The organism is Agrobacterium vitis (genome assembly GCF_014926405.1).
GTDB classification, from domain to species: Bacteria; Pseudomonadota; Alphaproteobacteria; order Rhizobiales; family Rhizobiaceae; genus Allorhizobium; species Allorhizobium vitis_H.
Map to the genome: position 1 here is coordinate 1,276,415 of NZ_JACXXJ020000003.1, position 57,671 is coordinate 1,334,085.

A 57,671-nucleotide genomic window follows, 5' to 3' on the forward strand; every position below is an offset into this window, starting at 1 on the left:
TCGCGTTGAAGTACCTTAAGGATCCGCCGATCAATCTCGTCAAAAGTGAATGACACAATATAGCTCCTGATTATTAATTCACGGCATAATATGCCAGAATACCCAGTATTCGTGAACTCTTCGCAATCCCATTGCGTGTGGATTGGCCTATCGTTTCGCCATATTCCATGTGGAGGCGAAGGTGATGACGAAAAAGATCGAGAAGATCGTGCTGTCCTACTCGGGAGGTCTGGACACCTCCATTATTCTCAAGTGGCTTCAGGACACGTATCGTTGCGAGGTGGTTACCTTCACGGCGGATCTTGGCCAGGGCGAGGAGCTGGAACCCGTGCGTGAAAAGGCTCAGAGGCTAGGCGTCAAAGATATCCGTATTGTCGACGTTCGTGAGGAATTCGTTCGTGATTTCGTCTTTCCGATGTTTCGGGCCAATACGCTCTATGAGGGGCAATATCTGCTTGGTTCTTCTATAGCGCGACCGCTGATCGCCAAGCATCTGGTCAGCATAGCCAGAGAGGTTGGCGCCGACACCATCGCCCATGGTGCCACCGGCAAGGGCAATGATCAGGTGCGCTTCGAACTGGCGGCCAATGCGCTCGATCCATCGATTAAAATCATCGCTCCCTGGCGCGAATGGGAGACCCAATCGCGCACGCAGTTGATCGAGTATGCCGAAAGGCATCAGATCGCTATTCCGAAGGACAAGCGCGGAGAAGCTCCTTTTTCCACTGATGCGAACCTCCTGCATACCTCGACGGAAGGAAAGATTTTGGAGGATCCGTCGGAGATCGCACCTGCCTATGTCTATCAGCGAACCGTCGACCCTTTGAATGCGCCGAACGAACCGGAGACCGTTGTTATAGGCTTTGAGGAAGGCGATGCAGTTTCCGTGAATGGCATCACCCTGACGCCTGCTGCACTACTGACAGAACTCAACAGGCGGGGCGGCAATCATGGGATTGGAAGGGTCGATCTGGTTGAGAACCGGTTCGTCGGGATGAAATCTCGTGGGGTCTATGAGACGCCCGGCGGCACGATCTTGCTCGCCGCTCATCGCGGGATTGAATCGATCACACTCGATCGCGCTGCGGCTCATCTGAAGGACGAGCTCATGCCACGCTACGCCGCGCTGATCTATAACGGCTTCTGGTTTTCCCCGGAGCGGGATATGCTGCAGGCCTTGATCGATCAAAGCCAAACCTATGTCAGCGGCGAGGTGACGCTCAGGCTCTATAAGGGCTCAGCAAACTTGGTAGCCCGCACCTCGGCCGGATCGCTCTATTCTATGGATCTCGTTACCTTCGAAGAGGGTTCGGGTACATACGACCATCATGATGCCGAAGGCTTCATCAAGCTCAACGGTCTGCGTCTGAAAAGCTGGGCTGCCCGCAACGGAAAAGCGCGGCCGGGCCTCGGCGGATCAGAGATTATGTAGGGTTTCTGCTCTGGTGCTGCTCAAGCCCTAGGCCAAGCCGAGGACGCGTTTTCCGTAATCTCTGAGTTCGCCCTTGGGACCGACATACCGGTATAGGGTGACGCGCTCGATGCCGAGTTCCTTGCACAGATCAGAAACGGGTGTGTCGCGTTGCGCCATCGCGGCCTGCGCGAGACGCACTTGCGCTTTGGTGAGGGCGAACTTGCGACCGCCTTTCCTGCCTCGTGCTCTCGCGGCGGCCAGCCCTGCCATGGTTCGCTCGCGGATCAGGTCCCGTTCGAACTCGGCCAAGGTGGCGAAAATACCGAATACCATGCGGCCGGATGCGGTGGTGGTGTCGATCTGAGCGCCCTTTCCGGTCAGAACACGCAGGCCGATCTTTCGTTCTGACAGATCCTTTACGGTGTTGACGAGATGGGCAAGCGACCGCCCAAGGCGATCAAGCTTCCAGACCACGAGTATATCGCCGGCGCGCAGGGATTTGAGACAGCCGGCCAGCCCCGGCCGATCATCCCGACTACCGGACGCGCGATCCTCATAGATGTTGTCCTGTTCGACGCCGGCGGCCCGTAGATCGTCGTGCTGCAGGTCGAGGGACTGCGAGCCATCGGCTTTAGAGACGCGGGCATATCCTATCAGCATGTATCTTAAACGTTGGTTTGAGGCAGTATATCGGACGCGAATGTTTTGCTGGCTAGAATTGTATCTCAACCAGCTTCATAAACAAAGTATCTTAAACATGATCAAATTTTGAAAAAGGAACATAAATGCCGCGTCGCGTCACTCTCACGGATCGGCAAAGGGATGCGCTGTTGCGCCTGCCGACCTCGCAAGCGGATTTGCTGAAGCACTATACTCTTAGCGATGAGGATCTCGGCCACATCAGGCAACGCCGGCGCGCTCACAACAGATTCGGCTTCGCCCTGCAACTGTGCGTCCTACGATATCCCGGCCGGGCGTTGGCTCCGGGTGAACTGATACCGGCAGAGGTCATTGATTTTATCGGAGCACAACTCGGTCTCCATGCCGATGATCTTGTCGAATATGCTACACGTGAGGAGACGCGGCACGAGCATCTTTCCGAACTGCGGGTGCTCTATGGATTCCGCACCTTCTCCGGACGTGGTGCGCGTGATCTGAAGGAATGGTTGTTCCGCGAAGCCGAGATCGCTTTATCGAACGAGGATGTTGCCATTCGCTTCGTGACCGAATGCCGTCGCACGCGCACAGTTCTTCCCGCGACATCGACGATCGAGCGGCTATGCGCAATGGCTCTGGTCGATGCTGAACGACAGATTGAGACAAGAATTGCCAGTCGCTTGTCGCAAGAAACTAGGACGCCATTATTAGCGTTGCTCGAAGATACCGTTGACGACCGGGTAAATCGGTTCGTCTGGTTGCGGCAATTCGAGCCAGGCTCGAACTCATCGTCTGCCAACCGGCTGCTCGACCGGATAGAATATCTGCAACGCGTCGTTCTTCCCGATGATTTGCTGGCCGGTGTCCCAGCCCATCGCGTGACACGTCTGCGTCGGCAAGGCGAACGATATTATGCTGACGGCATGCGCGATCTTCCGGAGGACAGGCGGCTTGCAATTCTGGCCGTCTGCGCGTCGGAATGGCAGGCAATGCTTGCCGACGCCGTGGTCGAAACCCACGACCGGATCGTCGGCAGGCTCTACCGGGCGTCGGAACAGATTTGCCAGGCGAAGATCGCCGACGAAGCAAACGCAGTGCGCGACACCCTGAAATCTTTCGCCGAAATCGGTGGAGCCTTGGTCGATGCACAGGATGATGGCCAGCCGCTGGACGATGTTATCGCGAGCGGATCAGGCTGGGACGGCTTCAAAACCCTTGTCGCGATGGCAACCAGGCTTACCGCCACCATGGCGGACGATCCCCTCAACCATGTGCTGGACGGCTATCACCGCTTTCGCCGTTACTCTCCTCGCATGCTGCGCCTGCTCGATATACGAGCTGCGCCAATCGCGTTGCCGCTTCTGGAGGCGGTAACGGCCCTGAGCACCGGTTTGCACAATGCCTCGCATACAGCCTTTCTGCGGCCGAGCTCGAAATGGCATCGGCATCTTCGTGCCCAGGCGGCTGGCGATGCTCGCCTCTGGGAGATTGCGGTGCTGTTCCATCTGCGTGACGCGTTCCGCTCCGGAGATATCTGGCTGGCCAGATCCCGGCGCTATGGCGATCTGAAACATGCACTAGTGCCGGTGCAGACGCTGGCCGAAAGCGGCCGCCTGGCTGTGCCATTGCGGCCGGAGGAATGGCTGGCGGACCGGCAAGCCCGGCTCGAAATACGGCTACGCGAGCTTGGTCGCGCCACTCGCGCGGGCACAATTCCCGGTGGGTCCATCCAAAACGGCGTCCTGCATATCGAGAAGCTAGAAGCCGCCGCGCCGTCTGGTGCCGAGGATATGGTTCTCGATCTCTACAAGCAGGTCCCGTCTACGCGGATTACCGACATCCTGCTTGAGGTGGATGCTGCAACCGGTTTGTGCGAAGCCTTCACCCATCTGCGCACGGGAGCGCCCTGCGCCGATCGGATCGGACTGATGAACGTCATCCTCGCGGAGGGGATCAATCTAGGCCTTCGGAAGATGGCAGATGCTACTAATACCCACACCTTCTGGGAATTGATCCGCATTGGGCGGTGGCATGTCGAGGGCGAGGCCTATGACCGGGCGCTGGCCATAGTGGTCGAGGCGCAGGCGGCGCTACCTATGGCTCAATTCTGGGGCGCGGGTATCTCGGCATCAAGCGACGGGCAATTCTTCGCAGCAACTGAGCAAGGCGAGGCCATGAACCTGGTCAACGCGAAATACGGCAATACGCCGGGCCTGAAGGCTTACACCCACGTCTCCGATCAATACGCACCGTTCGCGACCCAGATGATCCCCGCGACGGCAAGCGAAGCGCCCTATATTCTTGACGGCCTGCTCATGAATGATGCTGGCCGTCATATCCGCGAGCAGTTCGCTGACACGGGAGGCTTCACCGATCACGTTTTTGCCGCGTGCGCCATTCTCGGCTATCGGTTCGCTCCTCGTATCCGGGACCTGCCGTCCAAGCGCCTCTATGCATTCAATCCATCGGCAGCGCCGGCGCACCTGCGGGCCTTGATCGGTGGAAAGATCAATCAGGCCATGATTGAGCGAAACTGGCCAGACATCCTGCGTATCGCCGCCACCATTGCAGCCGGAAGCGTTGCGCCCAGTCAGATATTGCGGAAACTTGCCTCCTATCCACGGCAGAACGAACTGGCTACAGCCTTGCGGGAAGTAGGCCGCGTTGAGCGGACCCTGTTCATGATCGACTGGATTCTGGATGCCGATCTGCAACGCCGCGCACAGATCGGCCTCAACAAGGGCGAGGCGCATCACGCGCTGAAACGGGCTATCAGCTTTCATCGGCGAGGCGAAATCCGCGATCGTTCGGCGGAAGGGCAGCACTACCGTATCGCGGGCATGAACCTGCTCGCCGCCATCATCATCTTCTGGAACACCATGAAGCTCGGCGAAGTCGTCGCCAACCAGAAACGAGCCGGAAAGGCGTTATCACCCGATCTACTGGCCCATGTCTCGCCACTCGGTTGGGAACACATCAATCTCACCGGAGAATATCGTTGGCCAAAGCCTTAGCGTAGGATTCCGCCCCGTCCCGCAAACGACCCCGTGTTCACAATAGGGATATGCTCTCTAGCCTTGGATTTAATAAACTGCAGGCAACTCCGTAGTTGACTCTGTTTTCGCCCTGATACAGCATCAGCAAAGGTTGATACGACCTGCTGGTTGCTCCCGTGAGGGAATGGTGAACGTATCACGCCTCGACGGCTTTCCCTTTGCCCGAGCGACTAAGTCAGCTAACGCAACCATCTGGCGCTCTTGGTTCGCTCATGCAAAGGACACGTCTATGCGCGATTACCGTGAAGCAAAAGTCATGGCTCATGACTCTACGCGATTCTCTTGCCATAAAAGACCTTAGGATCAGTCATAGTGAAAGCCTCGAGCTCGTTTCGAAGACGCTTGGGCTCCCCGATTGGAACACCTTATCGGCGAAGATCCAGGGAGAACGCAATGGCGCGGCATCCAACCAAAACAACGCCGACAGTTCGGGGATTTCAACAGATGAACGCAGCCAAAAATTAGCGGAGCAATCCGCGCCGCGAACCGCGATTCCGTTCGCTTCTCAACGTTTCGATAAGTTCGTGGGTTATTATCAGCTGGAACCGGGCATCCTCTTTAAAATCTATCGCGAAGGCGGAAGATTTTTCAGCCAAATCACAGGGCAAGCACCCATAGAAATCTTCGCGGAAAGTGACAAAAAGTTTTTTACAACTGTTGTTCACGCTCAAGTAAGCTTCATCACCAATTCACGTGATCAAGTGACAGAGCTCATTCTGCACCAGGATGGCTTTGAAAGACATTGGAAACGTATCGATAAAAAAACAGCAGACCAACTGATCACTGCGCTTGAGCGTCGCATCAAGAATAATCTACCTGGAGCAGGCACAGAGGACGCGCTCCGCCGATTTATCGACGGAATAACGTCAGGAAATCCGAACTATGATGAGATGGCGTCCGAGCAAGCTCAAGCGATACGCGATCAACTAAGTGGCTTGCAGCCCTTTATTGGAAAGGAGGGTGCGATAAAGTCTATTAGATTTATTGGGGTCCAAGATAACGGAGATGACACCTACCACGTCGAGCATGAAAAGCGTCTTTTCCGATGGACTATTGGGCTCGATTCGGATGGTAAAATTGAAAGATCATGGGTCACGTCCGGCGGTTAAGGGCGCGTCACACAGTTTGATTGTGTTTGCTGATCGACCAAAACGCCGACCGGCTTAACGTGCAAGCAGGGCGTCAAGGCACAACCTTCACCCCGAAGCGAAAGCAAAAAGCACGTTGGTGGCAACGACATCTCCGTTGCCACCATTCGGAAGTTTGCTATCCGCCCACAGAGCTTTATGAGAGTTCGCGGCGCGGTTCACTATCTGGCGCGTCTTGGCGCAGGATTTTGAACTGCTCGTGTCTCCATCCCTGATAGGGCTTATGCTTGGCATCTTCGAAACGAATAGCCTTCTTGAATTGTCAGCAGGAGTGAATTCTGATGAGCTTCGCATATCGAGAGCATAACGTTGATATCCCGCTAAACAACGGCAAGGGCAAACGAAGCAAGACCATCTACTAAAAACGAGGCTTGAAATCACGAAGGCCCGAAATTTCAGGCCTTCGTGATAAGGCAATACCGGGCTAACCTGTCGCTAAAGGTCTCCACAATTGGACTCGTTCGGCCTCGGTGGAGAGGTCAATGGTAACCTGTGTACCAGTTTTGATACGCCGTCGCAGGACGTCGGCGCGGTCAGAATTTGTCTGAAGCATACCACTGTCATGAAACGTTTGAAGCCGTGAACGAGAAACTCTCAACTCTGATGCCAGCAGACGGTCAAGGCGTGTGTTAGTCGGAAATGGAACCTCCAGTTCAATCTCCAATTTGGTCCAATTGTCAGCTTCGTGCAGAATCGCTTTTTCGATATCAACCTGCGAAAACTCATCGACGCGCTGCGACTTGCGCCTCAAAGCTTCGAGGTTGAACGCTTCCGTCCGGATCCACTGCGGATCGTTGGACTGCAGCGCTTCGAGGACGACAGGATTGATGTCGCGGACATTCTGTCGCTCAAAGATTGGCCGGTTCCATGTCTTTTCGCAGATCAGGCACTTGTAGATAAGCCACGCATCAAGCTTGCGGCCATTGGCGTTGAGCCGGATTTTGCCGCTGGATTGGAAGGCTCTGAGGCCCCCACATCCGCTGCACGCAATCCAAGGCTGGGGAGCCGTCTGGGGAATCGGGGTCCATCGGACCCGAAGTGTATTGCACATATCGTCTTGGTCTTCCGTTCGGAAGTCCACCAAGATGGTGCATGAGAAAACCCTTGCGGGCACGGCGTGGCGATGTTTTGGGCGGCTGAAGAGCTGAGACAGCGGAGCTGCACATGGCACATTGTAACAATGCCAAACCGGTCTCTTGCCACCACCCGATGAACATGATCATACGCCGACAGCATGTTGCTATCCGGCAGTACGGGTGAAACTGGATTGAGACCGGTATTTACTTAGGCAAAGTCTACCTCGATGCGCCAATGCTCTTCAACAACAGCGATAACAAATGATCGATCCGAATTGGAGTCCTTTGTCGCATCCTTAAGCTGAAAGCTGCGGCGTTGCGGCTTTTATGTGACTTTGCAACGAAAGCAGGCTCGTTGGATACACAGCCGATGAATTTCCCGATAGACGGTGGAGCGTCCGAGTCCAAGCTGCCGCGCAGCCTCCGTCAGTCCATGCAGGCTGGCGCCGGACAGAAAACCCGGATAGCTCATCGAGGGATGAGCCGACTGGTAAAATCGATAGTCAAAATCGCCGCAGGCGTATCGCGGGCGCGACCAGTTCTGACAATGTTGTTTCGGCGACCATCACTGCCGGGATGTGCTGGTCAGTGTAGCCAGGGCGATCCGTGGAACACGGCTCGGCCAGAAGCTACCCCATTACGTCTCAGCTGGCAAAGCGTGGCGGCATTGCCCAGTGCAATGGGGGAGGTAAATTTTTTCTTGCCGGCAGTCGCTTCACGCTGGTCAGTCATAACTCGGATATTCTGCCCTTAGACTGACCGAGCGAGGCCACCGGCACTATCCTCGCATTCTCGGAAAGTTCGATCCGCTCAGAAACTCCGCTCATCGAACCCTGACGCGTCTTGACCATCTTAAACCACGTCACCCGGTCTCGACGATCCCGGTCAGCCTATTTTTCCAAGTGGTGTAAAATCAATGCCTTAGTATGTTGTCAGCTGACGACAGCACGCGAATCTGCCGAAACGTCACATATCCGCAGTTGTTCTGCTTGTTTCATGCCCGCATTGCCCCGACTGAATTGACTTTGAGAAGCGCCATCAGCATTGGCCCCAGAGAGAATTCACCGCGCCGCGTTCTGGACGTGAGGTCGCGGAGATATCCACCAGCCGAATTGATGTGCCCTGCCCGCTCAAGTATCGCAGCAATCGCGACGGCCGCATTCTCGGCGCCCATAACCTCGCAGGCATCCTGATAGGCGGACGCGCTTACACCTAAAGTGGAACGGACAACAACTGCGGCAGACATCAGGTCTCGCCACCCTCGCACCTCGCCACCAGGTGCATAGGCCGCAATTTCAGGGCACGCACGCATGACCAATCCAATTGGGAAAACCTTGAGCGTCTCGATACGACGCTCAAGGTTTTTCTCCGTCTTTTCGCCCTTGCCTTTTTCGGTGCTAGGTTCAAGTTCAGATATAGAGTCGGTATTTGAATTCTGTATGTGCTCGCGGATATCGCTATCATTGGTGCCGGATTTCTCGGGAAAAACCTGACATTCCAGTATATTGAGAATACCTTCCCGCAAAAGCGATAATTCGTCCAGGATTGCTTCGAAGTCCGTTTTCGATTTGGCTGTCCGCAGCCTTGCTACTGCTGCGATATAGGCGGCCTCGATCATCGCCCAGTCCCCAGCCGCGCCGTCTTCAACCGCAGCAGTGATGAGTTTTCGAACGTCCCTGCGGGCGATAGTCGTGCGTTCTTTGACAACCTTCAGGCGTCGGGCGTCTTCGGCAACCTGTTGCGCCATGAGGGCGAATTCTTCCGACCTTGCAAGCAAGGGGCCAAGACTGAACCCATAAGCTGTCTCGACAGCACCGTCCTTGGCACGCCTCACGTAGCGCTTGCCATTGGGGCTGTCGTTGCGATTGATCAACCCTGCATCTACCAGCACTGCCAGGTTCTCTCTCAGGGTCGTCCCAGCGATACCGTTTGCTCGAGCGATCAACTGGGCATTGGACGGAAAGACCACGAGGTTTTCATCGTGGCTGAGTTTCGTCTCGGGATAAAATGACAGGAGGGCGTTGAGTACGGCAAGCGCTCGATCGCGCAAGCCAAGAAGCGTTCGCGCGTCACAAACGTCACGATACACTTTCCACTTATCCGCAGACTTTCCCTCTCGAATCTCGGATACCTTGAATTGGGCCTTGACCAATGCAAGCGTCATCGGTCGCCGCCCGAAGGGCGTCGTTACACTTCCATTTTGCATTTTTCTTTCACCTTTCGATCGGCAAAAGAAATCCGCTCACCAAAACGGTGCCAAAGACTCTTGACTAGGATTCATGGAAATGCGATTCTCGGGCTGCTTAGACCAATGAGAGAGGCTTCCACGACGGCAACGTTTGGGGGCCTTTTTCTTTTGCGGTTTCTTCCTTCTCTAACTTTCAGATCCGGACGCGCTCTGCCGGAAGCTCTCGTAAAGATCGGGAATACGATCCATCACGAACTTGGCAAAAGCCTCGTCTCTATCTCTATCAATTTGGATCTTGCAAACCTTACCTGTGACAGCAAGAGTGGCGATCTCGGACCCATCCGCAGACTTTGCGATAAGGGCATGGGGTTTCACGGAAACCGGCTTATCGATCGCCTTAATGGCGCGAAGCACTGCGATAAAGCGATCATCAGACGTCTTGTGGCCGAAAGAACTGTCCCTCATTGCTTTGCGCGCTTTGGTTTCCGCGCCTTCGCTCTTCAGCACATCGACAAGCTCTTGCCACCGAGGTCGACCAATTTTCGGAGCTCTTCCTATCGCTTCGCTTAGCCATGTTGGAACCGCGCGGCCTACGTTGATGAGCTTCGATGCCTCTTGACGATCAACTGAGAGAGCGGTCTGAATGAGTGTCCGATCGAAGCCACCGTCTTGGAGTTTGAGAGCGAACATCGAACGCTCAATGAAGGTAAGGTCCTCGCGAGCGGAGTTTTCGATGCCCTGTGCAAGAACGAGGCGGTCATCCCCTAGCTCGCGGACGTAAGCTTTTACCTTGATGCCGAGTTCGCTGGCAGCGCGCACACGGCGATGGCCGTAGGCAATCTGATAGCGGCCGGTCTCCGTCGGATGATCGCGAACGAGGACAGGTATTTCCTGGCCATTCTCCAGGAACGAGGTTTTGAGTGCTTCGACAGCGGAGGGATCCTGATCCGCAAAACGATCAGAGAAAGGAGAGGGGTCAATAAGTGAGGGATCCAGCTCGATAGGCAGAGCGCCTTCCGCAACCCGCTGCTTGAGTTCTTCGTAATCTCTCTCAACTTCCGAGAAGGTGTCTTTCAAGGACCGCACCGCGCCCGACGCTACACGCTGCATTGGTTGGCGGGTCTCGGCCGAGGGCACCACATCCGGCCCAGCAGCGAAGAGATTGCGAACTGATTGAGTTCGTTTGCTCATCTTTGGTCTCCCCGATAAAAACGCTGCCCATGTAGAGGCAATAACGTCGTGTCGTCAGCTGACACCAAGCTAAACGATTGATTTTCTTGACCGTGGAGCATGATCACCTGCCCCACACGTCATTGATTAAGCCGACAGCTTCATGGTTCACGGCGCTGATCGATTCCATGGCGCGATCGTAAGTCGACCGACCTACAGCACCACGCGAAAGCTCGTAGAGCGATTGTTTGGTCAAACCGGCATTGGCGATTGCAGTCGACTTCCAGGCTGCAGCAGCCATTACATCAGTTCCGAATACATCGCGAAGCAGACCGACAATTTCCTGTTCAGGGACGTCTCGCGGATCGTGGCGAGTAACAAGGAACCTTAGGAAATCATAATCGAGCTTACCACCCGCTTCCTCGATGACGGATACAAGATCAGACGTCATGAGAAGAAACTGGCTCATGGACGCGACGTCCACCATCTGTGGGTGAACGGTAACAATCATACCCGTCGCGGCATTGAGAGCCCCCATGGTTAGAAACCCGAGCTGAGGAGGGCAGTCGATGACAACGATATCGTATTCATCTTCAACCTGATTGATTGCGCTCGCCACACGCCTGAAGAACAGATCTTCTGGCCGACCTCGGTTCTGAAGCATGAAGCGAGGCGTCTGATGCTCGAACTCCATCAGTTCGAGATTGCCAGGGACAATGCTGATGCCCGTAAAGTAGGTCGAACGGATCACATCTTTCATCGGCACGCGCTGGTCGTCGTATCTGATTGCGCCATAGATGGTGGCATTCTCGGCAACGTCAAACTCGGGCTGATACCCGAACATCGCCGAAAGCGAAGCCTGAGGATCGAGATCGATTGCGAGAACCCTGTAACCCTGTAGCGCCAAACCCTGTGCGAGATAAAGTGAGGTGGTCGTTTTGGCCGACCCTCCCTTGAAATTTGCGACGGTTATGATCTGAAGTTTGTCACCTTCACGACGACGTGGCCAAAATCGCCCAGCCTCTTTCGGACGCGCCTCAGCGAGGTATCGCCGCAACTCGTTGATCTGCTCCAAGGTATAGGAGCGCCGTCCTCCCGCGCCAATATCCGGCGCGGGGCCAAGGCCATCCAGCGACAGTTGGCGCAGGTACCCATCAGACACGCCAACTATCTCGGCAACTTCGCCAGACGTGAATGAGCGAAGCGACTTTTGCGCTGTTGGCGGAAAGGCGCGCTCACCGACCGCACGGAGTCGCGCAGACAGCGCTTCAGCGCGCTGCGTGATATGTGCAGACGTTGCTGCTCTACTGATGTGCCTGTCGATCACGTTCACTTTAACCTCAGGTTCAAGACGGTTTGCAAGCGTCAGACGCGCTTATGCCGTCTCATGATAACGCACGATTCTAGCGATGCTGCAAGAGAATTAGAGTTAACAAGAAGTTAACACAATTTCCTGAAATTTTGGCGGGAGGTTGAATTCTCGATATGTATCCGCACGTTAAGCTGATTCTTAACGTAATATCTATTCCCTGGGTTCTGCAGATCTGCAGACAAAATCCTGTGGCTTTGCCGGGTCTGAACAACCGAAGGCGCAGTTACAAGCCGACTCAGCTATCTGCAGATCTGCAGATAGCCATCAATCGCCTGAGATGGTTTGTCTGCCGCATGTCCACATCATGCGGAGATAGATATGCTGATTCTGACCGCTTCCCCGGATCGATACGTCGATCGTTCAAATCTCCTAAAACAGATGCACTGCTTGCGCGCGGCAGTCTTCCGCGAACGTCTTGAGTGGGAAGTCACGATTACTGAGGCAGGAGAACGAGACGAGTACGACGATTTCGACCCGACCTACATACTTGCGATCACCGATGATGAGAGGGTCGTCGGCTGCGCTCGTCTCCTTCCGGCAATAGGACCGACCATGCTTGAGCGAACGTTTCCGCAGTTGCTGGCAACCGGTTCCCTCAACGCATCTGACCGAATGATCGAAAGCTCCCGCTTTTGCGTCGACACATCCTTGCCTGCGGGCAGGGGAGGGGGGCAACTGCATTTCGCGACGCTTACCATGTTTGCAGGCATCATCGAATGGTCGATGGAAAACGGCTATGACGAGATCGTCACAGCAACCGACCTCCGCTTTGAGCGCATCTTGAACCGAGCCGGATGGCCAATGAAGCGGCTTGGCGATCCCGTGGCGATCGGCAACACCGTGGCAGTGGCTGGGACACTTCCAGCCGATCAGGAAAGCTTTGAGCGGGTCCGCCCACCGGACTATCGGTCGATCATAGCCGGATATCGCGGTCATCAGGTTAGGAGCGCTGCGTGACCCAACTTCGTTCCCATCCACGATTGGTCCGCAAACTGCAGGACGCCCTGGGCGATCAGCTCTGCGTTGCGCTTGAAGACGCGACGGTGGTCGAAATCATGCTCAATCCCGATGGCCGGCTGTTCATCGAACGCCTCGGCCACGGCGTGGCAGCGGCCGGCGCGATGAGCCCTGCCGCTGCGGAAGTCGTGATCGGCAGCGTGGCCCACGCGCTCCAGTCGGAGGCCGACGATGAGCGACCAATCATCTCTGGCGAACTGCCGATTGGCGGACACCGCTTCGAGGGCCTGTTGCCTCCGATCGTATCAAGTCCGGCATTCACCATCCGCCGGCGCGCCTCGCGTCTCATCCCGCTCACCGATTACGTGAAGTCGAAGGTGATGACCGAAGCCCAGGCATCTGCCATTCGAAGCGCGATCGACGCTCGCATGAACATCGTCATCTCAGGGGGCACTGGATCAGGCAAAACGACGCTTGCCAACGCCATCATCGCCGAGATCGTCACTGCGGCCCCGGACGATAGGATGGTCATCCTTGAAGACACGGCCGAAATCCAGTGCGCGGCGGAAAACGCAGTTTCGCTTCACACCAGCGATACCATCGACATGGCTCGTCTGCTGAAAAGCACAATGCGCCTGCGTCCGGATCGCATCATCGTTGGCGAGGTCCGCGACGGCGCGGCACTGACGCTGCTCAAGGCCTGGAACACCGGCCACCCCGGCGGCGTCACCACGATCCATTCCAACACGGCGATGTCAGCCTTGCGCCGGCTGGAGCAGCTGACTGCGGAAGCCAGCCAGCAGCCGATGCAGGAGGTGATCGGCGAGGCCGTCGATCTCGTCGTCTCTATTGAACGAACAGGAAAGGGGAGGCGGGTCCGTGAGGTGATCCACATCGAAGGATACCGCAACGGCCGCTACCAGACCGAACATTATGCCCAGATCGATGAGGACAGCCATGTCGCGTAAAATCTCCATTCTTCTCACCGGCGCGACGCTTGTCGTCGTTTGCCTCAGCCTCACAGACTCCGCACTCGCTTCCTCGGGCGGGGGCGGTCTTCCCTGGGAATCGCCGCTGCAACAGATCCAGCAATCGATCACCGGACCTGTCGCCGGGTTTATCGCGCTGGCCGCGGTCGCCATCGCCGGTGCCATGCTCATCTTCGGAGGCGAGTTGAATGATTTCGCGAGACGGCTTTGCTACGTCGCGCTGGTTGGGGGCGTCCTGCTTGGAGCCACCCAGATCGTCGCTCTCTTCGGCGCGACCGGAGCTTCGATCGGCGAGGGTCACGCACTGGCCGAGCAAGGAACTCCTGAACCGAAGGCGACGCCGGCCACAGCGGGGGAGGGGGCTCATGGCTGAGGCCGGCTCTTCTCTGGCACGCTCGCGGGTGCACCGGGCATTGTCGCGCCCGAACCTGTTGATGGGCGCCGACCGCGAGCTCGTGCTGCTGACGGCGCTTGCGGCGGTCATCCTGATCTTCGTGGTTCTGACCTGGTACGCGGCTCTGTTCGGCATCGCGATTTGGCTGGTCGTCGTGGCGGCGCTACGCATGATGGCCAAATCTGATCCACTGATGCGCCGGGTGTATCTCCGACACATTTCTTACAGGACGTCGTATCGCGCGACGTCGTCGCCTTGGCGCAAGTTTTGAAGGCGCTTTAGATGGTCGCCCTCAAATCATTCCGCCATTCCGGACCGTCCTTCGCCGATCTTGTGCCCTACGCCGGCCTCATCGATAATGGCGTCATCCTGCTGAAGGACGGCTCGCTGATGGCCGGTTGGTATTTCGCGGGGCCGGACAGCGAGAGCTCGACCGACGCCGAGCGCAACGAGGTGTCGCGCCAGATCAACGCAATCCTTTCGCGGCTCGGTTCCGGATGGATGATCCAGGTCGAGGCTATCAGGGTGCCAACTGGCGATTATCCGACTGAGGCTGAATCCCACTTTCCCGATCCAGTGACGCGCGCCATCGACGATGAGCGGCGGGCGCACTTTCAAAAGGAGAGGGGGCATTTCGAGAGCCGGCACGCTCTGATCCTGACCTGGCGGCCGCCGGAGCAGCGGCGCTCCGGGTTGACGCGGTATATCTATTCGGATGTGGGCAGCCGTTCAGCCACCTATGCCGACAAGGCGCTGACAAGTTTCCTCACCTCGATCCGGGAGGTCGAGCAGTATCTCGCGAATGTCGTATCGATCCGCCGGATGATGGCGCGGGAAACGTCGGAGCGCGGCGGCTATCGCGTCGCGCGCTACGACGAGCTGTTCCAGTTCATTCGCTTCTGCGTCACCGGCGAGAACCATCCGGTGCGCCTGCCTGATATCCCCATGTATCTCGACTGGCTGGTGACGGCGGAGCTTCAGCATGGGCTGACACCAATGGTCGAGAACCGCTTTCTCGGCGTGGTGGCAATCGACGGTCTCCCGGCCGAAAGCTGGCCGGGCATTCTCAATACGCTCGACCGGATGCCACTCACCTATCGCTGGTCGTCCCGCTTCGTCTTCCTCGACGCCGAGGAGGCACGGGCGCGCCTTGAGCGGACCCGCAAGAAATGGCAGCAGAAGGTGCGGCCATTCTTCGACCAGCTGTTCCAGACGCAATCACGCTCGGTCGACCAGGACGCCATGCTGATGGTGGCTGAAACCGAGGACGCCATCGCCGAAGCCTCCTCGCAGTTCGTTGCCTATGGCTATTACACGCCGGTCATCGTCATCTTCGAAGAAGATGCGGTCCGGCTCCAGGAAAAGTGCGAGGCCATACGTCGCGTGATCCAGGCAGAAGGTTTTGGCGCACGGATCGAGACACTGAACGCCACGGATGCCTTTCTCGGCAGCCTGCCCGGCGTCTCCTACGCCAACATCCGCGAGCCGCTGATCAACACCCGCAATCTCGCCGATCTCATCCCACTGAACTCCGTCTGGTCGGGCAGTCCAAACGCGCCTTGCCCGTTCTATCCGCCGGCCTCGCCACCGCTGATGCAGGTAGCATCCGGTTCGACGCCGTTTCGGCTCAATCTGCATGTCGACGATGTCGGCCATACGCTGGTCTTCGGTCCAACCGGCTCCGGCAAGTCGACACTGCTGGCGCTGATTGCCGCGCAGTTCCGGCGCTATGCCGATGCCCAGGTGTTCGCCTTCGACAAGGGCGGCTCGATGCTGCCGCTGACGCTGGGCCTTGATGGCGATCACTACCAGATCGGCGGCGATATCGGCCCGTTGGCTGGTGGTGAGGTGAAGGCGCTTGCCTTCTGCCCGCTTGCCGAACTGTCGACCGACGGCGACCGCGCCTGGGCCTCCGAATGGATCGAGATGCTTGTAGCGCTGCAAGGTGTGACCATCACCCCGGACTATCGCAACGCCATCTCCAGGCAGTTGGCGCTGATGGCGGAATCCCGCGGCCGCTCGCTCTCGGACTTCGTTTCCGGCGTGCAGATGCGCGAAATCAAGGACGCGCTGCATCACTACACCGTCGACGGCCCGATGGGCCAGTTGCTCGACGCCGAAGAGGACGGTCTGGCGCTCGGCGCCTTTCAGTGCTTCGAGATCGAGGAACTGATGAATATGGGCGAGCGCAATCTTGTCCCCGTTCTCACCTACCTGTTTCGTCGTATCGAGAAACGCCTGACCGGCGCGCCCAGCCTGATCATCCTCGACGAGGCCTGGTTGATGCTTGGCCATCCCGTGTTTCGCGACAAGATCCGGGAATGGCTGAAGGTGCTGAGAAAGGCCAACTGCGCCGTTGTTCTTGCCACCCAATCGATCTCGGACGCGGAGCGGTCCGGGATCATCGATGTCCTAAAGGAAAGCTGCCCGACAAAAATCTGCCTGCCGAACGGCGCGGCACGCGAACCGGGTACGCGTGAGTTCTACGAGCGCATCGGCTTCAACGAACGACAGATCGAGATCGTCGCAACCGCCATTCCAAAGCGCGAATATTACGTCGTCTCACCGGAGGGCCGAAGGCTCTTCAACATGGCGCTCGGTCCGGTCGCGCTCTCTTTCGTCGGGGCGACGGGCAAGGAAGATCTGAAGCAGATTCGCAGCCTGCACTCCGAACACGGAGCCGCATGGCCTTGTCCTTGGCTCCAGCAAAGGGGGATCGCCCATGCCGAGACACTTTTTTCTGCCGAATAACATCGCGCACGCCATGGCCATGGCTGCCATTATTCTCCCCGCCGTACTTCCGGCCTCAGCTGAGGCCGGCGGCGTGACGGGTGAAGCGACCGAATGGACACAGCTCGCCAACAATACCGAACTGATCTCGCTGGTCGGCAAGTCGGCCGAACAGGTCAACAACCAGATCACCCAGATCTCGCAACTTGCCGAGCAAATCCAGAACCAGATCAACATCTACAACAACATGCTGCAAAACACGGCGCAATTGCCAAACCACATCTGGGGTCAGGTCGAGAATGACCTGAAGAACCTGCAGAACGTCGTGGAGCAGGGGCAGGGCGTCGCGTTCTCGATGGGCAATATCGACGACGTGCTCAAGCAGCGTTTCCAAAGCTTTGCCGAGATGAAAAACAACCTGCCTGACGGAGCAAGCTTTTCGTCCACCTATCAGAACTGGTCCGACACCAACCGCGACACGATCGCAGGTTCCCTGAAGGCAGCAAACCTGACGGCTGACCAGTTTTCGAGCGAGGAGAGCACGATGTCGTCGCTGCGATCGATGTCGGAAACGGCCGACGGGCAGATGAAGGCGCTGCAGATCGGACATCAGATCGCCGCCCAGCAGATCGCGCAGATGCAAAAGCTGCGTGGTCTCGTTTCCCAGCAGATGACGATGATGGGCACCTGGTTTCAGTCTGAACAGGCGCAAAAGGATTTGGCCCAGGCGCGCCGTGAACAATTCTTCAGCGGAAGCGAGCATGACATCCGCGGCGGACAGACGATGGAGCCCCGCTGGTGAGCCCGCGCCTTGTCATCATCCTTGCTGTCGTGGGGATCATCGCTTCCGGCGTCGGCATCGCCAGGTGGATCGTCCAGCCGGGACCGACTCCCATGTCCGGAGCGGAAGAAGCATCGCCAGAGGCTGCATCCGACGCCGACCGGCGTGCTCACCGGGAGAAGTTCTTTGGTGGCGACACCACTCGCGACATTCGCGGCGGCCAGGAGATGAAGCCGAGATGGTGATCGTTCATCCCTCCCGACGCATCGAGCGCGCCTTCGTCACCTTGGGCCTCATCCTGCTCGCAAGCACGCCAGCTCTGGCGCAGCAGGGTCAAGTTCTGACGACCCTGGAAAACTCCGTCGTCGCGGCCGCCAAGGGCTGGGAGACGACGGTCATGAATGCAGCGCGTTCACTGTTTTGGATTCTGGCGGGCATCGAGGTTGGCATCGCCGCTGTATGGTTGGCGATCAATGCTGCCTCGCTCGACAGCTGGTTTGCCGAGCTGGTGAAACGCATCATGTTTATTGGATTGTTCGCCTTCATTCTCAATGAGGGCCCGGCATTTGCAAAGGCTGTCGTCGACAGCCTCTACCAAATCGGCGCCGGCGGTGGCTCGGCCTCGCCGGCCAATATTTTTGACGCCGGCATTCGTGTCGCGACCAAGATGTCGGAACAGGCGAAGTTTGGCCTCTTCGAGGATAACTCCCTGGCGATCGCCGCCGTGTTCGCCATGGTCGTGGTCGTCGTCTGCTTCTCGCTCGTTGCCGCCATCTTCGTCTCGATCATGGTGGAGATGTATGTCGGCTTGCTCGCGGGCATGATCATGCTCGGATTGGGTGGCACATCCTACACCAAGGATTTCGCCATCAAATATCTGGTCTACGCCTTCTCGGTCGGCATGAAACTGATGGCGCTGGTGATGATTGCCAAAATCGGCTCGGACATCCTGCTGGGCCTGGCCGAGGCACCGACAGCCACATCAGAGCAGTTCATCACCACACTCGCGATCGCCGGCATCTCGGTCGTGGTCTTCGTCATCGCCATGTATGTACCGCCGATCCTGCAGGGTGTCGTTCAGGGTGCTTCCGTTTCCGGGGGCATGGAAGCCATTCGCCACGGTGGACAGGCCGCATCCTTTGCGGCCGGCGCCGGCTTTTTGGCGACGGCAGCAGCCAGCAGAGGTTTTCAGGCAGCAGGCGCGGCGAGGGCAGGGGGAGCGTCCCTCGGTAGTGCCGCCATGCGTGGCATGGAGGCAGGCATCGGCGGTGCGGCAGGTGCGCTCAGTTCAGCCGCGAAGGACAAGGCGGTTGGATCGCCCGGTGCCTATGCCGGATCCCTGCTCGGGCTCGCTAATGCCAAACTCGACCAGCAGCCGGGTCGGACCGCGTCGCCTCCACCACCGCCACTTAACGAGACCAAATAACTGGAGGCCGATCCGCCATGGCCGGACACAATCCGCTCGATAATCCCGATCTTGCCAATCCCTATATCGCCGCGCGCAACGAATGGAACGAGCGCTATGGATCCTATGTCAGGTCCGCCGCTGCCTGGCGTATCGTCGGCATTGCCGGCATGACCATGGCTGTGATCGGCTTTGGCTACGCGCTGTACCAGAGCACACAGGTCAAGCTCGTTCCCTATATCGTCGAGGTCGACAAGCTCGGCACGGCCGTCAATGCCGGCTTCCCGCAGCAGATCGAATATGCCGATCCGCGCGTGGTGCGCGCCACCCTCGGCAGCTTCGTGTCGAACTTTCGAAGCGTGACTCCCGACGCGGTCGTGCAGAAGCAGTACATCGACAGAACCTATGGGCTGCTGAGGACTTCGGATCCCGCAACCGAGAAGGTCAATGCCTGGTTCCGGTCGAACTCGCCCTTCGAGAAAGCGAAGAGCTCGACCGTGGCAATCGAGGTCAACAATATCGTCGCGCTGTCGAACCAGAGCTACCAGTTGGACTGGACCGAATTCGAGCGCGACCGGCGCGGCAAGGAAACCGCCGTCCGCCGCTTCCGCGGCATTGCCACCGTGACCCTGACGCCGCCGCAGGACGAAGGCGTCATCCGCTTGAACCCTATCGGTCTCTATCTCCGCGACTTCGACTGGACAGCACAGCTTTGAAAGGCATGGCCCCGAACATGATCATCCCGCGCACAAGAACACGGGCCACGCTGACGGGCGCGCGCGCCTCGGCACTGTTGGCGTCTTTAGTGGTCGCTCCCCTGCATGCATATGCTGCCGATAGCGTCACAGCCAACGAAGCAAAGGGCATGGGTATCTCCACCCAGTGGCGCGGGTCTCGGGGTCTCGTCACCAAGGGGCCTGACGGCAAGGTGATCTTCCTTTATGGCGAGGTGCAGCCTTCCGTTGTCTGCTCGCCTTTGCAGGTTTGCGACATTGAATTGCAAGGCGGTGAGGTCGTCCGCGACGTCCTGGTCGGCGACACGGTGCGCTGGAAGGTGGAACCCGCGACTTCGGGGGCGGCCGGAGGGCAGGCCATCCACCTGATCGTCAAACCGTCGGAGCCGGGTCTTGTAACCTCCATGGTGGTGACGACGTCCAGGCGGACCTATCACATCCAGCTCAAATCCCATTCGACCCAGTATATGGCGCGTGTCGGTTTCGAATATCCGGAGGATGTTTCAACAAAGCTCGCCGACATCAATGCCCGGCTTGAAGCAAGCACCATCCCGGGCGCGGGTGTCCCCGCCGAGCAGCTGAACTTCAGCTATTCCGTTTCGGGCAGGGCGGGTTGGAGACCGACGAGGGTCTATTCCGATGGGCTCAAGACCTACATCCAGTTTCCACGCTCGATCTCCGGCCAGGATGCGCCTGTTCTGTTCGTCACGTCAGGCGGGCAGAACCGGATCGTCAACTACCGGATGAAGGGCGACATGATGGTCGTCGATTACCATGTCGATCGCGCGGTGCTCGTGTCGGGGGTCGGCTGGAAACAGGAAAAGATCACCATCAAGCGGGGAGGGCGGTAATGAACATCCCTCTCTCCCATTCGCGCGCCTTGCAACCCCTCCTCAACTTTGCTGCAGCCTGCGCCCTAGCCGCCCTTCTTTCCGGATGCCAGTCGACCGCAACAGAAGGGCTCGTTTCCAGCACAGCGCCGCCGGAAATCTCCGGTCCCGCTGCCAGTGCCATCGCCGGCGATATGGTGAGCCGCCTTGCCGAACAGATCGGGCCGGGAAAGGCGACCGTCGCTCTGAAGGTGGACGCCTCGCCCTTCGGACAGGCGCTAGAAGCGGCGCTGAAGGGATGGGGCTATGCTGTAATCACCGACCAGAAGACGGATAGCGGCACGACGGTCATTTCGCTCGCCTATGTGATCTTGGCTGTCGATGGTCAGGTGCTGGCCCGTCTATCGACAAACAGTGTCGAGCTCGGCCGCGCTTATTCAGTCACGGCAAACGGCGCGACGCCAGCGAGCGCCTTGTCGATCATGCGGCGTGGGTGAGGGAGGGTCATATGGTGCAATCTCTCAATCTCGGCGGCGCCCCAAACAGCCAGGCCCCATCCGCTATTCGGCGGATCAATCGCCTGCCGATCGTCGTCATCATCGTCCTGACGGTCGCGTTTCTTGGCGTGATCTTTTATGGGCTGGCCTCGCGCGGTCTCTACTTTGGCAAGGACAGCGGCCCGGAGACAAGTTCGGGCAACCCCGCTTCGACATTCGCCGACCAGATCAAACGCGGCGTCACCGATGGCATTATCGGCGAGCCGCAGCAGCAGACCACCTTCCAGCCGACGCCGATCGAAACGAAACAGGTCGACGAAAAGGCCAGCAATCCCTTCACACCACAGCCAAGCCAACGCGAGGTGCAGCAGCGCGGTCAAGAGCTCGAAGCGGAAGCCGTCTGGCGGGCTCGTCTTCAGCGAGAACAAAAGGAACAGGTTCTGCGGGAGCAGCAGCGCCAGCGGATGGCCCGCCTGCAGGCGAACAACGCGGCCTATGATGCGCCGCTTGCCATAGATCGCGGCAAATTGGATGGGCGTGCTGAAACGCATGATGCGACCGCAGACACGGCTGCAAGAGCCGCGACAGTTCCGACAAACACCGGAAGCCCCCCCGATCTCTATGCAGCGGCGCTCCGCGCCGGGCTCGGTGGTCAAAACGTTGATCCCAATGCACAAGGCGCCAAGGAGGACTTTTTTAACGCCGACCTGAAAGAGCTTGGCTACTTGCCGAACCGTGTCGTGCCCCAACAATCGCCCTTCGAGCTGAAGCGCGGTTCGGTCATTCCGGCAACACTGATCACTGGCATCAATTCCGATCTGCCAGGGCGGATCACCGCCCAGGTGAGCCAGAGCGTTTACGACAGCGCGACAGGCCACCGTCTGCTTATTCCGCAAGGAACGAAGCTCTTCGGTCGCTATGACAGCAAGGTGTCTTTTGGTCAGAAACGCGTTCTCGTCGTGTGGACCGACATCATCTTCCCGAACGGCTCGACTTTACAGATCGGCGGCATGTCGGGGACGGATGCGCAAGGATATGGTGGTTTCAACGACAAGGTGAACAATCACTATCTGAAGACGTTCGGCTCGGCGGTGCTGATTGCCCTGATCGGAACAGGGATCGACATGGCCGTTCCGGAAAGTTCGACGCTCGCGACCCAGGACACGGCCTCGGATGCAACGCGGCGGAATTTCGCAGAAACGTTCGGTCGTGTCGCGGATCGGACCATCCAAAGAAATATGGACGTGCAGCCGACGCTGGAAATCCGCCCCGGGTACAAGTTCAATGTCCTGGTCGATCAGGACATTGTTTTCCCGGGTGACTATAAGGATTGACGAAGGGGCGTAATAGGGGGGTGGGTCACGTGCTTGATCTAAGCGAGCGCCAAGTGGGGCGTCTGCTGGAGCGCATTCGAACCGGCCGTGCTGCATATCATTTTCATCAAGATCGCCAACGGCCCCACCTCCCTGTTCACGCTGGTGTTGGAGAACCGGGCGATCGAAACTAAATGGGAGAGCGATGCGGTTGCGGCCTTAGTCTGGCTCAATCGGCCCGAAGTTGCGATAGCTTGCCATCGCGGGCCTGAAACGGGTCACCTTCGCCGAGGATCGGTGGCGAGAGTGGGTGTCATTTCACAGCCTTTTCCAAAGAAGACGAATCCGTTGTCGCTATTGCAGCTTTCGACGACGTTAAAGCCTTTATGAATTTCATGGCGAAAGTTTTGCGGACCAGGTAGCTGCATAGAGAGACCGTCTTGACTGCGGCGCGGAGTCCACTCCGCGCATTTAAGTCGGGTGCATCGCTTTCGTCCATTCTAAAGTGAGCAAGATTGCCTCCGGATCGATTGGGCACGTCTCAACGGCGGCGGCATATTTGACCATCTCGTGGTTTGGCTGCTCGATCACCTTTCTGATGAGCGCCAGTTAAAGCGTCGGGAAATCCATTTTGGCGATCTTACCTATTGTTTAAGTATTTCATTTTTCACCAAACCATGCCTCGGGCAGCTACCATTTCGACTCGCGTAACAAGACCATTCCGGTGGAACACAACCCGGTCGAACAGATTACTGATTGGACAAGCATGGTTAGGAATGACCTTCACCGCCGACCCGACCTCCGCAAAAGATCGTCCAAACTCGACGACGGCGTGTTCCTCATAAAGTGCAACAATTCGGGCATCGTCGAAGCCTTCGACGAGACCGTAATTGTCGAAACCGATCAGATCAGAGGTCAGCGATTTTGAGCCGCAATCTAGTATTGCCCGCCCAGGACTAGGACGAGACACGACGGTCGCCAGCATCGCGATTGCGACATCCTCTGCCCTGCAATGTCCTACGCGTACCATGCTGCGATCGTTGTAAACATAGGTGCCGGCGCGATGCTCGTTTGCCGAGGGAACGATGTCCGAGTTGAACAGATCGGGAGACCCTCCGTTGGACCTGATCGGGCACGAGATGCCACGATCCGCAAGGAGGGCCATGCTCTCTGCAAAGAACCGTTCAACAGTCCCTGCAGACCCTATTGCTGGATAGGTCAGAATTCCTGCAAATTCGAGAGAGGCGTGCGTCTTGATGGATTCGGCAAGACTGACGACCGCTCCTGGTGTTTTGACGCCACAGCGACCTCCACCCGTGTCGCATTCCACAAGGACAGCCAGAGGTCGGTCCGGTCTAAATTTGATAGCAAGTGCTTCAACCACCGTGCCACTGTCTGCGACGACCTTCAATTTTGCGACACGGGAATTAAGAGCCTGCAAACGAGTGAGCTTTTTGGGGCCCACGATATTGTAGCTAAGCAATATGTCTTCGAACCCAGCATCCGCGAATACCTCGGCCTCAGTTAATTTCTGACAATTGATCCCCACTGCGCCGGCCGACAGTTGCTGTCTTGCGATCGCAGGCAACTTGTGGGTCTTAATGTGCACCCTTAATGATTTGTCACATTGGTTCATGTAGGTTTGAACACGAGCAATGTTGGCGGCAACTCGGTCTTCGTCGATGATCGGCATCGGGGTCGCAACGAGATCTATGGGCGTGCCTATGGAGGGCCATGGAAAAGTAACACTATCGGACATGATGGGCCGGCCGATAGGCAACTACATCCATTTCCACTTTGGCGTCGACCATTATAAGCGACTGCACAGTTGAGCGCGCCGGCGGACAATCGATGAAATGTCTTTCGAAGACGGCATTGAAACTGGAGAAATCACGCGCGTCATGCAGCCAGACATTCACCTTAACCACATCAGCGAGCGTACAGCCGGCAAGCGCAAGTACTGACTTGACGTTGGTGATCACCTGTTCGGTCTGCGCCACTATATTGCCTGCAACTATCTCGCCGTCAATTGTTGGAACTTGGCCGGAAACATAAACGAAATCGCCCGCCCGCACCGCCTTGGAAAAGGGCCGTTTCTGACCACCTGCCTGACTGTCGGCTGCCTCGAATCGCACCAATCCGTGCTCATCCATCATACCCATCCCCATCAAAAAATACGATCTGCGTCCGCCGCGATCAGGCTAAACTCAGGCGCTCGCCTGACGCCCGGTCGAAGAAGTGCAGGTTCTGGGCCACTGGCTTCAGCCGGATATAATCTCCGGATCGGAACTTTCGTTCACTGTTTTCGATTGTCACGAGACTTGTGCCGTCCTCGGTGCAGGCATGAATGTAGGTCTGCGAACCGGTCGGTTCGACGAGCGTCACCTTGGCCCGCAGGCCGTCTTCCTGGTCGAGAAGCAAGTCTTCGGGACGTATTCCAACGACGAACTCTCCCGCCTTCGATTGCACGTCAACTTCCGTCCGAAACGTCGCCTGCTTGCCAAGCGACACGCCGCCGTTCCCATCGCGTCTGGCATCGATAAAATTCATCTGCGGAGATCCTATGAAGCCCGCGACGAAGGTGTTCCTAGGCTTTCGGTAAAGCTCCATGGGCGTATCGATCTGGATGATCTCGCCCTTGTCCATGATCACGATCCGATCCGCCATAGTCATGGCCTCGATCTGGTCATGCGTGACATAGATTGTCGTCGTCATCAGGCGTTGCTGAACTTCCTTGATTTCCGACCGCATGACCACGCGGAGTTTCGCATCAAGATTTGAAAGCGGTTCGTCGAAGAGAAACACCTGTGGGTCTCGAACGATCGCACGTCCCATTGCTACGCGTTGGCGCTGACCGCCTGAAAGTTCCTTGGGCCGCCGCTCGAGCAGTGCCTCAAGATGAAGGGTTCGCGCGGCTTCCAGAACTTTCAATTTGATCTCGCTTTCTGGACGCTTTTGCATGCGAAGGCAGAAGCCAAGGTTTTCCGCGACCGTCATATGCGGGTAGAGCGCGTAGCTCTGGAAAACCATGGCGATATCGCGCTGCTTGGACGGCAGCTGTGTGACGTCACGCGAGCCAATTCTGATCGCGCCACTGGTGGAACCTTCCAGCCCCGCAACGATCCTCAGCAGCGTAGATTTGCCACAACCCGATGGACCGATCAGGGCGACGAACTCCCCTTCCTCGACATGGAGATTGATGTTTCTGAGCGTGTGGATCGCGCCGAAATGTTTGTTCAGGCCTTCTATGCTGACTGCTGTCATCGAATGCTCCCGTGGGATGCAAGCAGGCCGTCATAAAGTTCAGGACGCCTGTTGCGCTCAAAATTGAATTCTTCCGCCTTGCCGTTCAGGCAATCGTCCAGATCGCAGTCCGCGACTGCAATCTCGTCGTCGACGCCCTTTGTCTCGGCGATGACGCGGCCGTTCGGATGGATAATGCAGGAACCGCCCATCAGGTCGACGCCATCCTCTCGACCGGCCTTTGCTACGCCGACAACGAAGGTGGAGTTCTGGTAAGCGCCTGCCTGCATGCACAATCGGCTCTGGAACATGCGCAGTTCCGGCGACTGTTCCGCTCGGGGATTATGGATCGGCGTCGTGTATCCGAGCATGATCAACTCGACGCCTTTCAAACCCATCATCCTGTAGGTTTCCGGCCACCTGCGGTCGTTGCAGATGCACATTCCCACCTGGCCATCGAAGGCATTGACGACGGGAAAGCCGAGATCGCCGACTTCAAAATAGTACTTTTCCAAATTCTGAAAGGGATCGTCAGGGCGGTAATCGGCATGCCCTGGCAAATGCACCTTACGATACTTAGCTGCGACCAGGCCGTCACGGTCCACAAGAATCTGTGAATTGTATCGATGCTTGGCCCCGCCCTCAGTCGTGATTTCGGCATAGCCCAGGCTAAAGCCAATGTGTCTACGGCGCGCCAGATCGAAGAGCGGCTGCACATCCGCGTTGGGCATGTCGTGCTCGTAGAAATCGTCCGCTTTATGAAGATCGGCGAGATAAGTCCGGGGAAAGAAGGTCGTCAGCGCAAGCTCGGGAAAGACCGCGAGATTGCAGCCGTCATCGGCTGCTTGATCGAGCAGACCCATCATGCGGCTCACTGTTGCACGGCGTGGTTCAGCGGAATTAACCGGCCCCATTTGTGCTGCGGCTATTCTGAGGACACGCGTCATTATTCTTGCTCCATAATTTTGCCGTTAAAACGAATGTGGGTCATAAGCTCCGCCATGCCATGTTCCATGGAAATCCGGGGTTGAAACCCCAGATCGCTCGCGGCAGCGGCGATCGAAAATATCGGATGGCGATCTTCGCCGGGGTCAGGACTTTCGCCGATCCGGTAATCGAAGCCCGGGACGAGGCGAGCAACCAGATCTGCGATGCTGCCGAGATCCCGGCGTTCACCGCCGGTGATTGTATAGGCCGATTGCGCGGGTCGATCCGCCTTGAGCGCTAGAACAATTGCCGCTGCCACGTCATCGACATGCACATACTGCCTGAAGTCGTGGAGGCCGTGTTCCAGTATCCCGCAATGGCCCCGTACAGCCGCATCCAAAAGGGTGCGGACGGCACAGAAGTGCCTGCGGTCGGGGCCATAGACCGTGCTGATCCGCAAGGAGACCGTACTTATGCCGAACTGTTGGCCATGACCGGTGACGATCAGCTCGGCCGCGGCCTTAGAGGCGCCGTAGAGGCTCTTGGGCCGCAGCACGACATCTTCGATGACCGGACCATCACCGGCAATGTCTCCATAGACGCTCGTTGACGAGCAGTAGATCATCCGGCGGATGCCAGCTTTCCGCCCAAGCTCCAGAAGGTTCATGGTGCCGCCGACGTTGACGGGTGCGATCAGCTGCGGGTTTTCTCTTGCATCAGCCGGGCCTGAAATCGCCCCACAGTGAACAATCGCCTCTATCGCGCTGCTGGCCAGTGCATCGGTTGCCGCGCTGTCGGTGAAATCCAGTGACCGGCAATGGGCGGAAGCAGCGCGGTCGGTCGCCAAAACCTGGAAGCCCTCATTGCGCAGCGCCCGCGTAGCGGCTTTCCCGATCAGCCCTGCCGCCCCCGTAACCAATATCTTCGGCTTCTCCCCGCACGGTTTGATCGGGGTCATTTCACAGCTCCGAATGTCAGACCGCGTACAAGGTGACGCTGGCCGACCCAGCCCATGATCAATACGGGCGCGATCGCAAGTACCGCGGCCGCCGACAGCTTGGCCCAGAAGAGGCCCTGCGGCGCCGAATAAGTTGCGATGAACGCCGCGAGTGTCGCCGCCTTGGTCGTTGTGAGGTTGATGCTCCAGAACGCTTCGTTCCAGCATAAGATGATCGAGAGCAGCGCCGTGGACGCGAGCGCCGGACCGGAGAGCGGAATCAGGACATATCGGAATTCCTCCCAGAGGCCGGCGCCGTCGATGCGGGCGGCTTCGAGGATGTCGCGGGGAATGTCGCGGAAGAAGGAGAAGAGCATCCACACCACGATCGGGAGGTTTGCGAACATGAACAGCAGGATCAGGCCAAGATGTGAGTCGATGAGCCTCATGTCTCGGTAGAGAATGTAGATTGGGACAAGAACGCCGACGGGTGGCATCATCTTCGTAGACAGAAGCCAGAGGAGCGTCTGCCGCGTCTTCGCTGTTGGAAAGAACGCCATGCTGTAGGCGGCCGGAAAGCCGATCAGCAGCGCCAGCAGTGTCGCAGCGACGGACGTGTAGACACTGTTTAGCGCGAAGGTAAGGTAATTTGATCGGGCCAGGACCGTTCGGTAATTATCGAGCGTCGGTTGGAAGATCAGTGATGCCTCCGGCGACAGAGCGTCGATCTCGGTCTTGAAGCTGGTCAGGAACATCCAGATGATCGGGAAGATGAGAATGATCACCGCGCCCCAGCCAGCGATGAAATTCAGGACCGTCGAGGATGAGGATCCGGGCTTTGCCATAGGTCAAATCTCCAGAGAACGAGACACTGTCTTTGCCAGGAAATAGGCAACGACATTAGCCAGTATGATCGAAATGACGCCACCCGCGGATGCCAGGCCGACATCAAAGCGCAGCAGCGCCTGCACATAAATCAGGAACGAAAGATTGGTCGATGCGAGACCCGGGCCACCCGATGTGGTCACGAAGATTTCGGCGAAGACCGACAGCAGGAAGATCGTCTCGATCATCACGATAATGCCGATCGGCCGCGCGAGATGCGGCAGCACGATGAAGCGGAATGTTGCGAAGGCGCCGGCACCATCCATCGCCGCGGCCTCCTTCAGCTCATGGTCGAGCGATTGAAGGGCCGTCAGCAGGATGAGGGTCGAGAAGCCGATCCACTGCCATGCAATGATAACGATGATCGAAAACATCGGCAACGTGCCGAACCAATCCACCGCCGGCAGCCCTACGAGGCCCAGCACGGTTGCCAGCAATCCGTTGACCGGATCGAGAAGTAGGTTTTTCCAGATCAGCGCCGCAACCGTCGGCATTACGAAGAAGGGCGAAATGGCCAGGACGCGGGCAATTTTTGCCCCCACAAAGTCGCGGTCAAGCAGTAGAACCAAACCGATGCCGAGGGTCACCGTTATGGCGATCACGCCGAGTACGACATAGATCGAATTCAGCGCCGCGATCGCCAGCGAGCTTGAACTGAAAAAATAAAGGTAGTTGTCGAGCCCGACAAACTCCCGCCCAGCAGTGTTCACCAGATTGTAGTGCTGGAAGGAGAACCACAGGGTCATGATGGTGGGTACCGTCGTCCACACCAACAGCACCGCGACTGAAGGCGCGACGAGATAGACTTTAGGACGGGTGCTCACAACCTTGGCGGAAGAATCCACCTGGGTGGTAGCATGCTCAAGGGTTGATGAAGTTGAATTCACGTCTGATTCTCCGGTGCCCTCCGGAACTGCGCCCGACCGAAGTATCGGCCGAGCGCAGCGCCGGGAGGAAAAGTTTGCTACTTCTTTAAGTAGCCCGACTGTTCCATGGTCTTTTCCGTGAAAGACTGACCGGCCACGAGCGCTTGATCCACTGTTTGCTGGCCGGTGAGTGCGGCTGCAATCTGCTGGCCGACCTCTGTACCGATGCTCTGGTATTCCGGTATCGAAGCATAGGTTATGCCCGTATATGGTACAGGATCCTTGCTGGGCTTGGTTGGGTCCGCCGACAGGATCGCGTCCTTGACGAAGTTCGCGAAGGGCGCAACCTTCTGGTACTCGGCAAGATCATAGGTGGACTGCCGAGTACCCGGCGGGATCACTATCCAGCCCTTCTTCTCACCCACAGCCCGGATATATTCCTTCGAGGTCGCCCAAGCCATAAAGCTTTTTGCAACGTCGGCCTTACCCGACGATTTGGGAATGGCGAGAGCCCACGCCCACTGCAGCGCGGCGCCGTTTGGCACATCAGCGATCGGTGCCTTGGTAAATCCGACCGTGGCGGCGACTTTACTTTCAGCCGGATCGAAGAGGTAACCCGCGGCGACCGTGGCATCAATCCACATACCGCAATTACCACCAGCGAAAAGCGCCCGCGTCTCGTTGTAGCCGTTGGATGTCACCCCCGGCGGGCCGTATTTTTTGAGCAGGTCGACATAAAGATTTACAGCCTTGTGCCAGGCCTCGGTGTTGATCTGCGGTTTCCATTCCATGTCGAACCACTTGCCACCATGGGTGTTGACCGAGGTCATGATCGGCACCATGTTCTCGCCCGAGCCCGGCTTACCGCGAAGGCAAAGGCCGTAAACCTTCTTGGCGGGGTCGTGGACCTTAGCGGCGAATTCGGCGATTTGCGCATAAGTCGGCTGTTCGGGCATCGTAATCCCGGCTTTTTCAAACAGGTCGCGGCGATAGTAGGTCATCGAGCTTTCAGCGTAGAATGGCAGGGCAAAAAGCTTCCCTTCGGTAGAGAGGCCCTTGCGTACAGTCTCGAAGATATCGGCGTAGTCATAGTCAGCACCGAGATCATCGACAGGGAATAGCCAGCCGTTCTTTCCCCAGATCGGCGCCTCGTAGGAGCCAAGTGTGATAACGTCGAACTGGCCGCCATCGGTAGAAATGTCGGTTGTGACCCGCTGGCGTAGCACGTTTTCTTCCAGCACAAGCCAATTGATGGAGTTGCCAGTCTTCTGCTCCCAGTCGGAGGAGAGCTCCTGCATGATCACCATGTCCTGGTTGTTCACCGTAGCGATAGTGATCTCTTCTGCAGCCGCCTGTGAGAGGCCTAGCGCCAAGAACGCGGCAGCGCAGACCGTTCGCCCACTGGCGCGGAGGCGGGACGATGAACCGATGTATTTACTCGTGATCGACATTTCATTCCCCTTTTTTTGAAGTTCTCTATACAGAATGCCGTTCTGTATGGCGATCATAGAAGCGGGTCAGGGAATTTCTGTCAAGGATAATTTTAGAATGGCTGCGTATGCCGTATGCAGCGCGTGGGCGTGCAAGACTAGCTGCCCAAGTGGTACTCTGATGATTGCTCTGACCCTCTCAGACGTTCAGGCAGCATGGCCGCGGCTCTTAGACATGCGAAATTGACCGCTACCATGCCATGGGGCGGCTGCCGCTAACGCTGCGAATGGCTATGACGTGTGGGTACGTGGACGTGGATTCTTTAGTTAGCGGCGGAAGTTTTCAGGCAGACGCGCCAGGGTCTGCTGGTGGATCTCCGCCACTGCAACCCGCATTGCGGTCGACACCTCAACCTCGAGAGCACTCATGACGTCAATGGGCGCAGAGCAGTTGATAATAAACACCACGTCCCCGCTCTTACCGAAAATTGGCAGGGCAATAGCCATCAGCCCATCCGTGAATTCGGCACGGCTGCGCGCATAACCCCGCTGTCGGCTGGCTTGGAGTTCGGCAACCACCTCATCCTGGGTCGTCAGCGTCGCTGCGGTATACTGAACTGGCGTCCAGTCATCGAACCACGTCTGAACTTTCTCCTCCGGCAACCAGGCAAGATATGCACGCATTTGAGCCGAGGCATCGCGTGGGTAGCGAAAGCCGATCGGCAAGGAGACTTCCATACGCATCGGATCGTGGAATTTATCGATCAGCATGAAAGTCTGATCGGGCATCGGCTGAGACAGAACGAATGGAAGACCGATGGCATTCACCAGGCCGGCAATTTCAGTTCGAATGATGTCGATCATCGGTATGGACAGCAGCTTTGATACGCTTCCTAGAAGCCCGGGATGGAGAGCGTAAGTTTTCGCTCGCTCGTCAAATCTTAGCCAACCGTGTTCCTGCAGCGTCTTAAGGATCGAATGGCAATGACTTTTAGTAATTTTCAGCGCCGACGAAATATTTGCAAGCGTTGTCTCATCGGCAGGCTGCCAATTGAGATATTCAATAACTGCAATCGCCTTATCCAAGGCCGGCACTAAGCCCAAGCCCGGTTTGCCGCCTTCGCCAACTCCGGATGTCACCGTCCAATGGGTACCGTCGTGGCTGAGTTTCTCGGGTGCCTGTGACGATGGCTCTTGCATGGGTGTCACGGTAGGGCGGGGAGACTTCATGATGAAAACCTTAAGTGAAGCATGACGCCTAACACAGCTTTTCTGCTTATGTCATCCAAAAGCCGTTGACCGAGAGAGGCCGCAATATTATGTTCTCTTAATAGCACATCATTCTGCATAAAGAACAGGCGTATGATAGATCTTATTATTGTCGACGGCACGATTGCGACCAACGCAGGGACTTTCGTGGCCGACCTTGCAATCAATCGCGGCCAGATTGTGCAGATTGGAGGCATGCTGCCCGCGGCGCGACGGACTATATCTGCAGAGGGGCTGCTGGTGCTGCCGGGCGGCGTCGATGTTCATACCCATCTCGACGCGCCTTCGCTCGACATGATGACCGCAGATGATTTCCGGTCCGGCACGATCGCCGCAGCCTGCGGCGGAACGACGTCCCTTATCGACTTCTGCCAGCAGACTCCTGGCGGCACGCTCGCGCAGGGTATAGCTAACTGGAATACCAAGGCCGAAGGCAAGGCAGCGATTGACTATGGCTACCACATGCTGATCCCGGATTTTAATGCCGAGATCGCGAACGAGCTAGCGACACTTCCAGATAAAGGCATCACCAGCTTCAAGCTGTTCATGTCCGGAAAGGGCGGCGCCATGGTGGACGACCATGCGCTGATCACGGCCATGGATGTAGCAAGGAACTGCGGTGCGATGGTTATGGTACATGCCGAAAACGGCGATGCCGTTCATTTTCTGCAGCAACAACTTTTGCGAGAGGGAAAAACAGAGCCTAAATACCACGCCGCTAGTCGCCCCGCCAGAGCAGAAGCAGAAGCGACCGCCCGTGCTGTCGCGCTGGCGGAGATGACGGGGGCTCCGCTCTACATCGTTCACGTCACCTGCGCCGAGGCCCTTGACGAGGTGGTACGTGGCAAACTGCGTGGCGCCCCGGTGCTTGCAGAGACCTGCACCCACTACCTCTATCTGACGAAAGATCACCTTGATCGACCCAATTTTGAAGGCGCGAAATACGTGTTCTCTCCACCGGCTCGCACAAGGGCGGATCAGGAAGCACTCTGGCTGGCGTTACGCCACAACATTCTCGAAACTGTGTCATCTGACCATTCCTCGACGCGTTTTCACGATCAGAAGCAGGGTGGGCGCGGCGACTTCACAAAAATTCCCAATGGTCTTCCAGGAATCGAAGAGCGTTTCATTATGCTCTATCAAGGTGTGGTTGAGGGTCGCATCACTATAGAGCAATTTGTCGACCTCGTAGCCTCAAGACCGGCGCGAACTTTCGGACTATCACCTAGGAAGGGTACGATCGCAGTCGGCTGCGATGCTGACCTAGTGCTCTTCGACGCCAACGCTCGACGCACGATCCGCAATGACGAGCTGCACCATGCTGTGGATTATTCCGCCTATGAAGGGATAGACGTCCGAGGAAAAGTGATTTCTGTGCTGCTCCGGGGGAAAGTTATCGTCGAAAATAGCAAGTATTGCGGCGAACCCGGTTATGGGCGGTTCCTGCCGCGCGCGCGGATGGAGCATTGATAATGCGAGCAAACCGCCAACGAACAGCGCTCATCTTTGGTGGGAAATCGGGAATCGGCGCAGCTGTAGGAAACCTGTTTGAGCAGTCCGGCTTGAGGATCTGCGTGGCAGACCTTTTCGAACCGTCCGAACTTGTGCAGGGTTTATCCTTAGATCGTATCGTATGCGATGTATCCGATGCAAAATCGGTCAGACATGCAGTCGACGGCGCATTGCAAACACTTGGTCATATCGACATCCTGATCAACAATGCCGGGACCGGCACATCTGCCACTGAACTTCAACAGGTATCCCTGCAAGAATGGCGGCGTGTCTTTGAGGTAAATATTTATGGCACGCTGCACGCCATCCAAGCCGTGCTTCCCCACATGTTGGAGCGCGGTTATGGCCGCATCATCAATACAGCATCGCAGCTAGCTCATAAGCCTGCACCCGGGCAAGCGGCTTACTGTGCGTCCAAAGCTGCGCTCGTTGCTCTCACTGTTTCGCTCGCCCAAGAAGTCGCTGCGAAGGGCATAACGGTAAATTGCGTCTGCCCCGGGCCGACCGATACCCAAATGTGGCACTCGAGCGACCCGGCATGGAAGGAATGGAAAATATCCCAGTTGCCAATCAGACGCCTCGGAAGCGTCGACGAAATCGCTTCAGCCTATCTTTACCTTGCCAGCGATGAAGCCGCCTTTATGATCGGACAGAGCCTTTCACCAAATGGTGGGGACGTGATGTGGTGATATCTTTTTTAGAAGCAAGGATTGGATCATCCGATGACGACTTCAACTTGCTCCGCAGTCCGAGTGCCTTTCAACATAATTGGGACCCTGCCTCTGGGACGGAATCTTTCGAAATCAAAGCGGACCTTCACAGAGTCGGATGACAGAAGGCGCGATTTGACTTGGTCCTTCAAGGGTCGTGCTAAACTTTCGTGAAGAAACTGCACTGCACGTCTGTCATTGGTTAGGCTTGCAACGCATCATCTTGCCTAAGGCCAGACGCAATTACACGTAGGAAGAGCACGCGCCAGCTTTCGATTCTCTATCTTTTCGGGAGCTTATGCGCTGCCTTTGTAAATTCAGTACTTGATAGAGACACCTCCGCGACCACCCACCTTTCATCAGGTTAAAAAAAAGCAGTTTTTAAAATTTTTCTCTTGCAATCACCCATTTGTTATAACAACATAATGACATAATAAAAGTACGCCTCAGTAAGAGGCGGCGAAGAGGTGAACAATGCTTTACAAACTGCAAGGCCGCAGCGGCTTATCCGTGGAATTTTTAGATATCGGCGGTTGCGTTAAATCGATCATAACGCCCGACAGGTCAGGACATGCGGCCAACGTTGTGATGAGTTTCGCAACAGAAGCCGAATATCATCGCGACCACCCGTATTTCGGAGCGCTAGTTGGCCGTTTTAGTGGCCGCATCGCCAAGGCAAGATTTGCGCTCGATGGTGTTGAGTACTCATTGTCTGCGAATAACGGTCGCAACCACATCGCAGGAGGAGCTCAAGGTTTTGATAAGAAAATCTGGAGCGTGGAGGTCTTGTCGGAATCTTCGGCAAAATTGACTTATAGTAGCCCGGACGGCGATGAAGGATATCCTGGAAAACTTGATGTCTCTGTAACGTATAGCGTCACGAACGACAATGAGTTTCAGATTGACTACGAGGCTATAACAGACAAGCCAACAGTGCTGAATCTGACAAATCACTCCTATTTCAATCTTGGTGGCGAAGGAAGCGGCACGGTTGAAGGCCACGTCCTCACAGTCAATGCCGACAAGGTAATCGAGGTCGATGACGAGCTCATTCCAACCGGCCGTATTCTTGATGTGGTCGAAACACCGCTCGACTTCAGAACTCCCCACACAATCGGCGCTCGGATACGGAGTGGACATCCGCTCACAAAATTTGCAAAAGGCTATGACTGCAGTTTTGTCCTTGATGGCAGCAAGAACCTGCGCGTCGTGGCTCGTGCTTATGACCCTGTGACTGGTCGAATACTTGATGTTCAAACCACTGAACCCAGCCTTGCATTCTACTCGGGTAATTTTCTCAATGGAAGTCTGATTGGGGCAAGTGGAAGGCAGTATAGACAAGGAGATGCTTTTACGCTTGAGCCGCGCCATCTGCCTGACTCTCCAAACCAACCGTCCTTTCCGACAACCACGTTGAGACCTGGCGAGCGCTACGAAGCAACAACCATCTATCGTTTTTCAACCGATAGCGGGAGATAAGATGAACATGTCGAACCGACTCGTGAAAAGCGGCGTCCCGCTTGTTTATCAACTGGGTGAGATTTTTCGTCTCAAGATCGCCAATGGCGAATTGAAAGCAAATGATCCCTTTCCGACCGAAGATCAGATCTCAAAAACATATGGCGTTAGTCGTATGACCGTCCGCCTAGCACTCGCCAAACTGGTCAATGAAGGCTTCATACGAAGGCAGCAAGGCGTCGGCAGTTTCGTCAATCCCAAGGGCCTAATGCGCCCGGATGAAACGCAGCCAGTCACACGCGACATGTCCGATGTTAAGAGCACAACGAACATCCTGGAGGCAGCAGGTAAAACTGTAAGTACCAAGGTAATTTCGTTTTCCTTAAGCAAACCGTCTCCGAGAATTGCCGAGCAACTCGACATTGCGGAAAGTGATATGATTTTCCACTTCGAGCGTGTTCGTTTCGCTGACAACGAACCCGTCGTGCTCGAAAAAATCTGGGTTCCTGAAAAGATTTGCAGCTCGCTAACCCAGAGTGACGTCGAAGGTTCTGTCTATCGCGTACTTGCAGATCGATTTGGCCTGAACGTAACTGCTGCACACCAAGCCCTTAGGGCTGAAATTGCAGACGAGAACCTCGCTGCGATACTGGACGTGGCTACTGGGTCTCCAATCATGCGCGTTGCAGGCGTGAGTTACACCGACACTGGCGCACCGGTGGAAGTCGAGGAATCCTGGTTCCGATCAGACATGATGGAATTCATAATAGAACTGGGCAGTTTGTCGACTTACGCTCGTTTGATCGAAGACTAAGCGACAATTAACAACAAAATCTGATGAGGGATGCGATGAACAATAGATCGCCACAGAAGCTTGCTGTCGAAATTGGCGGCACATTTACCGATATTATTCTCTTCGAGGACGACGGAAAGCAGCCAAAACTAACGACACTGAAAGTCCCATCCACTCCGCGCCAGCCAGAAAAAGGGGTACTTTCCGGCGTCGACCAACTTGATATTGCCTGGCCTGACTTGCACGACGTGCTGCACGGTTCGACCGTTGCAACTAATGCAGTTTTGGAACGCAAAGGTGTTCCTACGGCGCTCATTGTAACCCGTGGATTCCAAGACATTCTCGAAATCCAGCGGGGAGATAAGACAAACATTTACGATATTTTCTACCAACGGTCGCGTCCAGTTGTTCCACGGGAATGGGTTCTTCCGGTTACCGAACGCCTTGATGTGAGCGGTGATGTGCTCGTGCCCTTGGCTGAAGAAGAGATCCGCAGCTTGGTTCCTCGACTCCTGGAAGGGGGCATTAAAGCCGTCGCGATTTGCTTCCTTCACAGCTACAAGAACTCACAACATGAAGACCGGGTTCGAGCAATCATAGAGGACATCGCGCCTGAGCTTCTCGTCCTCACGTCGTCGGAGCTTTTGCCACAGTTCCGTGAGTATGAGCGAGCCAGCACGGCTACAATGAGTGCATACATCTCACCGATTATGTCCCATTACATTGGACAACTCACCGAAAAGCTTGAAGAGCGTGGGTTCGGTGGCAGCCTGTTCATTACGCAGTCTAATGGTGGAGTTCTGCCTGCCAACGCAATCCGTCGTGAAGTGGTCCGGACGCTGTTGTCTGGTCCTGCTGCCGGTGTGACTGGAGCAATCTACGCGGCAGAACAAGCCGGCATGCAAAACATCATTACCTTCGACATGGGTGGCACGAGCACCGATGTCTGCCTCATCAACGACGGTCAACCGTTGATTACAACTGAGAATATGCTGAACAATCTACCAGTTGCTGTTCCGATGATTGATATTGCAACTGTCGGTGCCGGGGGCGGTAGTATCGCCGCGATTGACCGCCACGGGATGATGCATGTCGGGCCTGAAAGTGCAGGCGCTGATCCAGGCCCGGCCTGCTATGGTCACGGCGGGACATTTGCGACTGTTACCGACGCGAACGTGGCGCGTGGTATTATTCGACCCAAGACTTTTGCCGGCGGGAACTTCAAACTCGATTCTGAAGCGGGCCACGGGGTGATCGAACGCCTTGGCCAAGATCTGGCTATGACCGGGGCGCAAGCAGCAGAGGCCGTCACCCGGATTGTTGAAGCCAACATGACCCAAGCCATCCGTTTGGTGTCGACACAGCGTGGTTACGATCCGCGAGATTATGTACTCGTCGCCTATGGTGGTGCTGGCCCGATCCACGCAGCCTCTGTAGCGAACGAACTCGGTATAACGCGTGTACTCGTGCCACCACATGCCGGTGTGTTGTCGGCATTTGGACTTTTGGTTGCCGACATCGCTCGTGACTACGTGCAAACGGATGTTGCGCTCGCTTTTGACCTATCTCCCGATGATTTCCGCGCAAAGATCGAAGCTTTGGCAGAGAAGGCCCGCAAGGAATTCGAGTCACATGGTTTCGGCGCGAATGAGCTCAAGGTTTTTGCCGGGCTCGACGTTCGTTATGAGGGCCAGGCCTTCGAACTGCCGATCTCAATCGATCCAGAGACCGTCACATCCGACCTAGTCACGACCCGTCTGCATGACGCTCATTACAAGCGCTATGGCTTCGCGTTTGAGAACGAAAGTGCCGAGGTGGTGAACTATCGTCTGAAGGTCGTCATACCTCGCAAGACCAAAGATGTCTCGGTTCATGTCAATGAGACAGGTCCGGTATCAACCGAACTTGGCTCTGTGCTTCTGCGCGGTGAGGCGCGTGAGACCGTGTTCTGCAAGAGCGAGACTATGACGCTCGAAACCACAATAACCGGTCCTGCAGTTCTTGAGGCGGACACCTCTACTTGCTTTCTGCCGGAGAATTGGACTGCCCGTCTGCTCGAAAGCGGAAGCGTTCTTCTTGAGAGGAAAAACTGATGACTACTGTTGATCCCGTCACCTTCAATATTTTTGCCAACAGCGTCCAAGCCATCGCTCAGGAGATGAGCAATGATTTCATTCGGACTGCTTATTCCACCGTCATTCGCGAAGCCGCCGACTGCTCGACCTGCCTTGTCGATCGCAAGGGCAGAGTCCTCTCACAGTCGCAGAATATTCCTCTGCATCTCAACTCGGTGAGCCCAGCGGTTCAGGGCGCGCTTGCCAAAACCGACATTACAGCGCTCACCGAAGATAGCGTCATTATTCTGAATGACGCCTACAACGGCGGCCAACATCTCTCGGACATCTATCTTTTTTCGCCGATCATCCACGATGGAACACTTATTGGATTTTCTGGGTCGGTAGGGCACCATGTCGATCTCGGCCACTCGCCCGGCTACAATCTCTACGCCAGAGACGTTTTCGAAGAACGTATGCGTTTCACGCCAATGGTCTTTTCACTGTCAAGAGACTGGAACGGTGGCATCCTTGAACAGCTGATCCGGGCAAATGTGCGTATCCCCCGCGATACGATCGGCGACCTCAACGCGCAGTTGACGGCCAACGAGACGGGCCGACGCCGCGTCAAGGAATTGATCGCTCGATATTCTGTGGACACCGTCATAGCTGCATCGGACCAGCTCCTCGACTACGCGGAATCGTTCATGCGCGAGGCTATCAGCGAAGTTCCCGATGGTACCTACCGAGGAATAGACTACATCGACACGGATGGTCTCGAGCAGACGAACCTCGAAGTGCATGTCGCTGTCACCGTAAAGGGTGACACTTTGCATCTCGACTTTGAAGGCACATCGGCGCAGGTGAAAACTGCAATCAATTGCCCCCGCGCCTCGACGATTTCGTCTGCATATTCTGCGCTGAAAATGCTTCTGACAAAGCCGTCAATCCCGTTGAACGATGGTTCCTACCGTCCGATCAGCATTTCCGCTCCGGAGGGCAGTCTCGTAAATCCCATCCCCTTCGCGCCGGTCGAGGGTCGCAATGTGGTGGTCATGCGCGTTTTTCAGTCGATCCTTCTTGCCCTTTCAAAGGCTTTGCCGGACCGTATACCGGCCCCGGGTTACGATACTCGCACGGAAGTCGATCTACATTGGCAGGGTGCTCGCACTTACCATGCGATCAGTGAGCAACTTGGAGGCGGTTATGGCGCAGGTCCAGGTAATGACGGAGCCGACCAACTGGACGATCCATTAGGTAACTGCCGAAATACCCCTGTGGAAGCGCTCGAACTTTCACAATCCTTTTTTAGGGTTGAGCGCTACGAATTGAGGCCAGACTCCGGCGGGGCGGGGCGATATCGTGGAGGTCTGGGCGCTGTACGCACCTATCGCTTCCTTCAAGATGGCGTTCATATGAGCGTGTACTCGGACCGGTTCATCAACAAGGCGCCGGGTGTTCAAGGCGGGCATGACGGAACGAACGCCTATATCAAAGTTACGAGGAAAAATGGCGTTGAAGAGCAGTTGCCGCCCAAAGGTGCTGCGGTACTCAATTCCGGTGACGAGCTCGAGGTCGCGATCGGCGGCGGCGCTGGCTACGGTGATCCAAGAAGCCGCGAACCCGAAATGGTTCGTGCTGATGTCCGTTCCGGCAAGGTAACCGAAGACTCCTTGAAAGCCTACCAAGGCGGACAGCCGGGAGAACCGGCGAATGCATGATCTGATCGCAGATATTAAAAGCCAGTCCGAAACTTTGCTCGCCAATGCCGGCCTTCTCGACCAAGCCTATCACAGCTCAAGCCGTTGGACGGGTGGTAGCGATGGCTTCGTTATAACAGGTATGGCAACTTCTCTGTGGGCCTGGCATTCGGCAAGTCTGATCCTCAGTACCGCTGGCATCGGACACGCGGTCGCTGATACGAGCGAATATCATCGGTACGGAACCGCGCAGAGTGACACTTCCCCGTTGATTATCACTAGCCGATCCGGTGAATCCGCAGAAATTATCAATCTACTGGATGTCGTCCAGCCCGGAAGGCCGGTCATCGCTGTTACCGCGTCCGAGCACAGTACGCTTGGACGCAAAGCAACTAACGTCTTGCCGTTCAAGGCGGAAGAGAAGGCGTTCTACAACACGTCTTCTTTTACCACTACGCTCTGCGTCGCAACCTCAATGGTCGCCGGATTGGCGAACAGAACCGATCTGGCACCCGCTGTTTGGCTAGCAAAGCTTGCGGAAAAAGTCGATGTCGTGGCCAACCTAGATCAGGAAGTCTTTGCTGCGGCAGCTGCCGCCATTGCGAAATCTCGCGTTGCTATCATGACCGGCCGTGGTCACCTTATCGGACTCGCCCAACAAGCATCGCTTGATTTGCAGGAAGGGATGCGCATTGCAGCAATCCCGGTATCCGGCGGCTTGCTACGTCATGGGCCGATGGAACTGATCAACCTGCCAGACAGTGTCGTTGTTATGCTCATTCCAAACGATCACATGGCTGGAATTATGGTTCGGTTGGCCTCTGACCTGGTAGGCTACGGAGCTTCAGTAGTCGCGATAGCAGCTGGCCCTGTAGATCTGCCGGCAGGCGTCAGTGTGATCCGGGTTCCCGAAACTATCCCGGAGCTAAATGCGGTTGTTTTTGCTGTTGCGCTTCAAAAACTAAACGTGTCGGTCGCCCAGGCACTGAACATGAGTACAATTGAGCCGGCCCTCATCCCCAAAATTACGAGGGTAGAATGAGTATTGATGTTCTCGCTATAGGTGACCTTACGGTCGACCAGATATTCGGCCCTCTTCGTGATCTCCCTACATGGGGAAGAGAAACCGAAGTCGATACTATGGATGTACGCTTAGGCGGAAACACCGGGAATTTCGCGCTCGCGGGTAAGGTGCTTGATCTTAACGTTGTCTGCGTGGGGCCGGTCGGAAAAGATGACAATGGCCTCTGGATCAAGAATGAAATGGAGAAGAGCGGTCTGAACACAGACCTGCTCGACTTTAGAACTGACTCTCCGACCAGTGTTACAACAGCACTCGTCAGGGAGGACGGTGAGAGGTTATTTATCACCCTCCCGGGCGCATTGGCCAAACTTGGCCAGACATTGCGCCAGTCCCGCTACTCTGATGCGAAAATCGCCTTACTTTCTGGATGGTGTCAACCTCCTCGCGTTGCAATGGACATCTTGCTTGACGCGTTCACACGATTGAGGACAACCGGGACCAAGATTGCGATCGATCTCGCATGGTCGGAAGCGAGTTGGGGCGTCCGTGATGACGTCCTGCAAATCCTTTCCCAGGTAGATTTTGCGCTAATGAATAGCGACGAGGCAGCGGCTCTCTCAGGCGAAACAGACCTGATATCTGCGGCTGAAACGATCTCTGAAAAGCTCGCCCAATCCGCCGTTCTGGTCATAAAAAATGGTGAACATGGTGCGCTCGTTAAAGAGCGTCACAAGCCTTGCGTCATCGTCCCGATTGTGCCGATGGGTGAACCGGCGCACGCGGTCGGGGCAGGCGATTGCTTCAATGCGGGATTTTTTCATGCCGTCTTCGTCCAGAAACTCGATGCGGAAGCCGCCACAGCGTTCGGATGCGATTTCGCAACGTGGATGCTGGTGCACGGCAGGGAGGCAATAGTTGATGTCTCGACTGTCTCTTCATCTCGACGTCAAGCCGGACTGAACCAATCGGGGGATCTGCTATGATGAGAGACTTACGGCTAGAGTCCGTAACAATCGCCTATGGCGAAAAAACAATCCTTGAAAATATTGATCTGACGGTTACCAGGGGCGAGATTATTTGCCTGATCGGCGCCAGCGGTTGTGGGAAATCGACACTCCTAAATGCGGTAGCAGGCCTCATACCTGTCCGATCGGGCTCGATCCTTCTGAATGATAATCCAGTCACTGGTCCATCCGCCGATCGTGTGATGGTTTTCCAGGATGACGCTGTTTTCCCGTGGATGAAGGTCCGTGAAAATGTCGAGTTCGGACTTAAGATCAAAGGTCTTCCTGAGGGTGAACGCAATCGCATCGTAAATGAGAAGCTCGCGACTGTCGAACTGTCGCATGCCGCAGATCTATACCCCAGGGAATTGTCAGGCGGCATGCGCAAGCGCGTCGATCTGGCTCGCGCGCTCGCGGTCAGTCCTCAAATGATCTTGATGGACGAGCCTTATGGTGCATTGGACGCCATGACCAAGGAACGTCTTCAAGTCCAGTTCCTGAAGGTTTGCGAAGACACAAACGCCACTTCGCTATTTGTCACGCACGATATCGAGGAAGCGCTTTTCCTCGGCGATCGCATCGTCGTGCTCGGTCGAAACCCAGGCCACGTAGCGCATGTCATTGATGTGCCGTTCGGAAAAGATCGAACCCTCGAACTCAAGCGAACCGGTGTTTTTCAGCAGCTTCGAGGGACCGTGTCGGATCTCATCGTCTAACACATCCAGTAAATTAAACCCATAAAAAAGGGGAGCCAAAAATGGCCGTTAAAACAGAGGTGCCCACCGGCAGGGCGGCCCGAACGAACAAGTTGATCCGGCAGTTATTCGTCCCACTCGTACTGGTCGCTCTGTGGTTTGCAGCAACCTGGAACGGTACCATCGACCCGATTTTTCTACCTTCACCGGCAGATGTGTGGCGCTCCTTCTTGTCGTTAGCACCGCTCTTGCCTCAGAGTCTCGCGGCGAGTGTTTCGATGACGCTTGGCGGCTTCATTGGCGGTAGTCTCCTTGGCCTCGCAATGGGGCTTACGATGGCATACAGTCGGCTCGCTCGAGAAATCTTTGGTGGCGTTCTCGATTTCTTTCGGCCTATCCCAATCTTCGCGCTGATACCTCTTTTCATTCTTTGGTTCGGTTTGGGCAAAACGCCACAAATTGTCCTCATCGTCCTGGGTACTTCGCTCGTCATTGGTGTTGCAACGATCGAGGCGATCAAGAACGTACCCGCGGTGTATATTCGTGCAGGCCTGGTACTCGGCGCTCAGCGCGGGACGATCTACAGATCGATCATCCTTCCGGCAATTTTTCCCCATCTGCTCGGCGCAATTCGGGTAGCCGCTGCCTCGTCCTGGGGACTCGACGTTGCCGCCGAATATATTGGCGCGCAGGTCGGACTTGGCCATCTGATGATTATCAGAGTCCAATATCTCGACACCGCGGGCATCGTTGTGATTGTCGGCATTTATTGCCTCCTTGCCATCATTCTCGACAAGATTGTCGTCGCGCTCGAACGTCCATTAACGCGATGGACGGAAAAGGGGGCAGGCAAGGGTGTTGTTGGTTCCATAACAGGCGCCAGCTGAGTTGCAGAGGCGCGAGTGGCAGCGCTGACAAAAACAATGCCAACAAACATCAACCAAACCAGAGGAAGAACACAATGAAGAAAGCAATGAAAATTGTTGCCGGACTGTCGATAATCCTTTCCGTGCTAGCATCCGGGAGCACGGTGGCACAGGCGCAAGATGCAAAAACTGTGCACGTTGGGATCACGCCATATTTTGATTATATGCCATGGGTCATTGCTAAGGAAAAAGGGCTCGACAAGGAACTCGGCATTGACCTGGATCTCGTGACCATAACGAACACCGCCGCAGGTGTCGCCGCAATGCGTCAGGGAAGCCTCGACATCGTCTCATCTTGCCACGTTTGCGATTTCCCGCTCTATCAGGCTGTCCCTGCGCTACGCAGTTTTCTGATCACGGACCAGTTCAAGGGGTTTATCGTTATTGGTCGAAAGGGAACCGATACGTTTGCCGACCTGGCTCCCAAGATCGGTGCAGAAAAAGCGAAAGAGCAAATTCTCAAGGGGTTCAAAGGTAAGGAATTTCCGACAGTTCTGTCCAGCTACCGTCCTCTTCTGACCGCAGCTCTCGGTCAAGTTGGACTAACTGTTGATGACATCAACGTCATCGAATCCGGGGACGATGCACAGGCTGCATTGGCCTTTCAGCGTGGCACCGGCGACTACTATATGGGTAGTTTGCCGCAAGAGACCAAGCTTCTTGCAATGCCGGACAAGTACGTGAACGTTGGCGGCCATGAAATTCTCGGCCCGGCAGGACTGTGGTACTCAACGATGGTTTCGACGCAGGGTTGGCTTGATAAAAACGAGGACACTGCATTGAAGCTGGCAGCGATCTGGTATCGCGTCTCTCGTTATGCCGACGAACACTTCGAGGAAGTCGCGCCACTTTGGGTCAAGGCAACAAATGAACGGGCTGCGGCGTCATTCACGGTCGATGAGTTCAAGAACACGTTCCAGTTGATGGCTTTTCCAACGCTTGAGAAAGCCAAGACTACGGTCTTCAATCCCGAGTCCGATGTCTACTGGAAGCACTCTGTAGACTTCTATGAGAAGCAGAATGCCGATCAACTTCCAAGCGGCGTGGACCCTGCAACAAGGGCACTCGAAGAGAAATATTACGACAAGCTTGTCGCGAACAAAAAGCTTATCGACTGGGTCAACAGCCCGCTCAAGTAAAGGCCACAGATCGAGCTGAAACACCGGCTCTACGGAGCCGGTGTTTCGTCAGAGTCATAGACGGTGAACCGAAGGAGCCCGACCAATGACGTCCACTCGCCTTTACTGCATGACTGGCGGTACACTTCATTTCGATCAAGGTGTGTTTACACATATGCTGGGAATGGGTCGGCGAATGAAAGCACCCACACCCATATTCCTAGTTGATCACCCGAAAGGTAAAATTCTGTTCGAGACAGGATTGCACCCGAACGCGGCTGTCGATCCGGTGGGGCAATGGGGTGAAGAACGCGCGGTTGATTGGGCGGCCGAGTTTGAGCCAGAACAGGCCGTTGACCGGCAGTTGGCAGCCCTTGGTATTAGACCCGAAGACATCAGCTTTGTTGTTATGTCATGCCTTTATCCGGATCATGCCGGCGGCATGCATCTGTTCCCGAACGCAAAGTTCATTGTTCAATTCCGTGAACTACAAGACGCATGGTGGCCGGATAGACGCCTCACCAAAAGCTACGCCTATCCGGAAATTCAGGAAATCCGAGACCTCGATTATCTCGAACTGCACGATGAGGACTATGATCTGTTTGGCGATGGCTCTGTCGAAATCCTCTTCACACCGGCTCACACGCGCGGTGAACAATCGCTTGTCCTTAGGCTGCCGAATACGGGCACGATTGTGCTCCCTGCTGGAATTTTTCCGCAGAAGGCGAATTACGTGAACAATGTGATGACGGGAACGCCCATGGTCGATCCCGCTACTGCACATCGATCAATGGCGCGGCTGAAGCGTATTGCAGAACGCGAGAATGCCATGGTGATCTTTCATCACGACATTGACGCTTGGGATGACATCCGCAAATCCCCACACTTCTACGACTAGATCGAAAATCCTTTCATTGCGTAGCGCTCGGCGACTGATCGAGCATGACCGAACTGAGATCAACAACAGGAAACAGCACCCGATGACTACGCAAATGTATCAAGAGATCATGGAAATTCCATCCGCGATCGCGTCGCTCATTGAGCGATCTGGTGCCGAACTGAAGCAAGTCGGCAAAACTTTCGAGAAACTAAATCCTGCAGCCATAGTTACTATCGCGCGCGGCTCGTCAGATCACGCCGCGCATTTCCTAAAATATGCTATCGAACTCAATGTCGGTATTCCCGTAGCTTCGCTCGGCCCATCCCTCGTCTCCGTCTATAACGCTAGATTGAAGTTGGACCGATGTGGAGCTCTAGCGATCTCCCAGTCCGGCAAAAGTCCCGACATCGTAACGCTAGCGGAAGCGGTTAGAAACGGTGGCGCATATACGGTCGCGGTGTTGAATACGATTCAGTCCCCTCTGGCGAATGCCTCCACCGTAGCGGTAGACATCGCCGCAGGCCCTGAGACTGCTGTGGCCGCGACGAAGTCGTTCGTCAACTCCGTGGTGGCGGGCTTACTTCTGATTGCGGCATGGACGGACGATGAGAAACTCGAGCGCGCAGTCAAGTCACTCCCGGAACACCTGTCAAATGGCTCTGATGCCAAATGGCCTGAGCTTGCGGCCGCGTTAGAGGGCCAACAGTCCTGTTACATTATCGGAAGAGGCCCCAGCGTTGCTATCGCTGCCGAAGCTGCCCTAAAGTGCAAAGAGACCTGTGAGCTTCATGCTGAAGTTTACTCCTCAGCTGAACTTATGCATGGTCCAGTTTCGCTTGTATCACCAAAATTTCCTATCTTGGCGTTCGCCGCAAGAGATCTTGGGGAAGGTTCCGTGTGTGCAGTTGCAGATCAACTAGCGTCGAAACGAGCCAACGTGTTCGTCACCTCCGAGAATGCAGAAGTGGCGACACGCTTGCCGTTTATTGCAACAGGGCATCCTCTCACCGACGCGCTAGCTCAAATAGTCCCATTCTACAGATTTGTGGAAACACTCGCACGGCAAAGGGGATTGAATCCAGACGCTCCGCCAGCGCTCATGAAAGTTACCGAAACTCTTTGAACTTATAGACAACGCTCATTCCATCCCGCGCCGCCGGTCAGCTTTCGATTTGTTAGAGGAATTCTTCTTTCGTGCAGAGCACGAAATCGGCAATGATTATCCGTTAGCGCGAACATATTGTCTGCCGGCGGACGCTACCATGGTGACGGCAACAGCTCGCTTTATGCCTTGGTAGCTATTTCTTTGTCCCAATAGCCGTACTTGTTCGCGATATGATTTCGTATCTCTAGCTAACATTCTGAGCTCAGACTTGCGCCTCAAAAAATATACGCAAGACACGGTCTCAGACATACATTTCGGCGGCCTATCGTTATTGTGGAAATTGCAGGAACTGACAACGATATGACGAATTACTTCTGACGAAACCACACGCTAATTCGCCCTGTCCAGCAGCAATTTTGAAGAGGTTATCCTGAGTACTCCGGTATACCGACTAGTCCAGCAACGTCCTAATATTATTCTGTTCCAGCAGGGCGCGACTTTTAGCATTCTCTTCAGTGACTAAGATGTCGATAAGGGACAGAGGGCCAATTTTGTAGGCGGCGGCCGTACCGATTTTGTCAGAAGTAGCGATAGCCACGACTTCTGCGGCGGCGCTGATCATTGCGGACTTTATTGCCACTTCATCATAACCCGAAGTTGTCAAACCTAGATCCTCATGAATTCCATGGACACCAATAAAGCACAGATCAGCACTCATCGAATGGAGTTGCTCCAAAACCCTCGCGCCAAGCGTCATCTGACTTCGTTTGTCAAAGACGCCCCCAAGGAAGATTATTTCTAGATGAGCGTGTTCGTTGGTGACTGTCGCAATTAGGGGGCTGTTCGTCACGATCGTCGCCCTCAAGTCCTTTGGCAGCTGCCGGACCAATTCTAGATTAGAAGTCCCGCCATCAACGATGACGACCTGATCTCGGAGCACAATCTGAGCCGCGCGCCGCGCTAGTCTGACTTTTTGTTCGGCGGAAACTTTGTACCGCCCCTGAAAGGGGAGGGTGCCAGGCGACATCGGGAGAGCTGCCCCATGGACGCGTTTGATAAGACCTTCCGCCGCCATTTCGCGGAAATCGCGTCGTGCCGTGTCTTCAGAGACCGAGAAATGCTCGGACACTTCCGTCGTTGAAAGTCGCCCCTTTGTTTGCAGAGCGGCAAGGATATAGGCACGCCGCTCATCAGGCGTCGAATCTAAGGACATGATTTTCTCCGTTGCACGTTTCTGCGTATATAGGTATATATGGGGATATAAAATGCGTCATCGAGGATCAGATCTTGGAAAACCTTCTTATCAAAGGAAACGTAATTCTTCCCGACAGGATAATCGAAAATGCGATAGTTCGCTGCCAGGAAGGACGCATCCGTAGCATTGAGCAGTTCAATTCGAAACACCTGCTGGAAAATGTTGTCGACTATACGGGGTATTACATATCGCCAGGCTTCGTCGATATTCACGTTCATGGCGCTGCAGGGGCAGACTATATGGATGGGACCAAGGACGCGGTTCGCGCTACAAACAGAGCCCACGCCAAGCACGGGACGACCTCGATCTTTCCAACAACAACTACAGGCTCGTTCCAGCAACTCGATGCCATGGTAAACTCGTGCGAAAACGTGCAATCCTCTTGGACGCATGCAGATGGGGCTCGCATCGCGGGAATCCACTTCTACGGGCCATATTTTGCTGAAGACAAAGTCGGGGTTCATTCGCCTGAAGGCCGGCGAGATCCAGTTCGTGAGGAATACGAGTATTTTCTATCAAGACCGATCATCAAGATTGCAACTTGTGCCTCGGAGCTTCCTGGTGCTTTAGATTTCTTCAATTTTGCACGAGAAAGGGGATGCTTCATCACATGCGGACATTCTAATGCCTGCTGGGGTGAACTTGAAGCAGCCTTTGCCCATGGAATGCGCCACGTCGACCATTTTTGGTGTGCGATGAGTTCTGTCTCCTCACTTCGCGCGCGTTTTGGAACGCCGATGCAAGCCGGTATGGAACAATACGTACTTCAAAACGATGGCATGAGCACAGAAGTAATTGCCGATGGCATCCATCTGTCCGACGATCTTCTGCGCTTCGCTTATGAAATGATAGGCTTCCATCGGACATGTCTGGTCACTGACGCGAACCGAGCCATGGATGCACCTCCAGGGACGTATCGATTTGGATCGAGCGACGATGGGACATGGGTCCACAGCGATGGCCAGTCGGTACGAGGGGATGACGGCAGCTTAGCAAGCTCGATGCATGGCATGGACCGCATGGTGAAGACCATGGCAAGGGCCGTGGGTAAGAGCCTGCCCAACGTCATCCGTATGGCCTCGCTTACTCCCGCAGAACTCGCCGGGGTATCTGCTGAAGTGGGAAGCATCGAGCCGGGTAAGCTTGCCGATTTCGTGGTGTTGGATCAGGAACTTGATATTGAGCGCGTTATCATAGGTGGCGAAACAGTACATGTGCCTCACGCAAACCGAGAGCGTGCGTCGTGACATATCCTCCTCTTGTTATCGGCGTGGACGTTGGCGGCACGAAGACCCGTTGGATGGCCCAGCGTGGGAAGGATTCCGTTGTTGATCAGACGGTCCCGACAAGCTCCTGGCGTCGTGAAAGCTACAGCGCGTCCGATTGCTTTCGCCTCAAAGCTCTCATCGAGTCATCCATCGGCTACCTACAGCCACGGCACGTCGTCATCGGAGCGAATGGCTGTAATACAGATCAGCGTCTTCTCCAGTGCGAAGAGACTTTTGGAAAAACGACAGGGTGGGACATCAGAGTGCTCAATGATGCAGAATTGCTTCCTGCAGCGGCGGGAGGGGATGGTGGCATCGCCGTCATTTCAGGCACAGGGTCAATTGTCGTTGCCAGAAACACAGAGGGGGCTCTTTTAACGGTCGGCGGTTGGGGTTGGCTGCTCGGCGACGAAGGTGGCGGTGCTGGCTTGGTGAGGGCCGCAATACGATCCTGTCTTGCAGCCGCTGAAGCAAGGGAACACTCAGACGTCCTCCATGAATTTTTACTTAAACATCTAAAAATCACAGACCTCAGAGAGGCTAATGAGAGGCTGTCCATCGAACCTTCAGCAGCAATGTTCGCTAGTCACACCATTGCACTATTCGATGCGATCGAACAGGGATCAAAGCTTGGCGTCGGCGTCGTCAGAGCCCAAGTTGCGGATCTCCGTGATAAAGTGGCGTCTCTGCTTCTGCAGGGAGCGCGTGGGCCTGTCTATCTGGGCGGCGGAATTTTTGAGCGTCTGCCCTATTTTTATCAGGCGTTCATTGATGCGGCCAACGAACTCAGTAGCGACTTGGATATAGTACTAGTTGCAACCCCTCCGGTAGTCGGGGCACTCAATATTGCATCCGTTCGGCTAGCGCGAGGAGAGGGCTTTGAAAGGGCGGAAAGTGGGTGACTATTTTTCGGAGGTCGGCCAGCGGAATTGCCGAAAGGTCATAGGAAACGAATTCAGATTAGCTCCTGAGGCTGCGTCTGGCAGCGATCGAAACGATGACAAGCACCCGAGGAACTCAAATAGAGAGGAATTGGCCGGCAGTAACTCGCTGCGCGTCTTGCACGTTCCCACTAACAATCAGCGATGATGGGCGGCATAGGCTACATGGCGAAACCGGCATCCGTTTTCTAGTGAGTTCGAAGCCACTCGCCATGCGTCTCGAGAGGCTGAAACAAACACCAAACATCGCTCTCCCGCAGTGGCCATCCTGCTTTTATTGCCACTGGACGAACTCTGCAGCAAAAAGGATCTTCCCCGTGACCTGTTCCACCTGACCACCAAAACGGAGTGAAAAATGCAGCACTGGCTGGACAAGCTAACCGATCTTGCGGCGATACAAGGCGACGAGAGCATCCTAACGCAGGGCCTTTCCGACCTCACCCAACATTATGGCTTCACCGGCTACGCCTATCTGCACATCCAGCACAAGCGCAGCATCGCAGTCACAAATTATCATCGCGAGTGGCGGTCGACGTATTTCGAGAAGAACTTCGATAAGCTTGATCCGGTCGTCAAACGCGCGAAATCCAGGAAACACGTTTTTGCGTGGTCCGGGGAACAGGATCGCGCGAAGCAATCGAAGGAAGAGCGTACCTTCTATGCGCATGCTGCCGACTTTGGCATTCGCTCCGGGGTAACCGTTCCGATCAAGACTGCCAACGGCTCGATGTCGATGTTCACTTTAGCGTCGGAAAGGCCTGCAATCGATCTTGACCGTGAGATCGACGCGGTCGCAGCCGCCGCTGCAGTTGGACAGCTCCATGCCCGCATCTCGTTCCTTCAAACCACTCCGACAGTCATATGATTGATACCAGTTTTCAGGTGGTTTGACTCAAACACCGTTCGACCATTCTCTGGGCTGGTGCCGCAAGGCTTCCCGGTATGATCTGACCCTCACTCCGATCGACCCAATATGTGTCTTTCCGCGGACCTGTCGATCATCCGGGAACGCCCTGCGGTGAGGCCTTGCCTCAAAGGTGCTGCTGTGACCCAAGAAGGGCATGACCATCCGGTCCCATGACTGTCCTGTCCCGGCATCCTTCAGGCAAATAATTCTCATGCCGCAGGAGAGGATAATTAGATGGCTGAACACCGAGCAGAAACTCACGTCATTGGTGGCGTCGATACACACAAGGACTTGCATGTCGCGGCAGTCGTTGATCATCGCGACCGCGTTCTCGGTACCGAGAGCTTCCCGACAACCCGACACGGCTATCGCTTGATGCTGGCTTGGATGCGATCGTTCGGGGATCTCCAGCGGGTCGGGATCGAATGCTCTGGCAGCTACGGCGCGGGGTTGCTGCGCTACATGCAAACCGCAGGTGTCGAGATTCTGGAGGTCACCGCACCTGACAAACTCGACCGCCGCCGGCGCGGCAAGAATGACAACTTCGACGCAGAAAGTGCGGCCCACGCAGCCTTTGCGAGACGGCACACCGTAACGCCACGCAGCAGGGACGGCATGGTAGAAAGTTTACGCATCCTAAGGGTTTGCCGCAAAACCGCTATTCAGGCGCGCCGTATTGCCCTGCAGATGATCCAGATGACCATCGTCTGCGCACCGGACAAAATCCGCGATCCGCTGCGCAGCATGACGCGGATGCAATTGATCCGTACGCTCGCAGCCGGCAGACCTGACCTCACTGCGTATCGCCAGGTCGAGGAAGCCTACCGCATCTCTCTCAAGTCTCTGGCGCGGCGTTATCTCGAACTCCATGACGAGATCGCCGATCTCGACGACATGATTGAGGCCATCGTCAAGGATCTCGCTCCTGAACTACTTGCTCAAACCGCAATCGGCGTGAACAGTGCGGCGCAGTTGCTTCTCACGGCGGGCGATAACTCCGACCGGTTGAAGTCCGAGGCGAGCTTCGCCGCATTGTGCGGCGTCAGCCCCGTCCCCGCTTCTTCCGGAAAAACGGTTCGGCACAGGTTGAACAGGGGTGGGGATCGCGCAGCAAACAGTGCCATCCACATCATCGCCATTGGGAGGCTTCGATTGGATGCACGCACGCAGGACTACGTCGCCCGACGGATCGCAGCCGGAAAATCGAAGCTCGAGGCAATTCGCTGCCTCAAACGCTACATCGCCCGCGAAGTCTTCGCCATCATCATGCGGCGGCACAGGGAAATCAACCAAAGCCAAATCGCGGCTTGACTCTTAGAAGGGCGTCCGTGGAAGAAGCCGCCTGGCTCGATCCTAAAGAGGCGACCTATCTCAGATGGATCGCGGTTGGCATGACGATGGAGGAAATTGCCGATATAGAGGGCACTAAATACAACAGCGTCCGTGTCAAGCTCCGCGAGGCTATGAAACGCTTCGATGTCCGAAGCAAGGCCCACCTTACCGCGCTCGCAATTCGTCGAAAGCTGATCTAAACTACTAGTACTGACACCATCCGCTCTGTTGGCGCACCAGGTCTGACCGAAACCGGATCAGTTCGCGGCCAGCTTGGGAATGTGCCCAAGAACCCCTACGAGCGTGTTGACCGCGGTCATCTGCGCATGCATCTCGATCATTGCTTCGATGTATTCGAGATGCTGAACGCCGCCAGTTGCTTTTCCTGTCCTGTAATCGTCGGGCAAAGCCTGAAACAGTTGATCCGCCTTCTCCAGGAGCTGCCTGTGCAGCCGAATAGCATTGACCGTCAGCGTCTCGACGTCTGCCGTTGCGAGGCCGCCTGTCAGCCCGATCACCGGGCGCAGTTCAAAAGTGTCCGACACTGCTGAATTTTCCGAATCCATTTGTGATCCAACCCAAAGTTTAGTCCGCGGTTCGCCCCCGCAGACGCTAATCCCTGATCCCAAGCCGGGGGTTGGAAACTGTACTCGGACAGTCCTGCGACCTTTAGCACCGGAGCACCTGGACATACGTCGCAGGCCCACCGGCCAATGGCCAGAGGATTCTGATGTCGAAACGGCCGACATCAACCACCGAGTAGAGGTTTCCACACCCCGGAACAGCGCGTACTGCCCTATCCGTGCTTATATCGGGCGAATGCTGTTTTCGCTAGAGGAATGGCCGAACAATTGCCGTGCAGATCTGCAGATACGGCGACGTCAGCGCTTTGCGTCAATGCCGGTCAGGTCGATCCTGATTCCTGCTTTGTTGGGATCGGATGCCGAAGCTTCGGCCGGCGGTTCGGGTTTGGCCTCAGCATCAGTAATGCCAGCTTGTGTGTCGGCACCATTCCACTGGACCGGGCCCGGCTGGGCGAGCTTTACATCACCCGGATCTTCCGCCCGAAACACTGCCGTTCCTTCGAAATATCCCGTCTGCCAGGCGACGATCGCGTCGTCGAACACTTGCGGCAGGACATCCTTGGCGGTCGGATTCCCATACCATTTGGTGACGATACGGTAGACCTTCGCGAAGAGTGCCGTGCCCATGCGGATGTTTTCGCAAGCATCGACCAGGTCCGGCTTCAGCTGGCCCGCCTCCACGATGCCGAGCCCGGCGGGATATTGTGTGATCCCGACGCGAACGGTATTGCGACCGAGGTTGTCTCGGACAAGCGCCAACGCCTCTTCCGCTGTCTTCGGCCTGGGCACCAGTATGACGCGGTTTCCGGAGCGGACCGTGACTGCGAGCGGGTCCGGTGCCCCTGCCCGCTCGATGAACTGTTCTACGATCGCCGGCTTCAGGCCGGGATCGCTGCATTCTTTGATGAGGGCGGCATCGACCATCGCAAACAATTCCTTATCTGTTGAAAGCCGTGACGACGGGCAGTCCGAACAGTTTTGCCCAGGCCATCACGCTCACGTTTTGAATGGCGACGATCGAGGTTCCCGCGGTCCACCATCCGTTGCCCGGGGCAATGATTGCGCTGGGGGAATGCAGCATCGACTGCAGGACCGGCCAAAGTAGGAGCTGTTCGTAACAGATCAGCGCGGCGAGCCTCTGGCCGTCGATTTCCACGACTGGATTGCCGAAGAGGTTGGCGCGAGCTCCTCCGCCCTGCCCGGTCCATCCCCGCCATGGCTGCCACATGGATACCGGGACGGGCATGCGTTCGCGATAGAGAATTCGTACTTCGTCAGCCGAAACCTTCACCATGGTATTGTCGTAGCCGCCCGGATCGATGACTGCCGCGCCGGCGATCACAGTGAGCTCCGAGCCTCGCAAGCCTTTCTGCCAGAGCCTCGCGACGGTCGGCGTCCAGAAACCGAGTGCACTTTCGGGAAGAACGATGAACCGCGTTTTCTCTCCCGCAGCCGCGCGCACCGTTGCGATCAGGTCACGGTGATAGTCGAGCGAGCCGTCTCTTCCAAGTTTCTGACCCTGTTCAAGGTCGACGCCCTTCCATCCCTCGGGTAGATTCGGAGATGTCCACGTAGTGGCGGACCAGAGCCACAATCCTCCCAGGACGATGGCGGTAGCCGGCCAATATCGTGATGTCATCATCGCGAGACCGGCTGTCATCGCGACCAGCCCCCACCATCCCCATCCCGGAAAGAGCACACCAGTAGCGGTGAGCGGATGTGCCCAGCCGGTTATGCCGAGCGGCGGCAGGCCTAAGAGCACCGTCGCCGCCAGATAGCGCGCAGCCATTGCCATTCCCGTTCGACCTACTCCGCGAGACTTGCCTTCCGATCGCGCCTTCCAGAGCGCCGCATGCACAGCGGCAAAAGAGAGCGAAGCGGCCACCCAAAGCAGAAGCCCAGACCAGAGATCGGCGTCATAGAAGTTGGCGACGCCCTGCGGCAGCCCACGCGACGCAGCCAGAAAATATCCGGCCGACACCAGCACCGCCGTCAGCCGCGACGGCGACATCGCCCATAGCGCCGGAAACAACACAGCGACCGGAAGGGTCAGGACATGACCACTCCAGGCAATCCCGCCGCAAGCGACAGATACGGCGATGAGCAGGCAGGATCGCTGCCTGTTATGGATTGAACGTGAGGACCGGCCACGCCAGGCCGAGAAGGCCCGTGTCGGGAACCGGTCCAAAATACCGACTATCATAGGAGCTCGCAAAGGATGAGTGAAGAAACAGATTTCTCAGTGGCACGATGCCGGTCTTGAACGGTGTGATTGGCCTGCCCTCGCCATCGCTCGTTCGAACCTTCGATGAGGCAAGAGGCCTGCCGTCGACAGTGACATTCACGCCGATTTCGATGTGCTGTCCGGGAAGTGCCGCCACTGTCTTGATAAGCGGCGCAAACCCACCGGGGCAGAGGCCACGCCTGACATAGCCGCGGCGGCGTGCCTCCTCGAATGACGCGGTCGGCGGTGGGCAGATGAACACGAGATCGCCGACCTCGACCGGACGCTGCAGGGCCATGATACGCCAGAGCCCAAGCGGCTCGCTCGGCGTCAGGTTCAATCGAAAGCCGCCGAAGTATGCGATTGCCGCCAGAGCGGCGATCATCCCGCCCAGGCCGGCCAGGAACAGGAGAAGCCGCCGCCTCATTGCTTCATCACCGGCGTCTGACGCTGGGCGAGCCGCAAATCTTCGGCCTGACGCAGGGTCTGGACGGTGCGCTCGTGAGCGGCGAGCTGCTGGGACGTGCGTATGATCGGCCAGGCTTCCTTCAGATGCTCCTTCTGCTCGGGCTGCATCCCGTCTGAGAGTTTGTCGAAGAGCTTTCCGGAGGGTTCGCGCGCGGCATTGGTGAGCAGTGTGCGTTCCCCGAACCGCTGGGTGACAGCTTGGTTGAACCCGTCAATTTCCAGCTTGGTTTCCCGATTGCTCAGTGCATATGCCATGGCCGCCGGCAGATCGTTGCGGTCGATCGCGTCACGCACGCGCTCCAGCACCACATGTGCTGCCGGCGACAATGCCGGGATGTCGATCGACACGCGCTGACGCAATACCTGCTCGTCAGCCTGCAGCCGCTGCACGGCGGTCTCGCGCATCCTCAGATACTGCTTGAGATCGCGCTTCAGGGCCGGAACATTGAGGTTTGCAACGCGACGGTCCTCGCGCTCGGTCTTGCTGGCAAGAATGCCGGTCTTGCCCTTCAGCGGTCCGATCGACGCCGGGGCGGTCGTCAGCGTCTGAAGCGCCAGTTCTGCCGTTTCTTTATCCGCTAGCACCGCATCGAAGTTCATCGCCCGGAAGGCGGTCTCGGGATCAGCAAAGACGTAAGAAAAGCGGGTCGAGACCTCTTCCCATTGTTGTCTGAGGGCTGGATCGGTGTCGAGCTTTTGCTCCACCGTATCGGCGACGGAACCGGAAAATGTCCTGATGCCTGCAACCATGGGCGCGGCCTCCTTCATCGTTTGGGTTTTTAAGGGGTGGTGCAGACCGAGACGCTCTGCAAAGACAGCAAGGCGCTGGCCGAGATCGACAAGTTTCGTCTTCTGGCGCAGCGTCCAGTCGAGTTGGTCGCGTAGCAGCGTCCGCGCCACCTGGACGATGTTAAGGCCGCGACTTTCCGCAAACCGCAGCGCCTCGCGGTAAAGCTTTCCGCGCTCATAATCGAGCGTGGTCTCCTTGGCATTTTTTCTGGAGAGGACTTTGGCAAGACCACCATTGAAGGCGAAGGATCGCGTCCCGTAATAGAGCTGCAAATCCTCGCGGTGGCGGGTCATCGCCACATAGGTCAGATGCCGGTCGAGGGAGAGGCTTGCCAACACCTTCACACGGTCGACTGTCGCGCCTTGGCTTTTATGGATCGTCGTGGCGTAACCATGATCGAGATTGCTGTAGAAGCGTTGCTCGACGATGACCTGCCGGCGCTGATTACCCTCTCCGACGACAGCAACGATCCTGTTCGGTGCGGTCTCAATGACATGAGCGATCATGCCGTTCTTGACGCCGAGCGATCCTTCGTTCTTCAGGAAGACGATCTGGTCGCCCGCGTCGAACTGGCGAATGCCGTCAGCCGTTTTGAATACATGGCCCTCACCGACAATGCCGCGTTCAACGAGTTTTTCGCGGGCCATAATGTTCA

The 57,671-nt window shown here is 56.3% G+C and carries 53 protein-coding genes and 2 pseudogenes (2 of these 55 running past the window's edge); 34 read left to right on the top strand and 21 right to left on the bottom strand.

Translation table 11 applies throughout. From position 1 onward, the window contains the following. On the bottom strand, positions 1-56 hold the start of the coding sequence (locus IEI95_RS07030) for an Lrp/AsnC family transcriptional regulator (protein ID WP_180641694.1). It extends 415 nt beyond the left edge of the window; the window shows 56 of its 471 coding nt (coding positions 1-56); it begins with the start codon at positions 54-56; its stop codon lies off the left edge, out of view. Between the two features lie 128 nt (positions 57-184). Here IEI95_RS07030 and IEI95_RS07035 point away from each other — a divergent pair, with 128 nt between their 5' ends. Next, positions 185-1,432 (top strand): argininosuccinate synthase, encoded by a 1,248-nt coding sequence (locus tag IEI95_RS07035; RefSeq protein ID WP_194415696.1) that lies wholly within the window; start codon positions 185-187, stop codon positions 1,430-1,432. Between the two features lie 27 nt (positions 1,433-1,459). Here the strand turns inward: IEI95_RS07035 and IEI95_RS07040 are convergent, their stop codons facing one another. Beyond that, positions 1,460-2,074 (bottom strand): recombinase family protein, encoded by a 615-nt coding sequence (locus tag IEI95_RS07040; protein WP_113495771.1) that lies wholly within the window; start codon positions 2,072-2,074, stop codon positions 1,460-1,462. 125 nt (positions 2,075-2,199) lie between these two features. On the opposite strand from IEI95_RS07040, the gene IEI95_RS07045 reads away from it, so the two are divergent. Together IEI95_RS07045 and IEI95_RS07050 are read left to right on the top strand one after the other, a co-directional pair. Beyond that, the gene (locus tag IEI95_RS07045) at positions 2,200-5,085 is read left to right on the top strand and encodes a Tn3 family transposase (RefSeq protein ID WP_194415698.1); all 2,886 of its coding nucleotides are present in this window, start codon (positions 2,200-2,202) and stop codon (positions 5,083-5,085) included. 305 nt (positions 5,086-5,390) lie between these two features. After that, positions 5,391-6,236 carry a glyoxalase superfamily protein gene (locus tag IEI95_RS07050; RefSeq protein ID WP_194416189.1) on the top strand — a complete coding sequence of 282 codons (846 nt, stop codon included), beginning with the start codon at positions 5,391-5,393 and terminating at the stop codon, positions 6,234-6,236. Between the two features lie 463 nt (positions 6,237-6,699). Here IEI95_RS07050 and IEI95_RS07055 read toward each other — a convergent pair whose 3' ends face one another. The 4 genes from IEI95_RS07055 to repA form a co-directional block, all read right to left on the bottom strand. Then, positions 6,700-7,326: a DUF1062 domain-containing protein gene (locus IEI95_RS07055; RefSeq protein WP_194416190.1), complete on the bottom strand. Its 627-nt coding sequence runs from the start codon at positions 7,324-7,326 to the stop codon at positions 6,700-6,702. A gap of 1,019 nt (positions 7,327-8,345) precedes the next feature. Continuing rightward, positions 8,346-9,557, bottom strand: a complete 1,212-nt coding sequence (gene repC, locus IEI95_RS07060) for a plasmid replication protein RepC (protein WP_194416191.1) — start codon at positions 9,555-9,557, stop codon at positions 8,346-8,348. 168 nt (positions 9,558-9,725) lie between these two features. After that, the gene (gene repB / locus IEI95_RS07065) at positions 9,726-10,730 is read right to left on the bottom strand and encodes a plasmid partitioning protein RepB (protein WP_194416192.1); all 1,005 of its coding nucleotides are present in this window, start codon (positions 10,728-10,730) and stop codon (positions 9,726-9,728) included. A gap of 103 nt (positions 10,731-10,833) precedes the next feature. After that, positions 10,834-12,042: a plasmid partitioning protein RepA gene (gene repA / locus IEI95_RS07070; RefSeq protein ID WP_194416193.1), complete on the bottom strand. Its 1,209-nt coding sequence runs from the start codon at positions 12,040-12,042 to the stop codon at positions 10,834-10,836. 357 nt (positions 12,043-12,399) lie between these two features. On the opposite strand from repA, the gene traI reads away from it, so the two are divergent. From traI to IEI95_RS07135, 13 genes are all read left to right on the top strand, one after another. Continuing rightward, positions 12,400-13,038 (top strand): acyl-homoserine-lactone synthase, encoded by a 639-nt coding sequence (gene traI / locus IEI95_RS07075; protein WP_194416194.1) that lies wholly within the window; start codon positions 12,400-12,402, stop codon positions 13,036-13,038. After that, positions 13,035-14,006, top strand: a complete 972-nt coding sequence (trbB, locus tag IEI95_RS07080; protein WP_194416195.1) for a P-type conjugative transfer ATPase TrbB — start codon at positions 13,035-13,037, stop codon at positions 14,004-14,006. Before traI ends, trbB begins: the two co-directional genes overlap by 4 nt. After that, on the top strand, positions 13,996-14,400 hold the full coding sequence (gene trbC, locus IEI95_RS07085; RefSeq protein ID WP_194416196.1) for a conjugal transfer pilin TrbC: 405 nt from the start codon (positions 13,996-13,998) through the stop codon (positions 14,398-14,400). Before trbB ends, trbC begins: the two co-directional genes overlap by 11 nt. Further along, positions 14,393-14,692, top strand: coding sequence for a conjugal transfer protein TrbD (gene trbD / locus IEI95_RS07090; protein WP_194416197.1), 300 nt, complete (start codon positions 14,393-14,395; stop codon positions 14,690-14,692). Before trbC ends, trbD begins: the two co-directional genes overlap by 8 nt. An 11-nt stretch (positions 14,693-14,703) precedes the next feature. Further along, entirely contained in the window at positions 14,704-17,172 is a 2,469-nt protein-coding gene (locus tag IEI95_RS07095) for a conjugal transfer protein TrbE (RefSeq protein ID WP_194416198.1), read from the top strand. Between the two features lie 13 nt (positions 17,173-17,185). After that, positions 17,186-17,953, top strand: coding sequence for a P-type conjugative transfer protein TrbJ (trbJ, locus tag IEI95_RS07100; RefSeq protein WP_234934183.1), 768 nt, complete (start codon positions 17,186-17,188; stop codon positions 17,951-17,953). Further along, positions 17,950-18,177, top strand: coding sequence for an entry exclusion protein TrbK (gene trbK / locus IEI95_RS07105; protein WP_194416200.1), 228 nt, complete (start codon positions 17,950-17,952; stop codon positions 18,175-18,177). The genes trbJ and trbK overlap by 4 nt, the downstream gene beginning before the upstream one ends. Continuing rightward, positions 18,171-19,358, top strand: a complete 1,188-nt coding sequence (trbL, locus tag IEI95_RS07110; RefSeq protein WP_194416201.1) for a P-type conjugative transfer protein TrbL — start codon at positions 18,171-18,173, stop codon at positions 19,356-19,358. The genes trbK and trbL overlap by 7 nt, the downstream gene beginning before the upstream one ends. Positions 19,359-19,375: 17 nt before the next feature. Then, entirely contained in the window at positions 19,376-20,053 is a 678-nt protein-coding gene (locus IEI95_RS07115; RefSeq protein WP_194416202.1) for a conjugal transfer protein TrbF, read from the top strand. A 17-nt stretch (positions 20,054-20,070) separates the two neighbouring features. Then, the gene (gene trbG, locus IEI95_RS07120) at positions 20,071-20,922 is read left to right on the top strand and encodes a P-type conjugative transfer protein TrbG (protein WP_194416280.1); all 852 of its coding nucleotides are present in this window, start codon (positions 20,071-20,073) and stop codon (positions 20,920-20,922) included. Beyond that, positions 20,922-21,398 (top strand): conjugal transfer protein TrbH, encoded by a 477-nt coding sequence (trbH, locus tag IEI95_RS07125; RefSeq protein WP_194416203.1) that lies wholly within the window; start codon positions 20,922-20,924, stop codon positions 21,396-21,398. Before trbG ends, trbH begins: the two co-directional genes overlap by 1 nt. Positions 21,399-21,409: 11 nt before the next feature. Next, positions 21,410-22,732: an IncP-type conjugal transfer protein TrbI gene (locus IEI95_RS07130; protein ID WP_194416204.1), complete on the top strand. Its 1,323-nt coding sequence runs from the start codon at positions 21,410-21,412 to the stop codon at positions 22,730-22,732. Between the two features lie 87 nt (positions 22,733-22,819). Beyond that, positions 22,820-23,101 (top strand): hypothetical protein, encoded by a 282-nt coding sequence (locus IEI95_RS07135; protein WP_156587754.1) that lies wholly within the window; start codon positions 22,820-22,822, stop codon positions 23,099-23,101. Positions 23,102-23,378: 277 nt separating this feature from the next. On the opposite strand, the gene IEI95_RS07140 is transcribed toward IEI95_RS07135, so the two are convergent. The 9 genes from IEI95_RS07140 to IEI95_RS07180 all read right to left on the bottom strand — a co-directional run bounded on the left by IEI95_RS07140 (position 23,379) and on the right by IEI95_RS07180 (position 32,229). Further along, a complete protein-coding gene (locus IEI95_RS07140; RefSeq protein WP_194416205.1) occupies positions 23,379-24,470 on the bottom strand; it encodes an alanine racemase in 1,092 nt (363 codons plus the stop codon). Then, complete coding sequence (locus tag IEI95_RS07145; RefSeq protein WP_194416281.1) at positions 24,460-24,864, bottom strand: Rid family hydrolase; 405 nt, start codon at positions 24,862-24,864, stop codon at positions 24,460-24,462. Before IEI95_RS07145 ends, IEI95_RS07140 begins: the two co-directional genes overlap by 11 nt. Before the next feature lie 43 nt (positions 24,865-24,907). Then, positions 24,908-25,975 carry a sn-glycerol-3-phosphate ABC transporter ATP-binding protein UgpC gene (locus tag IEI95_RS07150; RefSeq protein WP_194416206.1) on the bottom strand — a complete coding sequence of 356 codons (1,068 nt, stop codon included), beginning with the start codon at positions 25,973-25,975 and terminating at the stop codon, positions 24,908-24,910. Beyond that, positions 25,972-26,901 (bottom strand): N-carbamoyl-D-amino-acid hydrolase, encoded by a 930-nt coding sequence (locus IEI95_RS07155; protein ID WP_194416207.1) that lies wholly within the window; start codon positions 26,899-26,901, stop codon positions 25,972-25,974. Before IEI95_RS07155 ends, IEI95_RS07150 begins: the two co-directional genes overlap by 4 nt. Then, a complete protein-coding gene (locus IEI95_RS07160) occupies positions 26,901-27,839 on the bottom strand; it encodes an NAD-dependent epimerase/dehydratase family protein (protein ID WP_194416208.1) in 939 nt (312 codons plus the stop codon). Before IEI95_RS07160 ends, IEI95_RS07155 begins: the two co-directional genes overlap by 1 nt. Next, positions 27,836-28,663 carry a carbohydrate ABC transporter permease gene (locus IEI95_RS07165; RefSeq protein WP_034950167.1) on the bottom strand — a complete coding sequence of 276 codons (828 nt, stop codon included), beginning with the start codon at positions 28,661-28,663 and terminating at the stop codon, positions 27,836-27,838. Before IEI95_RS07165 ends, IEI95_RS07160 begins: the two co-directional genes overlap by 4 nt. Positions 28,664-28,666: 3 nt before the next feature. Next, positions 28,667-29,548: a carbohydrate ABC transporter permease gene (locus tag IEI95_RS07170; protein ID WP_234934174.1), complete on the bottom strand. Its 882-nt coding sequence runs from the start codon at positions 29,546-29,548 to the stop codon at positions 28,667-28,669. A 119-nt stretch (positions 29,549-29,667) separates the two neighbouring features. Beyond that, positions 29,668-31,020 (bottom strand): ABC transporter substrate-binding protein, encoded by a 1,353-nt coding sequence (locus IEI95_RS07175; RefSeq protein WP_194416209.1) that lies wholly within the window; start codon positions 31,018-31,020, stop codon positions 29,668-29,670. Between the two features lie 306 nt (positions 31,021-31,326). Beyond that, positions 31,327-32,229: an IclR family transcriptional regulator gene (locus IEI95_RS07180; RefSeq protein ID WP_194416210.1), complete on the bottom strand. Its 903-nt coding sequence runs from the start codon at positions 32,227-32,229 to the stop codon at positions 31,327-31,329. Between the two features lie 132 nt (positions 32,230-32,361). On the opposite strand from IEI95_RS07180, the gene hydA reads away from it, so the two are divergent. The 13 genes from hydA to IEI95_RS07245 all read left to right on the top strand — a co-directional run bounded on the left by hydA (position 32,362) and on the right by IEI95_RS07245 (position 47,265). Continuing rightward, positions 32,362-33,738: a dihydropyrimidinase gene (hydA, locus tag IEI95_RS07185; RefSeq protein ID WP_156551588.1), complete on the top strand. Its 1,377-nt coding sequence runs from the start codon at positions 32,362-32,364 to the stop codon at positions 33,736-33,738. A 2-nt stretch (positions 33,739-33,740) separates the two neighbouring features. Then, positions 33,741-34,469, top strand: a complete 729-nt coding sequence (locus IEI95_RS07190) for an SDR family NAD(P)-dependent oxidoreductase (protein WP_034950165.1) — start codon at positions 33,741-33,743, stop codon at positions 34,467-34,469. A gap of 495 nt (positions 34,470-34,964) precedes the next feature. Next, a complete protein-coding gene (locus tag IEI95_RS07195; protein ID WP_156551586.1) occupies positions 34,965-35,969 on the top strand; it encodes an aldose epimerase family protein in 1,005 nt (334 codons plus the stop codon). 1 nt (position 35,970) lies between these two features. Continuing rightward, positions 35,971-36,762, top strand: coding sequence for a GntR family transcriptional regulator (locus tag IEI95_RS07200; RefSeq protein ID WP_034948757.1), 792 nt, complete (start codon positions 35,971-35,973; stop codon positions 36,760-36,762). A gap of 35 nt (positions 36,763-36,797) precedes the next feature. Continuing rightward, positions 36,798-38,834, top strand: coding sequence for a hydantoinase/oxoprolinase family protein (locus IEI95_RS07205; protein WP_194416211.1), 2,037 nt, complete (start codon positions 36,798-36,800; stop codon positions 38,832-38,834). Next, positions 38,834-40,516: a hydantoinase B/oxoprolinase family protein gene (locus IEI95_RS07210; protein ID WP_156551584.1), complete on the top strand. Its 1,683-nt coding sequence runs from the start codon at positions 38,834-38,836 to the stop codon at positions 40,514-40,516. Before IEI95_RS07205 ends, IEI95_RS07210 begins: the two co-directional genes overlap by 1 nt. Then, positions 40,509-41,537, top strand: a complete 1,029-nt coding sequence (locus tag IEI95_RS07215; RefSeq protein WP_156587727.1) for an SIS domain-containing protein — start codon at positions 40,509-40,511, stop codon at positions 41,535-41,537. The genes IEI95_RS07210 and IEI95_RS07215 overlap by 8 nt, the downstream gene beginning before the upstream one ends. Next, entirely contained in the window at positions 41,534-42,502 is a 969-nt protein-coding gene (locus IEI95_RS07220; protein ID WP_194416212.1) for a carbohydrate kinase family protein, read from the top strand. Before IEI95_RS07215 ends, IEI95_RS07220 begins: the two co-directional genes overlap by 4 nt. Further along, complete coding sequence (locus IEI95_RS07225; RefSeq protein WP_156551581.1) at positions 42,499-43,239, top strand: ABC transporter ATP-binding protein; 741 nt, start codon at positions 42,499-42,501, stop codon at positions 43,237-43,239. The genes IEI95_RS07220 and IEI95_RS07225 overlap by 4 nt, the downstream gene beginning before the upstream one ends. 41 nt (positions 43,240-43,280) lie before the next feature. Further along, the gene (locus IEI95_RS07230) at positions 43,281-44,105 is read left to right on the top strand and encodes an ABC transporter permease (RefSeq protein ID WP_156551580.1); all 825 of its coding nucleotides are present in this window, start codon (positions 43,281-43,283) and stop codon (positions 44,103-44,105) included. A 74-nt stretch (positions 44,106-44,179) separates the two neighbouring features. After that, positions 44,180-45,283 (top strand): ABC transporter substrate-binding protein, encoded by a 1,104-nt coding sequence (locus IEI95_RS07235; RefSeq protein WP_194416213.1) that lies wholly within the window; start codon positions 44,180-44,182, stop codon positions 45,281-45,283. 85 nt (positions 45,284-45,368) lie between these two features. Then, the gene (locus tag IEI95_RS07240) at positions 45,369-46,160 is read left to right on the top strand and encodes an N-acyl homoserine lactonase family protein (protein ID WP_052118493.1); all 792 of its coding nucleotides are present in this window, start codon (positions 45,369-45,371) and stop codon (positions 46,158-46,160) included. Positions 46,161-46,242: 82 nt separating this feature from the next. Continuing rightward, positions 46,243-47,265 (top strand): SIS domain-containing protein, encoded by a 1,023-nt coding sequence (locus IEI95_RS07245; RefSeq protein ID WP_156551577.1) that lies wholly within the window; start codon positions 46,243-46,245, stop codon positions 47,263-47,265. Positions 47,266-47,698: 433 nt separating this feature from the next. On the opposite strand, the gene IEI95_RS07250 is transcribed toward IEI95_RS07245, so the two are convergent. After that, positions 47,699-48,460: a DeoR/GlpR family DNA-binding transcription regulator gene (locus IEI95_RS07250; protein WP_194416214.1), complete on the bottom strand. Its 762-nt coding sequence runs from the start codon at positions 48,458-48,460 to the stop codon at positions 47,699-47,701. 74 nt (positions 48,461-48,534) lie between these two features. Between IEI95_RS07250 and IEI95_RS07255 the strand changes: the two genes are divergently transcribed. From IEI95_RS07255 to IEI95_RS07275, 5 genes and pseudogenes are all read left to right on the top strand, one after another. Beyond that, positions 48,535-49,749 carry an N-acetylglucosamine-6-phosphate deacetylase gene (locus IEI95_RS07255; RefSeq protein WP_204166263.1) on the top strand — a complete coding sequence of 405 codons (1,215 nt, stop codon included), beginning with the start codon at positions 48,535-48,537 and terminating at the stop codon, positions 49,747-49,749. Continuing rightward, positions 49,746-50,672, top strand: coding sequence for an N-acetylglucosamine kinase (locus tag IEI95_RS07260; protein ID WP_194416215.1), 927 nt, complete (start codon positions 49,746-49,748; stop codon positions 50,670-50,672). The genes IEI95_RS07255 and IEI95_RS07260 overlap by 4 nt, the downstream gene beginning before the upstream one ends. 394 nt (positions 50,673-51,066) lie before the next feature. Further along, positions 51,067-51,567, top strand: a pseudogene (gene traR / locus IEI95_RS07265) (autoinducer-binding transcriptional regulator TraR); the annotation flags it as partial. A 285-nt stretch (positions 51,568-51,852) separates the two neighbouring features. Next, entirely contained in the window at positions 51,853-52,929 is a 1,077-nt protein-coding gene (locus IEI95_RS07270) for an IS110 family RNA-guided transposase (RefSeq protein ID WP_070167322.1), read from the top strand. 14 nt (positions 52,930-52,943) lie between these two features. After that, positions 52,944-53,150 (top strand): annotated as a pseudogene (locus IEI95_RS07275) (helix-turn-helix domain-containing protein); the annotation flags it as partial. Between the two features lie 57 nt (positions 53,151-53,207). Here IEI95_RS07275 and IEI95_RS07280 read toward each other — a convergent pair. From IEI95_RS07280 to traA, 5 genes are all read right to left on the bottom strand, one after another. Next, on the bottom strand, positions 53,208-53,516 hold the full coding sequence (locus IEI95_RS07280) for a transcriptional repressor TraM (RefSeq protein ID WP_194416216.1): 309 nt from the start codon (positions 53,514-53,516) through the stop codon (positions 53,208-53,210). Between the two features lie 315 nt (positions 53,517-53,831). Then, positions 53,832-54,458 carry a TraH family protein gene (locus IEI95_RS07285; protein ID WP_194416217.1) on the bottom strand — a complete coding sequence of 209 codons (627 nt, stop codon included), beginning with the start codon at positions 54,456-54,458 and terminating at the stop codon, positions 53,832-53,834. Positions 54,459-54,471: 13 nt separating this feature from the next. After that, a complete protein-coding gene (locus IEI95_RS07290; RefSeq protein WP_234934184.1) occupies positions 54,472-55,641 on the bottom strand; it encodes a conjugal transfer protein TraB in 1,170 nt (389 codons plus the stop codon). 16 nt (positions 55,642-55,657) lie between these two features. Further along, on the bottom strand, positions 55,658-56,185 hold the full coding sequence (gene traF, locus IEI95_RS07295; protein ID WP_194415673.1) for a conjugative transfer signal peptidase TraF: 528 nt from the start codon (positions 56,183-56,185) through the stop codon (positions 55,658-55,660). Next, positions 56,182-57,671 carry the 3' portion of a Ti-type conjugative transfer relaxase TraA gene (gene traA, locus IEI95_RS07300; protein ID WP_194416219.1) on the bottom strand. 1,813 nt of this gene lie beyond the right edge of the window, so only the last 1,490 of its 3,303 coding nucleotides appear in the window; the start codon falls outside the window, past its right edge; its stop codon occupies positions 56,182-56,184. The genes traF and traA overlap by 4 nt, the downstream gene beginning before the upstream one ends.

What these genes read in the sequence shown, in the direction of transcription:
- IEI95_RS07220 (WP_194416212.1), top strand. Translation starts at nt 41,534, where the DNA reads ATGAGTATTGATGTTCTCGCTATAGGTGACCTTACGGTCGACCAGATA.
- IEI95_RS07045 (WP_194415698.1), top strand. Translation starts at nt 2,200, where the DNA reads ATGCCGCGTCGCGTCACTCTCACGGATCGGCAAAGGGATGCGCTGTTG.
- IEI95_RS07285 (WP_194416217.1), bottom strand. Translation starts at nt 54,458, where the DNA reads ATGGTCGATGCCGCCCTCATCAAAGAATGCAGCGATCCCGGCCTGAAG.
- IEI95_RS07130 (WP_194416204.1), top strand. Translation starts at nt 21,410, where the DNA reads ATGGTGCAATCTCTCAATCTCGGCGGCGCCCCAAACAGCCAGGCCCCA.
- IEI95_RS07250 (WP_194416214.1), bottom strand. Translation starts at nt 48,460, where the DNA reads ATGTCCTTAGATTCGACGCCTGATGAGCGGCGTGCCTATATCCTTGCC.
- trbC (WP_194416196.1), top strand. Translation starts at nt 13,996, where the DNA reads ATGTCGCGTAAAATCTCCATTCTTCTCACCGGCGCGACGCTTGTCGTC.
- IEI95_RS07115 (WP_194416202.1), top strand. Translation starts at nt 19,376, where the DNA reads ATGGCCGGACACAATCCGCTCGATAATCCCGATCTTGCCAATCCCTAT.
- IEI95_RS07230 (WP_156551580.1), top strand. Translation starts at nt 43,281, where the DNA reads ATGGCCGTTAAAACAGAGGTGCCCACCGGCAGGGCGGCCCGAACGAAC.
- IEI95_RS07200 (WP_034948757.1), top strand. Translation starts at nt 35,971, where the DNA reads ATGAACATGTCGAACCGACTCGTGAAAAGCGGCGTCCCGCTTGTTTAT.
- IEI95_RS07050 (WP_194416189.1), top strand. Translation starts at nt 5,391, where the DNA reads ATGACTCTACGCGATTCTCTTGCCATAAAAGACCTTAGGATCAGTCAT.
- trbD (WP_194416197.1), top strand. Translation starts at nt 14,393, where the DNA reads ATGGCTGAGGCCGGCTCTTCTCTGGCACGCTCGCGGGTGCACCGGGCA.
- trbJ (WP_234934183.1), top strand. Translation starts at nt 17,186, where the DNA reads ATGGCCATGGCTGCCATTATTCTCCCCGCCGTACTTCCGGCCTCAGCT.
- trbH (WP_194416203.1), top strand. Translation starts at nt 20,922, where the DNA reads ATGAACATCCCTCTCTCCCATTCGCGCGCCTTGCAACCCCTCCTCAAC.
- IEI95_RS07095 (WP_194416198.1), top strand. Translation starts at nt 14,704, where the DNA reads ATGGTCGCCCTCAAATCATTCCGCCATTCCGGACCGTCCTTCGCCGAT.
- IEI95_RS07225 (WP_156551581.1), top strand. Translation starts at nt 42,499, where the DNA reads ATGATGAGAGACTTACGGCTAGAGTCCGTAACAATCGCCTATGGCGAA.
- IEI95_RS07215 (WP_156587727.1), top strand. Translation starts at nt 40,509, where the DNA reads ATGCATGATCTGATCGCAGATATTAAAAGCCAGTCCGAAACTTTGCTC.
- IEI95_RS07235 (WP_194416213.1), top strand. Translation starts at nt 44,180, where the DNA reads ATGAAGAAAGCAATGAAAATTGTTGCCGGACTGTCGATAATCCTTTCC.
- IEI95_RS07140 (WP_194416205.1), bottom strand. Translation starts at nt 24,470, where the DNA reads ATGTCCGATAGTGTTACTTTTCCATGGCCCTCCATAGGCACGCCCATA.
- IEI95_RS07180 (WP_194416210.1), bottom strand. Translation starts at nt 32,229, where the DNA reads ATGAAGTCTCCCCGCCCTACCGTGACACCCATGCAAGAGCCATCGTCA.
- IEI95_RS07035 (WP_194415696.1), top strand. Translation starts at nt 185, where the DNA reads ATGACGAAAAAGATCGAGAAGATCGTGCTGTCCTACTCGGGAGGTCTG.
- IEI95_RS07165 (WP_034950167.1), bottom strand. Translation starts at nt 28,663, where the DNA reads ATGGCAAAGCCCGGATCCTCATCCTCGACGGTCCTGAATTTCATCGCT.
- IEI95_RS07240 (WP_052118493.1), top strand. Translation starts at nt 45,369, where the DNA reads ATGACGTCCACTCGCCTTTACTGCATGACTGGCGGTACACTTCATTTC.
- IEI95_RS07055 (WP_194416190.1), bottom strand. Translation starts at nt 7,326, where the DNA reads ATGTGCAATACACTTCGGGTCCGATGGACCCCGATTCCCCAGACGGCT.
- IEI95_RS07145 (WP_194416281.1), bottom strand. Translation starts at nt 24,864, where the DNA reads ATGGATGAGCACGGATTGGTGCGATTCGAGGCAGCCGACAGTCAGGCA.
- repB (WP_194416192.1), bottom strand. Translation starts at nt 10,730, where the DNA reads ATGAGCAAACGAACTCAATCAGTTCGCAATCTCTTCGCTGCTGGGCCG.
- IEI95_RS07195 (WP_156551586.1), top strand. Translation starts at nt 34,965, where the DNA reads ATGCTTTACAAACTGCAAGGCCGCAGCGGCTTATCCGTGGAATTTTTA.
- traI (WP_194416194.1), top strand. Translation starts at nt 12,400, where the DNA reads ATGCTGATTCTGACCGCTTCCCCGGATCGATACGTCGATCGTTCAAAT.
- IEI95_RS07205 (WP_194416211.1), top strand. Translation starts at nt 36,798, where the DNA reads ATGAACAATAGATCGCCACAGAAGCTTGCTGTCGAAATTGGCGGCACA.
- IEI95_RS07210 (WP_156551584.1), top strand. Translation starts at nt 38,834, where the DNA reads ATGACTACTGTTGATCCCGTCACCTTCAATATTTTTGCCAACAGCGTC.
- IEI95_RS07160 (WP_194416208.1), bottom strand. Translation starts at nt 27,839, where the DNA reads ATGACCCCGATCAAACCGTGCGGGGAGAAGCCGAAGATATTGGTTACG.
- hydA (WP_156551588.1), top strand. Translation starts at nt 32,362, where the DNA reads ATGATAGATCTTATTATTGTCGACGGCACGATTGCGACCAACGCAGGG.
- IEI95_RS07150 (WP_194416206.1), bottom strand. Translation starts at nt 25,975, where the DNA reads ATGACAGCAGTCAGCATAGAAGGCCTGAACAAACATTTCGGCGCGATC.
- traF (WP_194415673.1), bottom strand. Translation starts at nt 56,185, where the DNA reads ATGAGGCGGCGGCTTCTCCTGTTCCTGGCCGGCCTGGGCGGGATGATC.
- IEI95_RS07040 (WP_113495771.1), bottom strand. Translation starts at nt 2,074, where the DNA reads ATGCTGATAGGATATGCCCGCGTCTCTAAAGCCGATGGCTCGCAGTCC.
- IEI95_RS07245 (WP_156551577.1), top strand. Translation starts at nt 46,243, where the DNA reads ATGACTACGCAAATGTATCAAGAGATCATGGAAATTCCATCCGCGATC.
- IEI95_RS07270 (WP_070167322.1), top strand. Translation starts at nt 51,853, where the DNA reads ATGGCTGAACACCGAGCAGAAACTCACGTCATTGGTGGCGTCGATACA.
- IEI95_RS07190 (WP_034950165.1), top strand. Translation starts at nt 33,741, where the DNA reads ATGCGAGCAAACCGCCAACGAACAGCGCTCATCTTTGGTGGGAAATCG.
- IEI95_RS07280 (WP_194416216.1), bottom strand. Translation starts at nt 53,516, where the DNA reads ATGGATTCGGAAAATTCAGCAGTGTCGGACACTTTTGAACTGCGCCCG.
- repC (WP_194416191.1), bottom strand. Translation starts at nt 9,557, where the DNA reads ATGCAAAATGGAAGTGTAACGACGCCCTTCGGGCGGCGACCGATGACG.
- IEI95_RS07155 (WP_194416207.1), bottom strand. Translation starts at nt 26,901, where the DNA reads ATGACGCGTGTCCTCAGAATAGCCGCAGCACAAATGGGGCCGGTTAAT.
- trbG (WP_194416280.1), top strand. Translation starts at nt 20,071, where the DNA reads ATGATCATCCCGCGCACAAGAACACGGGCCACGCTGACGGGCGCGCGC.
- trbL (WP_194416201.1), top strand. Translation starts at nt 18,171, where the DNA reads ATGGTGATCGTTCATCCCTCCCGACGCATCGAGCGCGCCTTCGTCACC.
- IEI95_RS07175 (WP_194416209.1), bottom strand. Translation starts at nt 31,020, where the DNA reads ATGTCGATCACGAGTAAATACATCGGTTCATCGTCCCGCCTCCGCGCC.